The 57,671-nt window shown below is 30.6% G+C and carries 56 protein-coding genes and 7 tRNA genes (1 of these 63 running past the window's edge); 51 read left to right on the forward strand and 12 right to left on the reverse strand.

Annotation, left to right across the window (positions count from 1 at the left end; genetic code table 11):
* Positions 1-146: 146 nt before the first annotated feature.
* The 15 genes from N4A55_RS00085 to rsmI all read left to right on the forward strand — a co-directional run bounded on the left by N4A55_RS00085 (position 147) and on the right by rsmI (position 8,069).
* A tRNA-Asp gene (locus tag N4A55_RS00085) sits at positions 147-221 on the forward strand.
* Between the two features lie 41 nt (positions 222-262).
* Positions 263-335, forward strand: a tRNA-Val gene (locus tag N4A55_RS00090).
* A 158-nt stretch (positions 336-493) separates the two neighbouring features.
* Positions 494-566, forward strand: a tRNA-Thr gene (locus N4A55_RS00095).
* 6 nt (positions 567-572) lie between these two features.
* Positions 573-654, forward strand: a tRNA-Tyr gene (locus N4A55_RS00100).
* Positions 655-689: 35 nt separating this feature from the next.
* A tRNA-Met gene (locus N4A55_RS00105) sits at positions 690-766 on the forward strand.
* 4 nt (positions 767-770) lie between these two features.
* Positions 771-846 (forward strand) — tRNA-Phe (locus N4A55_RS00110).
* 19 nt (positions 847-865) lie between these two features.
* Positions 866-939 (forward strand) — tRNA-Lys (locus N4A55_RS00115).
* 213 nt (positions 940-1,152) lie between these two features.
* Entirely contained in the window at positions 1,153-2,577 is a 1,425-nt protein-coding gene (locus N4A55_RS00120) for an aminotransferase class I/II-fold pyridoxal phosphate-dependent enzyme (protein ID WP_293753343.1), read from the forward strand.
* A 1-nt stretch (position 2,578) separates the two neighbouring features.
* On the forward strand, positions 2,579-3,220 hold the full coding sequence (gene tmk / locus N4A55_RS00125) for a dTMP kinase (protein WP_293753344.1): 642 nt from the start codon (positions 2,579-2,581) through the stop codon (positions 3,218-3,220).
* 173 nt (positions 3,221-3,393) lie between these two features.
* A complete protein-coding gene (locus N4A55_RS00130; protein WP_293753346.1) occupies positions 3,394-3,723 on the forward strand; it encodes a cyclic-di-AMP receptor in 330 nt (109 codons plus the stop codon).
* A gap of 55 nt (positions 3,724-3,778) precedes the next feature.
* The gene (locus N4A55_RS00135) at positions 3,779-4,222 is read left to right on the forward strand and encodes a YaaR family protein (RefSeq protein ID WP_330666264.1); all 444 of its coding nucleotides are present in this window, start codon (positions 3,779-3,781) and stop codon (positions 4,220-4,222) included.
* A 304-nt stretch (positions 4,223-4,526) separates the two neighbouring features.
* Complete coding sequence (locus tag N4A55_RS00140; RefSeq protein WP_293753347.1) at positions 4,527-5,516, forward strand: DNA polymerase III subunit; 990 nt, start codon at positions 4,527-4,529, stop codon at positions 5,514-5,516.
* Between the two features lies 1 nt (position 5,517).
* The gene (locus N4A55_RS00145) at positions 5,518-6,453 is read left to right on the forward strand and encodes a PSP1 domain-containing protein (protein WP_293753348.1); all 936 of its coding nucleotides are present in this window, start codon (positions 5,518-5,520) and stop codon (positions 6,451-6,453) included.
* A 6-nt stretch (positions 6,454-6,459) separates the two neighbouring features.
* Complete coding sequence (locus N4A55_RS00150) at positions 6,460-7,197, forward strand: tRNA1(Val) (adenine(37)-N6)-methyltransferase (protein WP_293753350.1); 738 nt, start codon at positions 6,460-6,462, stop codon at positions 7,195-7,197.
* Positions 7,198-7,214: 17 nt separating this feature from the next.
* A complete protein-coding gene (rsmI, locus tag N4A55_RS00155; RefSeq protein WP_293753351.1) occupies positions 7,215-8,069 on the forward strand; it encodes a 16S rRNA (cytidine(1402)-2'-O)-methyltransferase in 855 nt (284 codons plus the stop codon).
* An 85-nt stretch (positions 8,070-8,154) separates the two neighbouring features.
* Here the strand turns inward: rsmI and N4A55_RS00160 are convergent, their stop codons facing one another.
* Complete coding sequence (locus N4A55_RS00160; protein ID WP_113672991.1) at positions 8,155-8,415, reverse strand: AbrB/MazE/SpoVT family DNA-binding domain-containing protein; 261 nt, start codon at positions 8,413-8,415, stop codon at positions 8,155-8,157.
* A gap of 238 nt (positions 8,416-8,653) precedes the next feature.
* Here N4A55_RS00160 and sdaAB point away from each other — a divergent pair, with 238 nt between their 5' ends.
* The 4 genes from sdaAB (at position 8,654) to N4A55_RS00180 (ending at position 11,496) form a co-directional block, all read left to right on the forward strand.
* Complete coding sequence (gene sdaAB, locus N4A55_RS00165) at positions 8,654-9,325, forward strand: L-serine ammonia-lyase, iron-sulfur-dependent subunit beta (protein ID WP_293753352.1); 672 nt, start codon at positions 8,654-8,656, stop codon at positions 9,323-9,325.
* A 27-nt stretch (positions 9,326-9,352) separates the two neighbouring features.
* Positions 9,353-10,243 (forward strand): L-serine ammonia-lyase, iron-sulfur-dependent, subunit alpha, encoded by an 891-nt coding sequence (gene sdaAA / locus N4A55_RS00170; RefSeq protein WP_293753354.1) that lies wholly within the window; start codon positions 9,353-9,355, stop codon positions 10,241-10,243.
* Between the two features lie 141 nt (positions 10,244-10,384).
* On the forward strand, positions 10,385-10,966 hold the full coding sequence (locus N4A55_RS00175) for a nucleoside recognition domain-containing protein (protein WP_293753356.1): 582 nt from the start codon (positions 10,385-10,387) through the stop codon (positions 10,964-10,966).
* Positions 10,963-11,496: a spore maturation protein gene (locus tag N4A55_RS00180; RefSeq protein WP_293753357.1), complete on the forward strand. Its 534-nt coding sequence runs from the start codon at positions 10,963-10,965 to the stop codon at positions 11,494-11,496. The genes N4A55_RS00175 and N4A55_RS00180 overlap by 4 nt, the downstream gene beginning before the upstream one ends.
* A gap of 7 nt (positions 11,497-11,503) precedes the next feature.
* Here N4A55_RS00180 and N4A55_RS00185 read toward each other — a convergent pair whose 3' ends face one another.
* Positions 11,504-11,989 carry a L,D-transpeptidase family protein gene (locus N4A55_RS00185; protein WP_293753358.1) on the reverse strand — a complete coding sequence of 162 codons (486 nt, stop codon included), beginning with the start codon at positions 11,987-11,989 and terminating at the stop codon, positions 11,504-11,506.
* A 210-nt stretch (positions 11,990-12,199) separates the two neighbouring features.
* Here N4A55_RS00185 and N4A55_RS00190 point away from each other — a divergent pair, with 210 nt between their 5' ends.
* A complete protein-coding gene (locus tag N4A55_RS00190) occupies positions 12,200-12,676 on the forward strand; it encodes a MarR family winged helix-turn-helix transcriptional regulator (RefSeq protein ID WP_293753359.1) in 477 nt (158 codons plus the stop codon).
* Between the two features lie 86 nt (positions 12,677-12,762).
* On the opposite strand, the gene N4A55_RS00195 is transcribed toward N4A55_RS00190, so the two are convergent.
* Positions 12,763-14,418 (reverse strand): phosphoenolpyruvate carboxykinase (ATP), encoded by a 1,656-nt coding sequence (locus N4A55_RS00195; RefSeq protein ID WP_293753361.1) that lies wholly within the window; start codon positions 14,416-14,418, stop codon positions 12,763-12,765.
* Positions 14,419-14,877: 459 nt separating this feature from the next.
* Positions 14,878-16,692 (reverse strand): translational GTPase TypA, encoded by a 1,815-nt coding sequence (typA, locus tag N4A55_RS00200; protein WP_293753362.1) that lies wholly within the window; start codon positions 16,690-16,692, stop codon positions 14,878-14,880.
* Between the two features lie 615 nt (positions 16,693-17,307).
* On the opposite strand from typA, the gene N4A55_RS00205 reads away from it, so the two are divergent.
* Entirely contained in the window at positions 17,308-17,772 is a 465-nt protein-coding gene (locus N4A55_RS00205; protein WP_293753364.1) for a hypothetical protein, read from the forward strand.
* Between the two features lie 67 nt (positions 17,773-17,839).
* Here N4A55_RS00205 and N4A55_RS00210 read toward each other — a convergent pair whose 3' ends face one another.
* Positions 17,840-18,553, reverse strand: coding sequence for a hypothetical protein (locus N4A55_RS00210; protein WP_293753365.1), 714 nt, complete (start codon positions 18,551-18,553; stop codon positions 17,840-17,842).
* 472 nt (positions 18,554-19,025) lie between these two features.
* On the opposite strand from N4A55_RS00210, the gene N4A55_RS00215 reads away from it, so the two are divergent.
* The 11 genes from N4A55_RS00215 to N4A55_RS00265 all read left to right on the forward strand — a co-directional run bounded on the left by N4A55_RS00215 (position 19,026) and on the right by N4A55_RS00265 (position 32,169).
* On the forward strand, positions 19,026-20,042 hold the full coding sequence (locus N4A55_RS00215; RefSeq protein ID WP_293753367.1) for a LacI family DNA-binding transcriptional regulator: 1,017 nt from the start codon (positions 19,026-19,028) through the stop codon (positions 20,040-20,042).
* Between the two features lie 174 nt (positions 20,043-20,216).
* Positions 20,217-21,527 carry an ABC transporter substrate-binding protein gene (locus N4A55_RS00220; protein WP_293753369.1) on the forward strand — a complete coding sequence of 437 codons (1,311 nt, stop codon included), beginning with the start codon at positions 20,217-20,219 and terminating at the stop codon, positions 21,525-21,527.
* A 99-nt stretch (positions 21,528-21,626) separates the two neighbouring features.
* Positions 21,627-22,562: a carbohydrate ABC transporter permease gene (locus N4A55_RS00225; protein ID WP_293753370.1), complete on the forward strand. Its 936-nt coding sequence runs from the start codon at positions 21,627-21,629 to the stop codon at positions 22,560-22,562.
* A gap of 11 nt (positions 22,563-22,573) precedes the next feature.
* Complete coding sequence (locus N4A55_RS00230) at positions 22,574-23,401, forward strand: carbohydrate ABC transporter permease (protein WP_293753371.1); 828 nt, start codon at positions 22,574-22,576, stop codon at positions 23,399-23,401.
* A gap of 51 nt (positions 23,402-23,452) precedes the next feature.
* A complete protein-coding gene (locus N4A55_RS00235) occupies positions 23,453-24,511 on the forward strand; it encodes an SIS domain-containing protein (RefSeq protein WP_293753372.1) in 1,059 nt (352 codons plus the stop codon).
* A 20-nt stretch (positions 24,512-24,531) separates the two neighbouring features.
* Complete coding sequence (nagA, locus tag N4A55_RS00240) at positions 24,532-25,680, forward strand: N-acetylglucosamine-6-phosphate deacetylase (RefSeq protein WP_293753373.1); 1,149 nt, start codon at positions 24,532-24,534, stop codon at positions 25,678-25,680.
* A gap of 234 nt (positions 25,681-25,914) precedes the next feature.
* Positions 25,915-26,970: a LacI family DNA-binding transcriptional regulator gene (locus N4A55_RS00245; protein WP_293753374.1), complete on the forward strand. Its 1,056-nt coding sequence runs from the start codon at positions 25,915-25,917 to the stop codon at positions 26,968-26,970.
* 69 nt (positions 26,971-27,039) lie between these two features.
* Positions 27,040-28,221, forward strand: coding sequence for a 6-phosphofructokinase (locus N4A55_RS00250; protein WP_293753376.1), 1,182 nt, complete (start codon positions 27,040-27,042; stop codon positions 28,219-28,221).
* A 189-nt stretch (positions 28,222-28,410) separates the two neighbouring features.
* Positions 28,411-29,322 carry a triose-phosphate isomerase gene (locus tag N4A55_RS00255; RefSeq protein ID WP_293753377.1) on the forward strand — a complete coding sequence of 304 codons (912 nt, stop codon included), beginning with the start codon at positions 28,411-28,413 and terminating at the stop codon, positions 29,320-29,322.
* 119 nt (positions 29,323-29,441) lie between these two features.
* Positions 29,442-30,884: a lactate racemase domain-containing protein gene (locus N4A55_RS00260; protein ID WP_293753378.1), complete on the forward strand. Its 1,443-nt coding sequence runs from the start codon at positions 29,442-29,444 to the stop codon at positions 30,882-30,884.
* A 136-nt stretch (positions 30,885-31,020) separates the two neighbouring features.
* Positions 31,021-32,169: a class II fructose-bisphosphate aldolase gene (locus N4A55_RS00265; protein ID WP_293753380.1), complete on the forward strand. Its 1,149-nt coding sequence runs from the start codon at positions 31,021-31,023 to the stop codon at positions 32,167-32,169.
* 105 nt (positions 32,170-32,274) lie between these two features.
* On the opposite strand, the gene N4A55_RS00270 is transcribed toward N4A55_RS00265, so the two are convergent.
* A complete protein-coding gene (locus N4A55_RS00270; RefSeq protein WP_293753381.1) occupies positions 32,275-34,101 on the reverse strand; it encodes a DUF885 domain-containing protein in 1,827 nt (608 codons plus the stop codon).
* Between the two features lie 356 nt (positions 34,102-34,457).
* Between N4A55_RS00270 and metG the strand changes: the two genes are divergently transcribed.
* Together metG and N4A55_RS00280 are read left to right on the forward strand one after the other, a co-directional pair.
* Positions 34,458-36,389 (forward strand): methionine--tRNA ligase, encoded by a 1,932-nt coding sequence (gene metG / locus N4A55_RS00275; protein WP_293753383.1) that lies wholly within the window; start codon positions 34,458-34,460, stop codon positions 36,387-36,389.
* A gap of 187 nt (positions 36,390-36,576) precedes the next feature.
* Positions 36,577-37,344 carry a TatD family hydrolase gene (locus N4A55_RS00280; RefSeq protein WP_293753385.1) on the forward strand — a complete coding sequence of 256 codons (768 nt, stop codon included), beginning with the start codon at positions 36,577-36,579 and terminating at the stop codon, positions 37,342-37,344.
* Between the two features lie 49 nt (positions 37,345-37,393).
* Here the strand turns inward: N4A55_RS00280 and N4A55_RS00285 are convergent, their stop codons facing one another.
* Positions 37,394-37,555, reverse strand: coding sequence for a hypothetical protein (locus tag N4A55_RS00285; RefSeq protein ID WP_293753386.1), 162 nt, complete (start codon positions 37,553-37,555; stop codon positions 37,394-37,396).
* Positions 37,556-38,054: 499 nt separating this feature from the next.
* Here N4A55_RS00285 and rsmA point away from each other — a divergent pair, with 499 nt between their 5' ends.
* Together rsmA and N4A55_RS00295 are read left to right on the forward strand one after the other, a co-directional pair.
* Positions 38,055-38,927 (forward strand): 16S rRNA (adenine(1518)-N(6)/adenine(1519)-N(6))-dimethyltransferase RsmA, encoded by an 873-nt coding sequence (gene rsmA, locus N4A55_RS00290; RefSeq protein ID WP_293753428.1) that lies wholly within the window; start codon positions 38,055-38,057, stop codon positions 38,925-38,927.
* 65 nt (positions 38,928-38,992) lie between these two features.
* Positions 38,993-40,144, forward strand: coding sequence for a DUF6128 domain-containing protein (locus N4A55_RS00295; RefSeq protein ID WP_293753388.1), 1,152 nt, complete (start codon positions 38,993-38,995; stop codon positions 40,142-40,144).
* A 243-nt stretch (positions 40,145-40,387) separates the two neighbouring features.
* Here N4A55_RS00295 and pgsA read toward each other — a convergent pair whose 3' ends face one another.
* The 4 genes from pgsA to N4A55_RS00315 form a co-directional block, all read right to left on the reverse strand.
* Positions 40,388-40,930 (reverse strand): CDP-diacylglycerol--glycerol-3-phosphate 3-phosphatidyltransferase, encoded by a 543-nt coding sequence (gene pgsA / locus N4A55_RS00300; protein WP_293753390.1) that lies wholly within the window; start codon positions 40,928-40,930, stop codon positions 40,388-40,390.
* Between the two features lie 181 nt (positions 40,931-41,111).
* On the reverse strand, positions 41,112-42,221 hold the full coding sequence (locus tag N4A55_RS00305; RefSeq protein ID WP_293753391.1) for a DUF4097 family beta strand repeat-containing protein: 1,110 nt from the start codon (positions 42,219-42,221) through the stop codon (positions 41,112-41,114).
* On the reverse strand, positions 42,208-42,825 hold the full coding sequence (locus N4A55_RS00310) for a DUF1700 domain-containing protein (RefSeq protein WP_293753392.1): 618 nt from the start codon (positions 42,823-42,825) through the stop codon (positions 42,208-42,210). Before N4A55_RS00310 ends, N4A55_RS00305 begins: the two co-directional genes overlap by 14 nt.
* Positions 42,818-43,141, reverse strand: coding sequence for a PadR family transcriptional regulator (locus N4A55_RS00315; RefSeq protein WP_293753394.1), 324 nt, complete (start codon positions 43,139-43,141; stop codon positions 42,818-42,820). The genes N4A55_RS00310 and N4A55_RS00315 overlap by 8 nt, the downstream gene beginning before the upstream one ends.
* Positions 43,142-43,513: 372 nt before the next feature.
* On the opposite strand from N4A55_RS00315, the gene N4A55_RS00320 reads away from it, so the two are divergent.
* From N4A55_RS00320 to N4A55_RS00380, 13 genes are all read left to right on the forward strand, one after another.
* Positions 43,514-44,479, forward strand: coding sequence for a beta-ketoacyl-ACP synthase III (locus tag N4A55_RS00320; protein WP_293753396.1), 966 nt, complete (start codon positions 43,514-43,516; stop codon positions 44,477-44,479).
* A gap of 32 nt (positions 44,480-44,511) precedes the next feature.
* Positions 44,512-44,739, forward strand: a complete 228-nt coding sequence (gene acpP, locus N4A55_RS00325; protein ID WP_113673049.1) for an acyl carrier protein — start codon at positions 44,512-44,514, stop codon at positions 44,737-44,739.
* A 63-nt stretch (positions 44,740-44,802) separates the two neighbouring features.
* The gene (gene fabK / locus N4A55_RS00330) at positions 44,803-45,735 is read left to right on the forward strand and encodes an enoyl-[acyl-carrier-protein] reductase FabK (RefSeq protein WP_293753397.1); all 933 of its coding nucleotides are present in this window, start codon (positions 44,803-44,805) and stop codon (positions 45,733-45,735) included.
* 37 nt (positions 45,736-45,772) lie between these two features.
* On the forward strand, positions 45,773-46,693 hold the full coding sequence (gene fabD / locus N4A55_RS00335) for an ACP S-malonyltransferase (RefSeq protein WP_293753398.1): 921 nt from the start codon (positions 45,773-45,775) through the stop codon (positions 46,691-46,693).
* A gap of 39 nt (positions 46,694-46,732) precedes the next feature.
* A complete protein-coding gene (gene fabG, locus N4A55_RS00340) occupies positions 46,733-47,467 on the forward strand; it encodes a 3-oxoacyl-[acyl-carrier-protein] reductase (RefSeq protein WP_293753399.1) in 735 nt (244 codons plus the stop codon).
* Positions 47,468-47,488: 21 nt separating this feature from the next.
* Positions 47,489-48,727 (forward strand): beta-ketoacyl-ACP synthase II, encoded by a 1,239-nt coding sequence (gene fabF / locus N4A55_RS00345; protein ID WP_293753400.1) that lies wholly within the window; start codon positions 47,489-47,491, stop codon positions 48,725-48,727.
* A 45-nt stretch (positions 48,728-48,772) separates the two neighbouring features.
* The gene (accB, locus tag N4A55_RS00350; RefSeq protein WP_293753401.1) at positions 48,773-49,243 is read left to right on the forward strand and encodes an acetyl-CoA carboxylase biotin carboxyl carrier protein; all 471 of its coding nucleotides are present in this window, start codon (positions 48,773-48,775) and stop codon (positions 49,241-49,243) included.
* 70 nt (positions 49,244-49,313) lie between these two features.
* Positions 49,314-49,736 carry a 3-hydroxyacyl-ACP dehydratase FabZ gene (fabZ, locus tag N4A55_RS00355; protein WP_293753402.1) on the forward strand — a complete coding sequence of 141 codons (423 nt, stop codon included), beginning with the start codon at positions 49,314-49,316 and terminating at the stop codon, positions 49,734-49,736.
* 32 nt (positions 49,737-49,768) lie between these two features.
* Positions 49,769-51,112, forward strand: a complete 1,344-nt coding sequence (locus N4A55_RS00360; RefSeq protein ID WP_293753404.1) for an acetyl-CoA carboxylase biotin carboxylase subunit — start codon at positions 49,769-49,771, stop codon at positions 51,110-51,112.
* Positions 51,113-51,343: 231 nt separating this feature from the next.
* Complete coding sequence (gene accD, locus N4A55_RS16970) at positions 51,344-52,216, forward strand: acetyl-CoA carboxylase, carboxyltransferase subunit beta (RefSeq protein ID WP_293753405.1); 873 nt, start codon at positions 51,344-51,346, stop codon at positions 52,214-52,216.
* A 91-nt stretch (positions 52,217-52,307) separates the two neighbouring features.
* Complete coding sequence (locus N4A55_RS16975; protein WP_293753406.1) at positions 52,308-53,096, forward strand: acetyl-CoA carboxylase carboxyltransferase subunit alpha; 789 nt, start codon at positions 52,308-52,310, stop codon at positions 53,094-53,096.
* Between the two features lie 180 nt (positions 53,097-53,276).
* Complete coding sequence (pdaA, locus tag N4A55_RS00375; protein ID WP_293753407.1) at positions 53,277-54,398, forward strand: delta-lactam-biosynthetic de-N-acetylase; 1,122 nt, start codon at positions 53,277-53,279, stop codon at positions 54,396-54,398.
* Between the two features lie 199 nt (positions 54,399-54,597).
* The gene (locus tag N4A55_RS00380; RefSeq protein ID WP_293753408.1) at positions 54,598-56,037 is read left to right on the forward strand and encodes a glucose-6-phosphate isomerase; all 1,440 of its coding nucleotides are present in this window, start codon (positions 54,598-54,600) and stop codon (positions 56,035-56,037) included.
* An 85-nt stretch (positions 56,038-56,122) separates the two neighbouring features.
* Here N4A55_RS00380 and N4A55_RS00385 read toward each other — a convergent pair whose 3' ends face one another.
* Complete coding sequence (locus tag N4A55_RS00385) at positions 56,123-56,428, reverse strand: hypothetical protein (RefSeq protein WP_293753409.1); 306 nt, start codon at positions 56,426-56,428, stop codon at positions 56,123-56,125.
* 246 nt (positions 56,429-56,674) lie between these two features.
* On the opposite strand from N4A55_RS00385, the gene sfsA reads away from it, so the two are divergent.
* Both sfsA and N4A55_RS00395 read left to right on the forward strand, forming a co-directional pair.
* Positions 56,675-57,361, forward strand: a complete 687-nt coding sequence (gene sfsA, locus N4A55_RS00390; protein WP_293753410.1) for a DNA/RNA nuclease SfsA — start codon at positions 56,675-56,677, stop codon at positions 57,359-57,361.
* Positions 57,362-57,394: 33 nt separating this feature from the next.
* Positions 57,395-57,671, forward strand: the 5' portion of a protein-coding gene (locus N4A55_RS00395) for a transcription repressor NadR (protein WP_293753412.1). 230 nt of this gene lie beyond the right edge of the window; only the first 277 of its 507 coding nucleotides appear in the window; the start codon lies at positions 57,395-57,397; its stop codon lies beyond the right edge, outside the window.

Consider the following 57,671-nt stretch of genomic DNA (forward strand, 5'->3'; position numbering starts at 1 on the left):
AGGTCGAGGGCTTGACCTAAGTACATCAAAGAGATTTGAGTGTATGATAGTTAAGCTAAGAGTTAAGATATATAAGTTATGTAGCTTTGCAGAGGTTGATAAGATAATTTGTTGTTCAATGTGTTGTTTTGAATGTTTATAAATGTGGCCCAGTGGTTCAGTTGGTTTAGAACGCCGGCCTGTCACGCCGGAGGTCGAGGGTTCGAGTCCCTTCTGGGTCGTTAGTTGTAAAACTAATAGATTTATATAATATTTATTCCCAGGGCGCATAGCTCAGCTGGGAGAGCACCTGCCTTACAAGCAGGGGGTCACAGGTTCGAGCCCTGTTGCGCCCACTAAATCAAATTCCTTTACAATAAGTTAGGAATTTTATATAGCACGGTAACGTGCATAAAGCAAATAATCCATTAGTATTTACATATTATAAAGATTATAATAGAATAATTTTTATAAGAATAACAAAAAATGTTAAAGTGGATGAAAATAAATATATGCCGACGTGGCTCAATTGGCAGAGCAGCTGACTTGTAATCAGCAGGTTATCGGTTCAAGTCCGATCGTCGGCTTGCAATGGAGGGGTTCCCGAGTGGCCAAAGGGGGCAGACTGTAAATCTGTTGGCTCCGCCTTCGAAGGTTCGAATCCTTCTCCCTCCACTAATTAATAGTAATATAAGTACTGTTAATGTTAACGCGGAGTGGAGCAGTCTGGTAGCTCGTCGGGCTCATAACCCGAAGGTCAGAGGTTCAAATCCTTTCTCCGCAACCAATATGCCCAGATAGCTCAGTCGGTAGAGCAGAGGACTGAAAATCCTCGTGTCGGTGGTTCGATTCCGCCTCTGGGCACCATAAAAACTTTATAAAATTTGGGCCACTAGCTCAGTCGGCTAGAGCACTGGACTTTTAATCCAGGTGTCCCGGGTTCGAGTCCCGGGTGGCTCACTTAAGAAATCGTCTATATTTATAGGCGATTTTTTAGTATAATGAAATAGTCTAATATAATATAAATAATCTGTATCAACAAAATAAATGTTATCAACAGAGTATATACAATAAACATAAAACTATTAACAAATTTATATGAATATAATCCATTTTGTTGATAAGATATGATTAGTATAAAAAATCCTTTACTGAATGAATAGGAGAATTTGAATGAAAGAAAAAACACTCTATGATCACCTTATGAAATATAAGAAAAAAATTTATCCTTTTCATATGCCAGGACATAAATTAGGTAAAAAATATAATCTAAAAAATATAGCTAAGATAGATGTAACAGAAGTAAGAGGAACAGATAATCTACATGACCCTTCTGGTATAATATATGAAGCCCAAGTAAAAGCAGCAAAGACTTTTGGTGCATATAAAACTTATTTTTTAGTAAATGGTAGTACTGGAGGTATTATTTCTGCTATAACTTCCATATGTAAAGAAAAAGACCAAGTATTAATTGCTAGGAATAGTCATAAGTCAGTTTATAATGCTATATTAATAAATAATTTGGTTCCCATATATATTTACCCCAAAGTATTAGATAACGGTTTAATCGGAGGGATTAATCCAACTGAGATTGAAGCGAAGATTGAAAGTAACCCCCACATTAAAATGGTAATTATTACAAGTCCTACTTATGAAGGCTATGTATCCAACATAGCCGCAATATCAGAAATAACTCATAAATATAATAAGATATTAATGGTCGATGAAGCACATGGTTCACATTTTAGATTCCACAATTATTTTCCAGAGACTTCATTACAACAAGATGCAGATATAGTTATTCAGAGTGCCCACAAAACCTTACCATCAATTACTCAGAGTGCTATGTTGCATATCAAAAATGATAAGATAGATACTAATAAATTGCAGAATGCTCTATCTATATTCCAAACCAGTAGCCCCTCATATGTACTAATGACTAGTCTAGATAACTGTAGAAATATAATTGACACAAAAGGTAATAAATTATTTAATGCATATGTTAAACACTTAAAAGATTGCAGGAATAGATTAAATGTTCAATTAAAAAATTTACAGCTTATGGATAATGAAATAATTGGTAGCAAGGAAATAGTAGATATGGATTACTCAAAAATAGTTATAGATTGTACACATGCTAATACTACAGGAACAGAACTTGATGGAATACTTCGTAACAAATATAATATACAAGTAGAGTTAAGTGGTATTAATCATATTATTGCAATGACTTCAATATGCGATAGTAAATATGGATTTAACAAATTAGTGAAATCACTAATAGAAATAGATAGTAAGTTAATAAAAAAACAAATAAAAGGTAATAAATATGATATAATTAATAATGCTAGGATACATTATAACCCAAAGGATGCCTTTAATAAAAACAAGGTTGAAATAAAATTAGAAAATGCTGTTGATAAGATATCAGGAGATTTTATTATCCCTTTTCCACCAGGAATACCTTTAATTGTTCCAGGGGAAATAATCACAGAAGAAAATATCAATCTAATCAATAAATATCTAGAATTGGGTATAGAAATAATGGGGCTATGTAATAAAGAATGTAGAACAATTAATATAATTGAAGAGGTGTAAAATGACAGGATTATTTATTAGCATAGAAGGAGCAGATGGCTCAGGTAAATCAACTCAGATAGAGAAGTTAAAAACTTATTTGGAACAGCATAACTATGAATTTGTATTTACAAGAGAACCAGGCGGTACAGTTATAAGTGAATCTATAAGAGATATAATATTAAATAAGGATTTTATGGAGATGTCAGATATGACAGAGGCACTATTATATGCTGCTTCAAGAGCACAACACGTTGAGCAATATATAAAACCATTATTAAAAGAGGGTAAAATAGTTATATGTGATAGATTTGTAGACTCATCTGTAGTCTATCAAGGACATGCTAGAGGTCTTGGTATAGGGAATGTAGAACAAATCAATAAATATGCAACAGGTGGATTAGAACCAGATATAACTATTCTACTAGACATTGATGCTGAAGAAGGATTGAAGCGTAAAAAAAATCAAAGAGAGTTAGACAGATTAGAATTACAGAAGTTTGATTTTCATAAAAAAGTTTGTGAAGGTTATAGAAAATTAGCTGAACTTCATTTTGATAGAATTAAAAAAATTGATGCATCAGAATCTGTAGAAAATATCCATGAGGAAATAATAAATACTATTGAACACATTATCAATAATAGGTATAATTATAATAAATAAATATCTAAAAAATATTAATTAATTATAAAAGTGAAGTTAATATAATAATATCTCTATATTCTAAACAAAAATCTATATTTATCCGATATTAATCATATAATATAATAAATTAATAGCCTATAGATTGTTTATTCATTTTATCTTATAAAAATTAAATTCTTAGGAGTGATACTATGAAACTAATCATAGCAGTAATTCATGATGAAGACTCTCATAGATTAACTGAAGGACTAAATAAATCAGGATTTATGGCTACCAAATTAGCTAGTACAGGTGGTTTTTTAAAAACTGGCAATACTACAATACTTATAGGTGTGCCAAAAGAAAAAGTTGACGAAGTAATAGAAATTATAAAAAGAGAGTGTAAAACCAATAAACAAATGTCATTACTGAATCCACCAGTGGCTGGTATGCCAGATGGATATTTACCATATCCAATTGAAGTAACAGTTGGAGGAGCAACAGTATTTGTCATTGATGTAGACCAATATTACAAATTATAAAGTTTATAAATAACTGATACAAAAGATAAATAATTTCTAGATGGGGGATATTGCTATGGATTTAAAAGTAAATACCGTGAAAATGCCAGATATGAATGATAATATTAATAGGATTGATAATAATAACAATAAAGAATTCAAATTTACATTACTTAGCAAAATAGATGAATCATCACTTCAAGATAAGTTGAATATGATGATTAATGACATAACAGAGCAAGGTAAGAAAATTGCTAAGCATATGGATGTAAAAGATATGAAAAAATATAGAGAATTAATCAAAGACTTTGTTAATGAAGTAGTAACCCATTCTCACAAATTCTCAAGAGAAAATTTTCTAGATAGACGTGGAAGACATAGAGTATACGGTATAGTCAAATTAGTAGATAAAAATCTAGATGATTTAGCAAAAGAATTAATTCAGGAAGAAAAAAATAATCTTAATATATTAGGACATGTAGATGAGATAAGGGGACTATTATTAGATATAATGACATGATAAATGTATTTATTATCCATAAAATAATTCAAGGATTTTTATCCTATTAAAATAAAAGAGTTGTCTCATAAACATTTTTGTTAGTTATTTGAAAGGTTTATTAACATAAAATGTATATTGAGACAGCTTTTTTAATTTATCATATTGGGGATAACTTTTTAAATACATGAGATTATGTTAATAATAATAGATAAATCCATAAAATATAGACTAATTATAAAAAGACCTATAAATTATGCTCTAAAACAGTGTATAATAATACTTAGAGATGAATTTAAGATAGTTTATTAGGAAGGGAATATAAATGTATACTTTTGATGAAATAGTTGGGCATAATGAAATAATAGACCACTTACAAAGTGCTATTAAGACTAATAAAATATCCCATGCATATATAATAGATGGTGAAAAGGGAATTGGAAAGAAACTTATTGCTAATACTTTTGCTAAAACACTTCAATGCCAGAAAAAAGAAATTGTACCATGTAACGAATGTATATCTTGTCGAACTTTTGATTCATTAAACAATCCAGATGTAATATATGTAGAACAGACCAAAAAAACGGGTATTGGTGTTGATGATATAAGGGAACAGATTAATCAAGATATAAATATTAAGCCCTATCAGCATCCCTATAAGATCTATATTGTGGATAATGCAGATACTATGACAGAACAGGCACAGAATGCTTTATTGAAAACAATTGAAGAACCACCTTCATACGTGGTAATACTTTTACTATCTAATAATATAAATAAATTTTTAATTACAATAATATCACGATGTGTTGTTTTAAAATTAAAACCAATTATGCCTGATAAAGTTATGAATTATGTCATAGAAAAACTGGGAATATCAGATTATAGAAGTGAATTAATAACTTCTTTTGCCCAGGGGTTAATAGGTAAAGCTAAAGAATTAGCAGCGTCTACAGAATTTTTTGATATGAGGGAAAGTATGATAAAGATTGTGGATCGTATAATTAATGGTGATGAATACGAACTATTAGAGGTAAGTCAGAAATTTGAGGATTATAAAGATAATATACAAGATTTTTTAGATTTACTTATGACTTGGTTCAGAGATTTGCTCATTGTAAAAAAGATAAATGATGACATGTATATAATTAATAGAGATAAATATAGAACTCTGTTGAAACAAGCACAGGTTTTATCGTATAATAGAATAAGTATAATGATTGAAAATATTAATAAAGCTAAAAATTTATTGAAACAAAATGCAAATTTTAGATTAGTTATAGAGATGATGATATTACAAACAAAGGAGAATTAATATGATAAAAGTAATCGGCGTCAGGTTCAGGAAGGCAGGTAAGATATATTATTTTGATCCTAATAATCTAGATATTAAACAGGGACAAAATGTCATTGTAGAGACAGTTAGAGGTATAGAATATGGACATGTTGTTATAGGAATCAAAGAAGTGACTGATGATGAGATAATACAGCCATTAAAAAGCGTTATAAGGATTACAACACCAGAGGACGATAAAAAGGAATCAAAGAATAGGTCAAAAGAAAAAGAAGCTTTTGATATCTGTGTCAAGAAGATCAGTAAACATGGTTTAGGAATGAAACTTATTGATGTAGAGTATACTTTTGATAATAATAAAGTATTATTCTATTTTACAGCTGATGGCAGAATTGATTTCAGAGAATTAGTTAAAGACTTGGCTGCAATATTTAAAACAAGAATAGAATTAAGACAAATCGGTGTTAGAGATGAGACAAAGATGATAGGTAGTATCGGTATCTGTGGAAGACCTCTTTGCTGCCATACACATCTATGCGAATTTCAGCCAGTATCAATAAAAATGGCTAAAGAGCAGAATTTATCTCTTAATCCAACTAAGATATCTGGAGTTTGTGGAAGATTAATGTGTTGTCTTAAATACGAGGAATCAACATATGAATATCTTAATAAACATTTACCAAATGTGGGAGATAAAGTAATCACACCAGAGGGACAAAAAGGAGAAGTGTTGAGCGTCAATGTTCTTAGACAGCTAGTAAGATTAGTTGTTAGAAAAGATGATGGAGATCCAGAAATATTACAATACAAGGCAAGTGAATTAAAGTTTAAAGTTGGTAAACCTTGTAAAAAATGTACTAATGGTAATATTAGTGAAGCTATTTCAAAGGAAGAAGAAAAAGAATTAAAGGAATTACAGAATCTAGAACGTAAAGAAGGTAAAATGAAGAGAGAGTAGATATAAATGGAACTTAAAAAAGGCGAAAGAATAGATGAACTTCATAGAAATGGATATAGAATAATACAAAATACTGGTAAGTTCTGTTTTGGAATAGATGCTGTACTATTGACTGGTTTTGCAGTTGTTAAAGAAAAAGAAACAGTTCTTGACTTGGGTACAGGTACAGGAATTATTCCAATACTATTGGAAGCAAAAACAAAAGGTAATCATTTTACTGGGCTGGAGATTCAAGAAGAAAGTGTAGAAATGGCAGATAGAAGTGTTAAACTTAACTGTTTGGAAGATAAAATATCCATAGTAAAAGGAGATATAAAGGAAGCAGTGAAGCTGTTTCCTTTATCTAGTTTTGATGTGATAACTTCTAATCCACCTTACATGAATAATAAAAATGGTATAAAAAATGATCTACAACCAAAATCTATAGCCAGGCATGAGATACTATGTACATTAGATGATGTTATAAAAAATACCGCTTCTTTATTAAAGGTAGGGGGAAGATTCTATATGGTACATAGACCAAGCAGATTACCAGAGATAATTGTAACACTAAAAAAATATAAACTAGAACCTAAGAGAATAAGATTAGTTCATCCTTATATAGATAAAGAACCCAATATGGTGCTAATAGAATCAGTGCGACATGGTAAACCTTTATTGAAAGTAGAGCCACCACTAATTGTATATAAATCAGTTGGAAAATATACAGACGAAATATATGATATATATGGATATAATCAATAAGAGATGGGAATGAGAATATGTCAGGGAAATTATATCTAGTAGCGACACCTATTGGTAATCTGGAAGACATAACATATAGAGCTATAAGAATATTAAATGAAGTTGATATTATAGCTGCAGAAGATACACGACATACAAAAAAGTTGTTGAATCATTTTAATATAAGTACATTATTAACCAGTTATCATGAGCATAACAAAATTGAAAAAGGTCCGTATCTTATTAAGAAATTACAAGAAGGTATAACTATAGCTTTAGTAACAGATGCAGGAACACCTGGAATATCTGATCCTGGTGAAGACTTAGTCAGACTATGTAGAATAAATGATATAGAAGTTACATCCGTGCCTGGTGCAGTGGCGTTGATAACAGGACTTATTCTTTCAGGGCTTAACACTAGGAGATTTGTTTTTGAAGGATTTCTACCTCATGATAAAAAGGATAGAAATAGCATATTACAAAAATTAAAGGTTGAACATAGAACCATTATATTATATGAAGCACCTCATAGATTAAAACAAACTCTTAAACAATTATTGGAAGCATTAGGTAATAGGAATATTGCAATTACTAGAGAGTTGACTAAAAAATTTGAAGAAGTAGATACTATCACTTTGGAGGAAGCAGTAAATAAGTATGGTTCTGAATCGCCAAGAGGTGAATTTGTACTCATTATTGAAGGTAAACCATTGGAAGATTTGAGAAATGAAGAAATCCAGAGATGGGAAAATATTTCTATAGAAGACCATTATAATAAATATATTGAAGAAGGATTAGATAAAAAAAATGCCATGAAACAAGTAGCCAAAGATAGAGGTACGTCTAAAAGAGATATATATAACTATTTGGTAAAATTAGATAATCAAGATTGAAGATATTCGTAATACGAATAGTATCAATATAAATAAGAAACCCTCTATGATTAGAGGGTTAGTTTTATATTCAAGTATATTTAATTTAGTCTACATTAAGTCCAGCAATTTTGGCCATTTCAATAATTGATTGTCTAGATACTTTCTTTCCATAATAGTCAATTAAATCATCCATATTGCCAGTGAATATATCAGCAGGCTGATATTTCTTAAGTATGATTTGTTCATTATCGACATAAATTTCTAGAGCATCTTTTTCTTTAATATCAAAATTCCTACGTATTTCAATTGGTAAAGTTATTCTACCTAATTCATCGAGTTTTCTAACAATTCCTGTTGATTTCATAATATTTCCCCCTCAAACCGTTATGTTTATCCTATATAAGGATAACACAAAAGGTAATAAGTGTCAATAAAATGGATAATCTTGTAAATATAATCTTTTTTTGGCGAATATTACAAAGCAAGTATTAATTATTATATTTAACGCAAATAATAGTATATATAATGTTGAAATATAGGAATAAAGAAGGTATAGTTAAAGAAGTAATAATTATCTAGAATCTATCAAAGGAGAACGTAAAATGGAATATAGTATTTTCGATATTATTGGACCAGTAATGATTGGACCTTCCAGTTCACATACTGCTGGAGCAGCCAAAATTGGGTATATTGCTAGAGAGATATTTGGTAAGGAAGTAAGTGAGGTAAGATTCTATCTTCATGGATCATTTGCGAAAACTTATTTAGGGCATGGTACTGATAAAGCATTGTTATCAGGGGTAATGGGTTTTCTTCCAGATGATGAAAGACTTAGAAATGCATATGAGATAGCTGAGAAAAAAGGAATAAAGTATAAATTTAATTCGAGAGATTTAGGTGATGTCCACCCTAACACAGTAAGGATTAATATGTTTTCAAAAGACGGTCATGAAATGATGGTAATGGGTTCGTCTATTGGCGGGGGTAAAGTTTCTATTATAAAAATTAATGATTTTGATGTTGATTTCAATGGAGAATATACTACATTGATTACAAAACACCTAGACAGGCCTGGAGTAATGGCAGCTATTACATCAATCTTAGCGAAAGATAGGGTTAATATTGCATTTATGAAGTTATACAGAGATGCCAAAGGAGATTATGCGAGACTTATTCTTGAATCTGATGAAGAGATTGAAATGTGTGTACTAGAGGATATTAAAAAAATGGACTATGTAGATGATGTAACGAAAATAGATAAATTAATACTATAATATCAATGACTTGAAAAGGGTGAGGTAATGAATTATAAAAATGGGAAAGAGCTATTAGCAATCTGTAAAGAAAAGAATCTTACAATATATGATGTAGCCATACTAAATGAAAGTAATAATAGTTCTCTAACTAAAGAAGAAATATATAATGTAATGAAAAATAATCTAAATATAATGAAAAATTCAATTGAAAAGGGTCTTGATGAAAAGGAAAAGAATATCAAGGGCTTTATGATTGGTGGAGAAGCAAAAAAATTAAAAAGATTCTATGAGAATAATAAATCCATATGTGGAAAAACAATGTCAAAAGCTATTAGTTATGCTCTTAGTGTAATGGAAGTAAATGTTTCTATGGGTAGAATCGTAGCTTGTCCTACAGCAGGTTCATGTGGAGTATTACCAGCGGTTCTTTTAGCTGTAAAAGAAAAATTTGACCTAGATGAAGAAACTGTTGTAAAGGGATTATTAACTTCTAGTGCAGTAGGTATTATAATTGGTAAGAATGCTTGTCTATCAGGAGCAGAAGGGGGATGTCAAGCTGAGGTTGGATCTGCATCAGCAATGGCAGCGGCAGCAATAGTAGAAATGCTAGGAGGAACACCGGAACAAGCCTTAAATGCATCAGCCATTTCACTGAAAAACTTAATGGGGCTGATTTGTGATCCTGTAGCAGGTCTTGTAGAAGCTCCATGTGCAAAAAGAAATGCTATAGGTACTTCTAATGCTATGATTTCGGCAGAAATGACCTTAGCTGGTATCAAAAGCATAATACCTTTTGACGAGGTAGTGGTAGCTATGGGGAAAGTAGGTAAAATGTTGCCAGTGAATCTTAGAGAAACAGCAGAAGGTGGTATAGCAACTACACCTACAGGTAGAAAATTGAGAAAGAAAATATTCGGAGAAGATAAAATCAATTAATTTTTAATATATTATACAGTTTGCATTTATATATCTGTACAAAAAACTATAAGACAATAAGATATTAATTTAAGTGTATATTGAAATAAAGCATACTTTTATTGCATATAAATAGGTAAAAGATTGTATATGGAGTAAGGTATGCTTAATTATTTATGGGCATTTATGATATTGATAGGAGTAATATTCGGTGCATTCAATGGGAAAATGGGTGAAGTAACAGAAGCAGCTATAGAATCATCAAAAGAAGCCGTTAGCTTATGTATTATGTTGGTTGGAGTAGTGGCTATGTGGACTGGTCTTATGAAAATTGCTGAAAAGGCTGGGCTTATTAAAGGCTTAACAAAAAAGATGAGACCTATACTCAGATTTTTATTTCCGAAGGTACCTGATAATCATCCAGCACAGAGATATATTGCTACTAATATTATAGCTAACATGCTTGGATTAGGTTGGGGAGCTACACCTCCAGGCTTAAAAGCAATGGAAGAATTGCAGAAGTTAAATAAGGATAAGAGTATAGCTAGTACAGCAATGTGTACATTTTTAATTATAAATATATCTTCTGTTCAATTGATATCAGTTAACATATTGGCTTATCGTGCCCAATATGGTTCAGAGAATCCAGCAGAAATCATCGGACCTTCTATATTAGCAACCATTGTATCTACTTTAGTAGGAGTTATATTTGCAAAAATAATGATGAAGGTGAGTAGAAAATGAAATTTGTCCTTATGATTTCGGATTTTATGATTCCACTTGTATTTGTTCTAATTATAGGTTATGGGTTATTGAATGATGTCAAAGTATATGATACGTTCATAATTGGAGCGAAGGAAGGTTTTAAGATTGTTTTACAGATTATGCCTACATTGATTGGGCTTATGGTGGCTGTAGGGATACTTAGAGCATCAGGATTTCTGGATGTGCTGACCAATATTTTGACTCCAATAACAAGTAAGATTAATTTTCCTTCTGAATTAGTACCAATAGCATTAATGCGAACAGTATCATCTTCAGCTACTACAGGGTTAATATTGGATCTGTTCAAGACATATGGCCCTGATTCGCTTATTGGAAGAATGACATCTGTTATGATGGGTTGTACAGAAACGGTTTTTTATACTTTATCAATATATTTTATGACAGTAAAAATTAAGAAAACAAGGTATACATTGGCAGGTGCTTTACTTGTTAGTCTGGCTGGTATAATTGCATCAGTAATAATAACTTATAGTGTTTTTGGGAATTAAGTAGTATTTAATATATTAAAACAGGGGTATATAATGGAATAATTGAATAAAGTTCTGCTGCTTGATTAGAGTACATACGTATACAACCATTACTAGCTCTTGTACCTATAGACCAGGGTTTGTTAGTTCCATGAATTCCATAAATACCCCAAGGAACACTGAGCTGCATAAAATAGCCGCCGAATTGGTCACCCCATAACCCTTTTTTTATTATTTTCCAAGAACCTTTTGGAGTTGGGGTAGATGGTTTACCAATAGCTACTGGATAGTGCTTGATAACTCTATCATTACTTAATAATTTTAGGATTCTATTTTTTAATACAATCTCAATGGAAAATGGATTATCCTTTTCATCTGGAATAGTAATTATATCTCCAACATTTAGTTTATCGGGATTAGTAATATTGTTAGCATAAATAATACTTTTTAAAGGAGTTTTATATCGATAGCTTATCTTTGCTAATGTATCACCTGATTTAATAGTATATTTCATTTGAATCACCTTAAAAATAATTATAATTAATATTATGTTATAAGTAGAGAGATTGTGTTATGTATGTATTTATTTTAAACACAAAATTTTGTTTGATATTAAAGCCATTAATTTAAATAGTTTTTTTATTAAGTTCTTTAATACTGGTTTGACAATACTTGGTATTTATTATATACTTCGATTATATTATGGTACAAGGATAGGTGAGATATGGAAAATACTTATGAAACTTTAAATAATTTACTAGTGAATTTGTTTAATGAAATTATGACAATTGAAGAGAAAGCACTAATAACTGATGAGTTTAGTAATATTTCCATTACAGATATGCATATTATTGAAGCCATAGGGGTGGCAAATGGTAGAAATATGTCCTCTGTTGCTAAAGATTTAGAAATCACGGTAGGGACATTAACCATTGCAATCAATAATCTTGTAAAAAAAGGTTATGTTAATAGAAATAGAAGTACAAAGGACAGGAGAGTCGTTCTTATCTCATTATCTGATTTGGGGTTGAAAGTATATAATCATCATGCAATGTTCCATAAAAATATGATAGAAGATATTATAGCACTACTTGACGAAGAGGAAATGAAAGTTTTCTTAAAGGGTGTAGGAGGAATAAATGATTATTTTCAAAAAATGAAATCCCAAAAAGTTATATATAAAAAGACTAAAAAAAAATAGTAAATATATAAAAGGCTACCCTAACAGGTAGCCTTTATTGGTGAATTGCATTGTTTTATGATTGGTGAAAATCATATTAATAGTTATTATTTTAATTCGTTAACGATTTTTTGTAAAGATTCTAGAGCTTCAGCTGGTAACTTATTAAATCCGCCTTTATCAGTTTCAGTAGATTTAACAAAGTTAACTCTGTCAATCATTCTAGCTTTTAATTGGTCAACATATTCAGAATCTTTCATATCTGGAATGAATCCTTCGATTTCCATAATTTCAATATCATTGAATGGAGCCCATGGTACAAATTTAGCAGTACCTTCAATAATAGATTCTAATGAACCTAAAGTAATTGCAGGTGTAACTTTTTTACCCATGAAGAATCCAGTATTCAAGATATAACAGTCTACATCATTATCACTGAATAATTGTTTGAACTTGCTGTAATCATCAGCAAGAGGATAAGTTCTGAATGGGTTAGCATAAGGTTCTACTACTAAAGCATTAGGATCTACACCTTCTGCTAATCTTTCAGCTGATGTTCTCTTAGTTGCTAATGTTGCACCCATTACAGAAGCTAATGAAGCTCCATCTAATTTTATAATTGGTGGAAGTGTAGGGTCTTTCATTAACCAGAATATAGCATTAACTGGTTCAGCAAATTTATTTTCACGGTTAGGTGACCATAATTTTGATTTAACAGCACGACCATTTCCATTTCTTGTATCTTCTGTTACAAGAACAATCTTTCCATCATTATCAATTGTTACACCATTGTTTTGTACAGTCAATAAGAATCTATTGTCGTCATTATCCATTGGGTAATCTTGAGTTTTGTCAAAGTATGATGGCTCAAGTGCTACTGATGAACTATTTTCAGTTGAAATAATGAATGCATCATCATGAAGTACTGTGATATCATATTTATCATTATGTTTTGCATGCGTAATAGTAGATTTTCCTGAACCGGATAATCCGAATACACCTGCAACGAATTTATCTCCGTTAGGTAAGTTATAACGTTTTTGTCCACCGTGGCAAGCAGCGTATCCGTGTCTGTTAGCTGTTCCCCATCCAAGTGTTAAAGTACCTTTTTTGTGTTCTCCGAAGTATCTCATACCAAGTAAAGCAGCACAGTTATGTGTTGGATCAAAGAAAGTAAGTCCAAGTGGATGATCTTCATGTGCCCAATCTGGATCAGAGAAAATATAGATATCTCCTTCATTTTCTATTACTTTTGATTTTTCATAAAGATTATTGTACTCTTCGTTTAAGTATTGGAAGTTTAGTAACCAAGAATACATTATGTTTTCAAAACCTTCTGGAATTAATAAGTGAGCTTTTACCATAAAGTCTTCATCTAAGCCAACATAAGCTTGAGCATGATACATTTTACGATATCTTGTATTGTATACAGCTTCTCTTATTTTTGTAGCGTATTCTTCTTGGTCTACGTTTGGTTCACCAATGATTCTTCTTGCAGCTGCACAACGTCCTTTAACAGCACCATCATTGAATAATAATACTTTTGAATCTTCGTCAAGACCAAGTTTCCCTGGTTGATATACAGGAATGTCAGTTACTATTGTTCCTGGAGAATTTTTCGCTAATTTGTAAGCTTCCTTAATAGAGTTAACGTCAACTACGTTGTTTCCGTAAAAAGGTGTCTCAATTGTAGTACGAATTTGTGAAAAAATAGGATTATCTTTTTTGATTTGATCCCAACTATAAGTTCTTTTTGTTGCCATTAGGTATTCCTCCTTCATTTATATTAATTTGTAATAGTATATATATAAATTCATCACACAGTGATTAATTTATTATCTTTATTATATTAATAAGTTATACTTTATATAATACTTTCAAATCTTCCCCATGTTAATTATAATATTACGTTTTGCAAATGTCAACCAAGATTTTTATAAATAATTATAGGGTTTTTGGTAGGATTTTTAAATAATTACATTTTTTTTAAGAGTTTTATAGTAATCTTGTCAATCTTTGGAATGAAATTCAAAAAAATATAATAAAAAATAATTAGGTATTTCTAAAAGTTTGTATCTATTTTTAAGTTTGTGTATTAATTAAAAATATATTACTTTTTATTGTAAGAAGCACAAATCATTTTTGAAATAAAAAAGCTACTATTAGAGTTAGTAGCTTTTTTAAAAAAATGTATAGTTATAGTATACGTAATTTTTAGTATGTTATTTATTTCTATTAGTGAATTTGACTCTTTCACTTTCTGTAAGATATTTTTTCCTTAATCTAATGCTATCTGGAGTTATTTCAACTAGTTCATCATTATCAATAAATTCTAATGCTTCTTCTAAGCTGAATAATTTTGGTGGTGATAATTTTATAGCATCGTCTGCTCCAGATGAACGAGTATTAGTTAATTTTTTGTTTTTACATGGATTAACTGTCATATCTTCTTTTCTAGAGTTAATTCCTATAATCATACCTTCATATACTTCTGTAGTAGGATGTATGATCATTATTCCTCTCTGGGAGAGGTTGTTAAGTGAGTATGGCATAGCTGTACCTTTTTCCCCAGAAATCAATACACCATTACCTCTAGAAGGTATTTCTCCTTTGTGAGGTTCGTAAGCTTCAAATGAACGAATTATTGTAGCTTCTCCTCTTGAGTCAGTAATTAGTTCACTTCTGAAACCTAGTAATCCTCTTGTTGGTACAATGAATTCCATACGTGTATAACCATTATCTGAAAGCATAACTTCCATTCTACCTTTTCTAAGGTTAAGTTTGCTTATGGCAGTTCCAGAATATTCATCAGGGATATTGACAATAACCCTTTCTACTGGTTCAAGTAATTTTCCTTCTTCTCTATGCATAAGAACTTCTGGTTTGGATACGCTTAGTTCATAACCTTCTCTTCTCATATTTTCTATTAGTATTGAAAGATGTAATTCTCCTCTACCAGATACTTTATATCCATCAATACCACCTAATTCATCTACTTTTAGACCAACATTTATTTCTAATTCTTTGTCTAATCTTTCTTTTATATGTCTAGTTGTAACATACTTACCAGATTGTCCTGCAAAAGGAGAATTGTTGACTAAGAAGTTCATTGATAATGTAGGTTCTTCTATTTTTATTAATTCCATAGGTTCTATATTCTCTGGATCACAGTATGTTTCACCTATAGAGATATTAGAGATACCTGCTATTACAGCTATATCACCACTTCTTAATTCTTTTTTTGGTACTTGTTTAAGTCCTTCATAAGTAAATAGCTTGGAAATCTTACCTTTTTCAGTTGTTCCATCCCTTTTACATATAGCTACCTGTTGACCTTCTTTTATTACACCTCTTGAAACTCTACCAATTCCTAATCTACCAATGTAATCATCATATGCTAGAGCGGATATTTGTAATTGTAGAGGTTCACTGTTCTTGTTTGGATAAGGTTTTGTATGGTTAACAATGGTTTCAAATAGTGGTGTAAGATCTGTATAGTCATCATCCATAGAATATTTTGCTATACCTTCTCTTGCTACTCCATAGATGATTGGGAAGTCAAGTTGTTCGTCGTTAGCATCAAGTTCTGCGAATAAGTCGAAAGTCATGTCTACAACTTCTTCAGCTCTTTGGTCTTTTTTATCTATTTTGTTAATGAATAGTATTGGGTTCAAGTTGTGTTCAAGTGATTTTTGAAGTACGAATCTAGTTTGAGGCATAGGACCTTCGCTTGAGTCAACTAATAATATCACTGTGTCAACTGTTTTAATGATTCTTTCTACTTCTGATGAGAAATCGGAGTGTCCTGGTGTATCTACAATATTGACTTTATAGTCTTTATAGTTTATTGAACAGTTTTTTGAATATATTGTTATTCCACGTTCTCTTTCAAGGTCGTTGCTATCCATTACTTGGTCAACAATCTCTTGGTTTTCACGAAAGATACCACTTTGAGTTAAGAACGCATCTACCAAAGTTGATTTACCTGCATCTACGTGGGCTATTACTGCTATATTTATAATTTTTTGTTCTGACATATTTATACCCTGCTTTCTAATTTTAATGTCTTCTGGTATGTTAAATATTTCTAGCAATATATAATAAATTAAATGATAATTCATTTAAGGTTTTTAAAAATCATTTATTGCACCAACTATATAGTTTATACGTTATTAAGGAAATAATCAAGTAGAGATTGAGTAACATTTAGGAACGGTGGTAGATAATTAGAGGGAATATGTTAAGAAATTTCAAAATATATATTTTTTTAGGTAGGGAAAAGTTAATAAATATGGGGTAATGGGAAGACAGTAGATATGCAAGAAAGAATATATGTAAGTTCAATTAATTGAATTGTTATTAAAATAGATTTATGAAATAATATTGACAGAAATTCAACTATAGTGTATAATTTTAACATGAATTCAAGGGTGGATTCCATATAGAAACTCTAATATATATTAGATAAATGAGTGGACAATAAAGTCTATACGTCAAAAATGACGTATGGACTTTATTTATTTTTGTGGGTTATTCAATTATGTATGGCAAAAAATAAATATAATTTTTCTGTTTTTTGTAACCTTTTTGCATTTTTAACCCTTATATAAATGAGAGGGTTTTTAATAACTAAAGAAAAGGATGATTAAAAAATGAGAAAAATTAGATTATTATTATTAACTACGTTATTTACATTAGTATTATCAATCACAGTAAATGCTCAAGAAGATCAAATTAAATCAAAAGATATTAAGGTAGGTAATTCAATTATTAGAGCAATGACTGTGTCATCACAAGATGACCCTTTAGCTTATACTTCAGATTTCATAACTGATTCAGGTTCTTATCTAAGTATCAGTAGTTCAACTGGTTCCACTATTACATGTGATAGCTTGAAATTAGAAATCAATGTTCAAGAGAAAAAAAATGGTTCATGGGAAACTGTAGGAACATTCACTTATACGGAATATAATACTTCTATTATAAGTAAAATACCTTGTTATTACGGAGTAACTATTGGTTCAGAATATAGGTTGAAAACATATCATTATGCAACTGTTGGTGGAATCAATTACATGGAGATTAATACCACATCTTCTATTATCACTGAAGAATAAGGTATAATCAAGTAAATATAAATAAGCTTAGTATTATGTATAAGAAATGTATACTAAGCTTATTTATTTAATAATGTAACGACATAGTTATATCTAGAACTTCTTGTTTGTTATTCCCAAGTACTTCAAATTCGATTTCACCTATAACAAATAACGTAATAATTAGGGTATTATTTCTAATAATATTATACTCTATTCCATTATTATTAAAATTCTCTATTTCAAATAAATCTTTATTATATCTAGCCATACCTGTTGAATATCTATTAGTAATATATTTTTGACTTACTTTTATAATATTATTATTAGTACTGCACATATTAATAATTACATTAGATCCATTTTCGTTTATGTTCTTTACATTATAATTATCTGGTATTATAGGGGATATAAAACTTTTATTATCTTTTTTATTTAATATCGCTATCTTATCATCTAGTTTAATATCTCTATTTTCTTTAGAAGGATCATAATTTCTAGTATAAAATTGAATTGTATTGTTATCTATACTATGTAATAATCTTTTAAATAAACTAGCATTACTTGACAAATCTACTGAAATTAACATGACTAATAGTATGCATACCGTTACAACAGCTTTATACCTTCTTATAATTAAATAGTTTCTTTTTAATTTTTCTTGATGTACATCTTTAATAATATTATTCCATATCTTATTCTTAGTATCTTCATCAATATGCGCTGTATCATTACTATTTCTTAGATATAAGTTTAATCTTTTATTTAAGTCTTGATATGTTTTGTTTTTATGTTTTTCCATAAGTAAATCACTTCCTATATTCAGCATTAACAATCTATCCCTTTTTCCAAGTTTAGAGTGTTATCCGTTTAATAATTAATATGTTGAATTTATATACAATATAATAAATTATATTTATTCTGGTACTTAAATAATTATATTATACCAATTATTATAATTATTAACAAGTAAGCTCGAAAGTTTGTATTAGAATAATTATCAAACTATTTTGTTGCAGGATATGAAAGTAAGGAACACTATAAATATTTAGATATTCTTGAACAGACTCCATATATCAAACATGTATAATAGGAGTTAAATATACATTGAAAATATTAGTTAAAAAAATATATACATTCGTGTGTACAAACTATAAAATTTATGATATAATTATTTTAACACATACAAAAGCTTTGGATTATGGAAAAAACATACAAAAGAATACATAAAAACAAATTTATTATAGGATATATTGGTAAGTGGAGTGGTTATTATGAATAGTAAAAGAGTTACGAGAAAAGATGTAGCAGACAGAGCAGGAGTAACACCAACTATTGTTTCTTATGTTACTAATAATAATAGATATGTAAGTAAAGATAAAAGAGAAAGAGTTTTACAAGCAATAAAAGAATTAGGTTACCACCCTAATACCGTTGCATTAGGATTGAAATGCAAAAAAAGCTATCATATAGCATTTATTTGTGATGATATAAGTAATGAACACTTTGCTAAGATTGTAATGGATATGGAAGATATAGCTAATGAGAGAGGCTATATAATTTCCTTTTGTAATACTAGAAGAGACGAACAATATATTAATAAGTTAATCAGTAGACAGTTTGATGGGGCTATAATAAGTACTGATATATTAGAAGGAGAATTAATTAATAAATTTCCTAATATTGGTATTCCTACCATTTTATTTGGAAATAGAATATATGAAAATATCTCAAAAGATATCACATTTGTTAATATAGATATTTATGGAGGAACTATAAAAGCAATGGAGCATCTAGTTAAGGAAGGTCATACAAGAATTGCTTTTGTTGATTTAAGTCTAAAAGAGTACGATACCTTAGATTATAATGATCTAAGAGTAAAAGGTTATACTAAGATTCATGAGAAATATAAAATGGAACTTAACAAAGATTATATTATTCAAGGTGCTAATGGTTACAAGGATGTTTTTGAAAAAAGTTATAAGTTATTCCAATCTAACCATAGACCTACTGCTATTCTAGTAAATGACGATATACATGCTTATATTGTTATGAGTGCAGTTAAGTCCCTTAATCTTCAAGTCCCAGAAGATGTATCAATAATAGGATATAATGATACAACTATAGCCAAATATATGGTTCCTAGATTAACAACTGTTGAGATTCCAAGAAAAAAAATAAGCAGAGCAGCATTGGAATTATTAATAGATAAGATAGAAGGAAAAGTTGTAAAAGACATTAATATAGATACTGATTTAATTATTGGTAATACCACAAAAACTATTACATAGTAGAATTACACATTTTTATAGGGTGTGTACATACGAGTGTATATATTGTTCTCATACAGATTCATTAAAAACAAAAAAATATTTTTACGCTTTCTTTGAAATGGTGAGATATATTTACGACAAGTAATGTGTCTATCATTATAAATAAAAACTATAATTAAAAGGAGTGTTAATATGTCTAAAAAGTTTTTTAAAACAATGACTATGGGTATTTTGATTTTTGTTATGGTGTTTTCATTAGCTGCATGTGGTAATAAAGCTAAAGAGAGTGATAATGGGGGAAATGATTCAAGTTCTAATAAACAAGTAACAATTCAATTTGCAACATATGGTCTTTTGGAAAAAGCAACAGAGAAATTTTATACTAAAATGGCACAAGATTTTGAAGCAAAAACAAGTGTAAAAGTAGAGTTTGTTAGTTATCCATATGGGGATCTTAAACAACAAGTATTAATCAAAGCAAATTCAGGTGATGCTCCTGATGTTATACATGGGGAGTCCTCTGCTTTTAGCTCATATCTTAATTCTGGATTTATTGAACCTCTTGATGATTTATTAGGAGAAGATTATGTAAATGATATTTATGACGGTGTTAGAGAAGCAATGTCAAGTGAAGGTAAGTTATATGGGGCACCTTGGATATGTAGTACTTTTCTTCTAGTCTATAATAAAGATTTATTTGAACAAGCAGGATTAGACCCTAATGCACCACCAAAAACATATGCAGAAATGATAAAATATGCTGAGAAAATATCAGAACTTAAAGATAAAGATGGAAACAAGGTATTTGGTCTAGGTTCATCAACTGCTTCTGTACCTGTTAGTGGTGAAAACGTATTAAGTACAATGTTAACTTTTGGAGGAAATATATATAACGATAAAGGGGAAGTAGAAGTTGATACAAAAGGTAATCTGGATGCTCTAAAATTCTATAAAGAAGTACAAGAAAAAGGTCTTAATCCTGAAGCTGCTAAATTAAAAGATTTAAGAAACTTAATGGCTATTGGTAGATTAGGAATGTATTTTGATCAAGTATGGGGAACAAGTGGTGTCGTAGGAATTAATCCAGAAATAAAAGACAGTCTTGCAGTAGCCATGATACCAGCAACAGATGCAACTAATGGAGCAAGTTTATTAGCGGCACATGAATTACATATAATGAAAGATTCAAAACATAAAAAAGAGGCTGCTGAATTTGTTAAATATATTACTTCAAAAGAAGTTTTAGAAGAGTATTATAATACTACATTACCTTTTATAGTTGCTAGAAAATCAGTTAATAAATTACTTAACCTTAATGATAATTTTATTGATCCAGTTAAGGATAGTATGACACAAGTCATAGCACTTGCAAAACAACATTCTGATATGGAGAATGCATTACTTGAAATAACTTCCGCAGCACAAAGGGTTACTATCGGAAATGAAAGCCCTGAAGATGTTGTTAAGAAATTGGATGACAAGTTGAAGCAAGTTCTAAAATAAGACAAGTGATGATTATTACCACATTATAATTAATTATAATGTGGTAATAAATTAATAGGTAATAAATATTCTAGTAAATAAAGGAAGTGACTAATTGATATGAAAGCAGCAAGTGGGGGCAATCAAAAATCTACTCGTAATTTTTATAAGAAAATGGGTAGGGAAAAACACGATCGTATATTTGCTATTATGTTATTGCTGCCCGCAATAATAGTAGTAGGCTTCACAACGTTTTTTCCTATAGCTAAATCAGTCATTATGAGTTTCTTTAATTATAAACTAAAAGCTAATGCAGATTATTACTGGAATGATTTTCTTAATTACAAAGAGTTATTCCAAGAAGGAGAAATATTCAACGCCATAGGTACAACTTTCAAATTCATGATAATTACAGTAGCTTTGATATTTGTTATAGGCTTAATATTATCCAATATACTGAATAAAGATGTTAAAGGTAGAGCAGTTCTTAGAAGTGTAGTACTTTTACCCTGGATTATTCCAACCATTGTTACAGGTCTATTATGGATGTGGATATTCCAGCCACAATATGGTGTGCTTAACTATCTCTTGATGAAACTAAATATAATCTCTGACCCTATAAATTGGGTAGCTAGTATGAAGTACGCTCTCTATAGTGTCGTTACTGCATCAGTATGGAGACAGATACCATTCATCACTATTATGTTGTTGGCTGGTATGCAGGGAATCCCTAGCGACTTATATGAAGCGGCTACTATAGATGGCGCTAATTCTAGACAATGTTTTTTCAAGGTGACTTTACCAATGTTAAGTAATGTAATTAAATCAACACTACTTATTTCTATAATAACCAACTTCAAGCAATTCCCATTGTTCTGGATAATGACAGGGGGAGGGCCAGTTAATAAGACAACTACCCTTGCAATAATGACATACAAGAATTCCTTTGTAAATCTGAACTTCGGGAAAGGGGCAGCTGTTTCGACCATATGGTTGATTATTTTAATAGTTTTCTCAGCTATTTATAACAAAGCCTTCAAAACAGCAAGAGATTAAGGAGTGAAAATATGAATAGTAAGCCAAAAGCGAGATCTTATACAATATTAGTGATATTATTAGTATTTTTGGTTGGTCCTATATTATGGATGTTTGTAACTTCATTTAAAGATAATATTGCGATATATAAAATACCACCAGAGTGGATACCTCATAAGCCAACTATAAGTAATTATTTAAATATATTTAAGGATAAGTTATTCATGACCTATTATTTTAACAACTTCATAACTGCTGGATTGACAACACTATTTACAATCATTATATCTATTCTAGCAGGATATTCCTTTTCAAGATTCAAATTCAAAGGAAGTCAGATTCTGATAATGGCTTTTTTATCAGTTTCAATATTCCCTGTAGTAGGTATTATTACTGCTCTTTATTCTACATTCAAGAATGTTGGATTACTTAATACAAGAGTTGCTGTAATACTAACATTAACAGCTGCAAACGTACCATTTTGCATGTGGCTGATGAAAGGATTTTTTGATGACATTCCTAGAGCATTGGAAGAGGCGGCATATATAGATGGTTGTGGAAGATTATCAACATTATTTAAGGTTATTCTACCACTATGTAGCCCAGGGATTCTAGCAATTGGTTTATATACATTTCTTATAGCTTGGGATGATTATCTATATTGTTTAACACTTATAACAGATGATAAAATACGTACTTTATCAAATGGTATATCAATGAGATATCTTGGTGAGCTTTCTTATGACTGGGGCAATGTTATGACTGTTTCTGTTATGGCAAGTATACCACTACTTATTTTATTTATATTCCTACAAAAATATATGATACAAGGATTGACTGCTGGTTCTGTCAAGGGTTAAGCTAGATGTTAAGTTCAATATATATAATATTTAATTTTAAGGAGGAAAAACATGGAAAAACAATTAGGACAACACACAATCAAAGAAATATTTGAACAAGGAGAAGCTTTCAGGGGAGTTGTTGAGACTTTAGATAAAATAACAGCAACAATTAAAAAAGCATTTAGTGAAGTTAATCCAGATGAAGTTATTTTCACTGGTTGTGGTACTTCTTTATATTTAGCTCAAACTTCAGCTACAATCTTTTCTAAATATAATCAAATAACAGCAAAAGCTGTACCTTGTTCAGAGTTATATTTGACACCAGAATTATATATAAAAGGTAAAAGAAGTCTGGTTATACCTATTACAAGAAGAAGTGATACAACAGAAGTGAAGATGGCAATAAATAAAGTAAGGCTATTGGATAATGTTAAGACTTTGGCGGTAACTTGTGATGAGAACAGTAAAGAATATAATGATTATTATATCCTATCACCAAAGGCAAAAGAAAAAAGTATTGTAATGACAAAATCTTTCACAAGTATGGTATTCATGAATCAGATTCTTGCTTTGACAGTAGCAGGAGAAGAGGAGTTATTGAGTAAGTTAGTTAGTATACCAGAGAATTGTAGTAAGATTATGGATAATATGAATGATATATGTAAACAAATAATTGAAGAGAATAATGATATCAATCTATACATAACTCTTGGTCAAGGTAGCTTATATGGTATAGCCAATGAGTCAATGAATAAAATAAAAGAAATGGCTATATCTAATTCTGAAGCTTATTACAGCTTGGAATATAGACATGGACCAATGGCTCTAGTAGATGATAAAACATTAATAACACAATATATCACAGAGGAATGTGAGGAATTAGAAGCTACACTAATGGAAGAAATGAAAGAGTATGACGGTAGAATATTTATTATTGGAGATAAACTCACTAATAAAACTAAGAAATGTGCAGATTACTACATTGAGTTAGATTGTGGATATAATGCTGACCTAATTACACCATTAGTTGCAATATCAGGACAGCTTCTAGGATATTATTGTGCTATTAGTAAAGGATTAGATCTAGATAGTCCAAGAAACTTATCTCAAGCAATCATATTAAAATAAAAAAGTGGTGACGATTCCAAATGATTATTAAAAATGGAAATGTTTTAGTAAAAGGAAAAATTAGTTTAACAGATATACTTATTGAAGATGGTAAAATAAAAGATTATGATGTAAAAGGTGTCAATGATAATAAGGTAATTGATGCAAAGGGAATGTATGTTTTACCAGGATTCATTGATGTTCATACTCATGGAGGTAATGGTATAGACATAAACCTTGCTGATAAAGAAGAACTAAAAGAGCTCTCAGTTTTTTTTGCTTCTACAGGAGTTACAGGATATCTTCCAACACTGCTTACAGATACCCATGAGAAGACTTGTGAAGTAGTTAAAATGATAGGAAATGTGATGAAAGAACAAGAAAATGGCTCCAAAATATTAGGTATACATCTGGAAGGTCCTTTTTTATCACATGAATTCAAGGGTGCTATGCCTGATGAGCTGATTGTTAATTCTTCCATAGAAAAATTTATGGAGTATGAAAAGAAGTCTAATGATAATATTAAAACAATTACTGTTGCAGCAGAAAATCCAGGAGTTCTAGAATTGATAAAATATGCTGTATCCAAAGAGGTAGTAGTTTCCCTGGGACATACTGGAGCTACCTATGAGGATTGTATGATGTGTATAGAAGAAGGAGCTAATCGTATTACACATACATTCAATGGTATGAGACAGTTACATCAGCATTATCCATCAATTCTTGGTGCGGCATTGGAAAGCGATGTTTATTGTGAAGCTATAGTTGATGGGTTTCATTTGCATCCTGCAATAGTAAGATTAATGATTAAAACAAAAGGTATAGACAAAGTAATAGGCATAACAGATAGTGTTATGGCTACTGGATTACCAGATGGTAAATACAAATTGGGAGTTAATGATATTATTGTTGTAGATGGAGATGCTAGCTTAGTACATGGAGATTCGCGGGCAGGTAGTACATTGACAATGAATAAAGCATTGAAAAATCTAATAGAGTTCACCAGATTACCCATAGAAGAATGTATAAAAATGATATCAATCAATCCTGCCAAAATGCTTAATATAGATAATGATAAAGGTTCTTTGGATATAGATAAAGATGCTGATATTGTAATTATGGATAAGAATTATAATGTTATTTCTACTATTGTTGAAGGTAAAGTAATATATAATAATAGTGAGAAATAAACAGTATAAAATAATATGAATGTAGTTATTTATAACTAGTATATAAACAGTTTAATTTCTTGTTATATGAAGTTAAACTGTTTTTGTTTATTAATCTAACTTTTTTACTACCTGCAAGACACTGATTATTTCAGCTAATAATTTAATACATTGACAATAAAAAACTCCAATGATATAATAAACTTAATCCAAACGATTGGATTAGTTTTTACAAAAAGAATTGGGGAATTACAAATGTCCGTAACATTGAAAGAGATTGCTAAAAAAGCACAAGTTTCAATATCTACTGTATCCAGAGTTATCAATAACGATACTAATAAACCAGCAAGTAAGGAAACTCAGGATAAAGTTTGGAAAATAGTAAGAGAACTAGGATATGTACCTAATCAAAACGCAAGAAATTTGATTAAAGGTCAAGAAAGAATTACAGAAAATACTAATACACGGGCTATTGGTTGTATTTTTACATCAACCAAGGATACATATAATGATCCTTTTTTCTCACAAATAGCTAGAGGTATACAGGACGAAGTATCAAAAAGAGGATATATACTTGGATATTCATTTTCATCCTGTGATATGTCGTTTTCATCATTATACAATAACTTGACATCCAATCCAGTTGATGGAGCCGTTATACTTGGAAGATTCAGCAAAGATGTTCTTAACTTCTTGAAACAGAATATTAAGAATATCGTTTATACAGGAGTTAACTATGTGGATGCAGGGTTTGATGAAGTTATATGTGATGGTTATAAAGGAGCAATGGCGGTAGTCGAATATTTAATTAGTTTGAATCATAGAGAGATTGGATTTATCGGCTCAACAAAAGAATTAGAGAATGTAGTGAATGAGCATAGATACGAAGGTTATCTAGATACAATGAATAAACAAAGGATACCTGTAAAAAAAGAGTATATCCAAGATGTAGAACTATCAACAGCTGATGGATTTACTGGAATGGACAACATGATTAAAAGGTTAGGAAAAGATAATCTACCAACAGCAATCTTCTGTGCTAATGATCTAGTTGCTATTGGAGCAATGAAAGCACTTCATAAGAACAATATAAAGGTGCCAGAAGATATTTCCATAATGGGACTTGACGATATTGAATTATCAGAGTATGTAACACCAGGATTAACAACAATAAAGGTACCGAAAGTTGAATTAGGGAAATTTGCAGTTAAAATGCTAATAGATAAGATTGAAAATGGTCATACTTTACCTGTACGTGTAAACGTACCTTTTACAATTATTGAAAGAGAAAGTTGTAGAGCTATAAATTAATAATCACATATAGTTCTCATAATTTTTATCATATATCCAAACGTTTGGCACAAAAGGAGGAAACATCAAATGAGCAATATGCTAATCGTCCATGGTGGCGGACCTACAGTAGTAATAAACGCTTCTTTATATGGTGCTATTATGGAAGCCAAGAAAAATGAAGAAATAGAAGCTATATACGGAGCACTAGGTGGTACAGCAGGATTCTTAAATGAAGATTTTGTTGATTTTAATAAAGAACCACAAGAAAAAATTGAATTATTAAAAACAACACCTGCTACAGCTATTGGTACATCAAGAACACCATTATATGAAAAAGAATATAAGCAGATGGTAGAAATTCTTAAAAAACATGATATTAAATATGTATTGTTTAATGGTGGTAATGGAACTATGGATGCTTGTGGTAATCTAGCTAAGGTAGCTAAGGAGCATGACATAAAGGTTATGGGTATACCTAAGACTATTGATAATGATTTGGCAGTTACAGACCATAGCCCAGGATTTGGAAGTATGGCAAAATACATTGCTACAGCTGTATCAGAAGTAGCACAAGATGTTAGAGCTATGCCAATACATGTTTCCATTGTGGAAGCTATGGGAAGAAATGTTGGATGGATAACTGCGGCTTCAGCACTTGCTAGAAAAAATAATGATGATGCACCTCATATGATTTTGTTACCGGAAGTTCCTTTTAAAGAGGAAGAGTTTTTAGCTAAAGTAGAGGAACTATATAATAGATTAGGTGGCGTAGTTGTAGTAGCTAGTGAAGGCTTGAAAGATGAGCAGGGTAAACCTATTGTTCCACCTATTTTTAAAACAGAAAGAGCAACGTATTTTGGAGATGTAGGTTCTTATCTTGCTGAATTGGTTATCAAAAAGTTAGGTATAAAAGCAAGAAGTGAAAAACCTGGTATTGTAGGACGTGCCAGTGCTACTTTACAGTCTTCGGTTGATAGATTTGAAGCTATAGAAGCAGGTAGAGAAGCTGTAAGGGCGGCTTTAGCTGGTAATACAGGTATGATGGTTGGTATTGATAGAGTTAGTAATGAGCCGTATGAATGTAAATATACTTTAATACCTATAGAAAAGGTAATGATGGATGAAAAAGTGATGCCAAAAGAGTTTATTCATGAAAATGGAATTGATGTTACAGATTCATTTATTAGATATTGTAAGCCATTAATTGGTGAAGATATCCCTGATTATGCTTATTTTGAGAGGAATAAGGAAGTTAGTAAGAAGATATGAGGTTGTATTAAAGAAGGAGGGGTATAAGGGTCAGGGTAAAGTGTTACAATCACTTGCCCTTACCCTGAGAAGCGGTCGGTCTGCGTGATTGTAAAACTTTACCCTTCGACCGTTTGATACGGGAGCCTATAAGTAATATATTTAACACTTGATTTTAGAAGTCAATAAAAAAGGAAAAGAGGGAAATTTATGAAAGAAATATTTGTGAATCTTAAGAGGTTTGATGTACCTGTTTTAAAGGGTGGTATTTGTCCTAAGGAAAGTTCTAAGGAATGGATTGAGTGGGTTATTGCTGAGAGTATTAGGAATAATCTTGGTACATTAGATGATATTACGGTTACTTATTTATTGCCAGAATCTCTTTTAATTCCTGCGATAGAGAAGTTAAATACTTATAATGAAGATGTTAGAGCTAATATCTTTTTGGGAAGTGAAGGCGTTTATAGAGAGGATGTTGCAAAAGGTGGTAATTTTGGTGCTTTTACTACTAATCTACCAGCAGCTGCAGCTAAGAGCATGGGACTTAGTTGGTCTATAATTGGACACTCTGAGGAAAGAAAAGATAAACTTGGTATTATTGAGAGATTTGATAAGGATTATGATAGTAAGAAAGCTTCTTTTGCGGTTAATTCAATGATTAATGATGAAGTTATGTGTGCGTTAAAACAAGATATTAATGTTTTATTATGTATTGGAGAGACAGCAGAGGAAAGAGGAGAAGGGACTTTTGAAGAGCAAAAGCCTCGTATCAAAGAAGTTTTAGAAGAACAATTACAGTTATGTCTTGATAATACATCTGATGTAATGAAGGATAATAAAATTGTTATTGGGTATGAACCTATATGGGCGATAGGACCAGGTAAGACACCTCCAGGAAAAGAGTATATAGCATTTGTTTCAGAGTGTATCAAGGATTATGTACTAAAAGAATTTGGATATGATATACCTGTAGTGTATGGTGGAGGATTGAAGGAAGAAAATGCAGCTATGATTGCAAGTATTGATACAATCAATGGCGGTTTAGTTGCGCTTACAAAATTTGTTCAACCTGTTGCATTTGAGCCAGAAGGATTAAAAAATATAATTATGAAATATTGTTAATAAGTTTACATAAACTTAGTCATAATATAAAGTAAAAGCTATAAATATCAATAAATCTTTCTGTATAATTGGACAGAGAATTTATAAAGGATAAATAATAAAAAAATGGAGGTAACCAAATGAAATTACAATTTGAATATGGACAAGGATTAATGGAAGCAAATTTACCAGATAATACTGATGTTTTTATTCCAGGAGAAACAGTAGCAGACCCTGAGATCATTCCAGCTGAGAAATTGGAAGAGGTAACAAGACAATCTATTCTTAATCCAATAGATCTTGAGCCTATTTCTAAACAAGTAAAAAAAGGTTCAAAAGTAACAATTATTTTCCCAGATAGAGTAAAAGGTGGATTCCAAGATAATTCACATAGAAAAGTTTCTATTCCAATTATTATTGAAGAGTGTTTAAAAGCTGGGGTAGAGAAGAAAGATATCAAATTAATCTGTAGTAACGGACTTCATAGAAAGAATACAAAAGAAGAGATCAAAAATATTCTAGGAGAAAAAGTTTTTAACGATTTCTATTATACACATCAAATAGTTAACCATGATAGTGAAGATTGGGATAATCTTGTAGACTTAGGTTATAATGAATATGGTGATAGAATAATCATGAACAAAGATGTTTATGAGTCAGATTTAGCAGTTCTAATCGGACATACACTTGGTAATCCTTATGGAGGATATTCAGGAGGATACAAGCATAGTGCTACAGGAATAACTCACTGGAAATGTATAGGTGCACATCATATCCCAAGAGTTATGCATAGAGATGACTTCACACCTGTTACAAAAACAAGCTTAATGAGACAAAAATTCGACCAGATCAGCCAATACATGGAAGATAAAATGGGTAAAAAATTCTTCTGTTGTGATGCAGTCCTAGATACTTGTCAAAGACAAATAGCTGTTTTTTCAGGATATGGAGAATCTATTCAACCATTATCTTGGGACGAGGCTGATAAACGTACATTCATCCCTTGGGCTGAAAAGAAATATGATGTAGTAGTTTTTGGTATGCCTCAAAACTTCCATTATGGTAATGGTCACGGAACTAACCCAATATTAATAATGCAAGCTATCGCTGCTAACATTATTCGTCATAAGAGAATATTAAGTGATAACTGTGTAGTTATATGCTCAACAATCTGTAATGGTTATTTCCATGATGAAGAGTTCCCTTCATATAGAGAAGTATATGAATTATTCCAAAAAGATTATAATAACACTTTACCAGACGTAGAAAAATACGGAGAATACTTATCTAACAAGCAGGAATATATTGATAAATATAGATTTAACTATGGTTATCATCCATATCATGCATTTTCAATGATTTCATGTGGACATATAGCTGAGAAAAATTGTTCAGCTGTATATGCAGTAGGAGCTTATGAACCAGGTTTTGCAAGAGGTATGGGTATGAAAACACGTACTACTTTTGAAGAGGCATTAGAAGATGCTAAGAAATACGTTGGAGATAATCCTAATATCTTAGCTTTACCTAAGACTTTCAGAACAGCTGGTGTTCACTTAATGATGAAAGACGAAGTTTTATAGAGTAGATAATCAATAATAAGGAGCTGTTTAATTACCAAGAAAAGTTATATCTTGGTTAGCTCCTTAAAATAAATTAATGAGTAAAGTATAAGATTATAATTTCATATAGAAAAAATATAATTAGGAGGACATAATTATGCCAATAGTACCTTTGAGACCTTTGTTGGAAGCATCAAATAAATATAAATTTGCTCATGGAGCATTTAATGTCAATGCTGTAGCTCAAGCAGAAGCAGTTATAGAGGTTCATGAAATGTTTCGTTCAGGAGCGATTTTACAAGCAGCCGATTTAGCTAATGGATTTATGGGCGGAAAGAAAGACTTTATGAACGCAACATTAGAAGATAAAAAAATAGGTGCAAAAAGAATAGCAGATGCAGTCAGAAAAATCGGAGAGCATTCTAAAATACCTATCGTTATCCATCTTGACCATGGTAAAGATTTTGATTCTGTGAAAGCAGCTATTGATAATGGATTTACTTCAGTTATGATTGATGGTTCACATTTACCTTATGATGAGAATGTAGAACTTACTAGAGAAGTTGTTAAATACGCTCATCCAAGAGGAGTATCTGTTGAAGGTGAATTAGGAGTACTTGCAGGAGTTGAAGATCATATATTCTCAGAAACATCAACTTATACTAATCCAATGAAAGTGTGCGATTTCTTTAGTAAAACAGGTGTTGATTGTCTTGCTATTTCCTATGGAACTATGCACGGAGCTTCAAAAGGAAAGAATGCAAAACTTAGAAAAGAAATAGCTATAGCTTCTATGGAGAACTTAAGACATGAAGGAATCTTCGGAGCGTTAGTATCACACGGTTCATCAACAGTTCCTAGATATATAGTAGACGAGATTAATAGCTTAGATGGAGATATTCAAAATGCATATGGTATTTCTGTAAAGGAATTAATGTCAGTAATACCTTTGGGTATTGGTAAGATAAACGTAGATACAGATATAAGATTAGCAGTTACTCGTAATATAAGAGAATATTTCTTAAATAATCCAAGTAAACAAAAAAGCGATTCTGTAGGTGGTATCTGGACAATTATGGACAATAATAAGAGTGCATTCGATCCTAGAGTTTACTTAACACCAATTATGGATACTCTATTAACTGGAAATGAACCTGATAGTGATATTTCTGATATAACAGATTGTGTTAGACGTGGTGTAAAAGAAGTAGTTGGAACATTAATTGTCAATTTTGGTTCAGTAGGTTACGCTCCAAAAATTGAGAATGTATCATTAGAAGAAATGATTAAGAGATATAAGGGTTAATAAGTCAATAAAGATAAAAGGTCATTGATTTAGATACAATAAATAGATAGAGCTGTCTAATAAACCGTTATGGTTAACTTAGACAGCTCTATTTTCAATAATAAGTTAGCTTTTTAATTTATCGTTGATATATTCGGACACATTTTCCTCTAAAAGATAAAGTGGTATTTCACCATTTATTAATATCACATCATGAAATTCTTTTATGTCAAAATCATCACCAAGAGATTTCATGGCTTTTTCTTTTAGATTATTAATAAAATATCTGCCATATGCATAATGTAATGTTTCGCCTGGATTAGCAATGGCTCTATCTACTATGGATTCGATTTGTTTGCCAAAATACAAAGAATACGTGTTGATAACCTCTTCTCTAGAAGTTCCATAGTAATGTAGATATAGATCAACCAAAGTTAAAAGTGCATAAGACGCATCAAGGTTATATATCATCAATTGATTTATCTGAGGGCTACCGTAATCAATAAAACCAAAAGCTAAACCTTCAACATATGAAGCCCAACCTTCAGAAAAACAAGTAAAATCAATAGCTTTTCTAATATTAGGTATATTTTCTTGCTGGTATGCTATAGAAAATTGAAAATGATGTCCGGGAATTCCCTCATGACATACAACAAGGAAATCACTGATATTAAGATTGTTATAAACTGAATTCTGCAAAAACATGTTTCCATATTTCTTAAGATCAATACTAACAGGTAGGTAAAATGCACTTGGCAAATCTTTTTCCAAATAGTTAGGGATAGTTTTACTATTAATTTTTGGAATATGATAATCATAAAAATTCTTATTGGTTAATTCTTTACATTTTTGGTATAACTCTTCAAAATTATTAAAGGGCTTTGGCTGTAAGTCATTTATTTCATTAAGCTCAGGGTATTTTTCAAGTATGGACTGTATTCCTTTGGATGATTCAATAAATGAGTCATTAGCCCACTCAAAAAGATCTTCAGGGGTAATGTTAGTTCCTGTATTAGACTTTATTAGATGTGCATAATACTCTCTACCCTTTGGAAAGGTGTAAACACCAGAAGTAATTATTGTTTGGGATTTAATCTTTTCTAGTTCTTCGATAAGATTGGTATATGCAGGATAAACATAATCATTTATTGTTTTTAGGCATTCAGATTTAAGAGATTCTTTTTCAGAACCTGACATATCAGTTGATTGGTTAACATTATCACAGAAAGCCAAATATAGAAAATTTTCTTCTGGTGGTGTCATAAAAGCTGTGCATTGCTCAATAACTTTATTAGAAATGTATTCAGGCTGTATATAACCTTTTTGTGCTTTAACCTGTTCACCCTTCATAAGCTCAGTAATTAATGTTGGCAATTGTTTTAAACGTGCTATAAAATTATCAGCATCAGCTTTGTTTTTAATAGGAATCTGAGACATAGTAAGTGGTATACCAATGTGAAAACCTAAAGTATGCTTAATATTATAGGTATAATCAACATATTCCTCACCTTCAATATTAAGTTCCAAATAATATTTAATTATTTTATAAGAAAGCTGTTGGTCCTTAGTTAACCCAGTAATATTAAAGGTATTCAAGGTTTTCAGATTATCACGAAGATTATCATATTGTGCTTTTAATGCTTCATCGCTGAAATCATCTAATTTATCAGAGGTATCTTGTAATCCAAATTCTTGTGGAGAAGATATAAGCATGGACATCTCCAGTGGAGAAGATGTAATATACTCTTTAAACATGTTATCAAGAAATGTATCAAACCTGCTGCTATCATCTATTTTAATATTTTCTGTAATCTGTTTTTCAGACGGTAAGTCAGGTATATATGTTATACCATCATTAGTTTTTTTGGCACATCCACTTATTAATAGGGAGAAGATTAATAATATGTTTGGAAGAGTAATTATTAGCTTATTTCTATATAGCTTTTTAGACATAGAGTTCTCCTTTTAGCTATTATATGATTACTAATAGATATGTTTATTGAAGGAATTATATTCAGAAATACAGTTGAATTATTACTATTTCATAAAATAATAAAATATAGATAATATTAATATTTTCATATTATAGTATAATTAATTTACAACAAAGTTTTATATGTAGATGCATAGCTCATCGTTCTTTATTTCGTAGTAAAAGGCTAAATTAATTATGAATTTATATACTAATAAAACTAACAAAAAAAATACTTTGCATTTTTTTTGCCAAAACTATATAATATATCATAACGATAAAAGGCAGATATTTATTAATCTGTAATAGATTTAAGTATATGAATGGAGGGAAAATAATGGGAAAAAAACCATTTTATATTACAACACCAATATACTATCCAAGTGATAAGCTTCATATAGGGCATTCTTATACAACTGTGGCTGCAGACACTATGGCTAGGTACAAACGAATGCGTGGTTATGATGTCATGTTTTTAACTGGAACAGATGAACATGGACAAAAAATAGAGAAAGTTGCTAACAAACAGGGTATAACTCCTAAAAAATATGTGGATAACATTGTGGATTGGATAAAAGATCTGTGGAAAACTATGGATATTTCATATGATAAATTCATAAGAACAACAGACAAAGAACACAAAGAAACTGTACAAAAAATATTCAAAGAATTATACGATAAAGGTGATATATACAAGGGTTCATATGAAGGATGGTACTGTACTCCATGTGAATCATTTTTCACTGAAAGACAATTAGAAGAGGGAAAATGCCCAGACTGTGGAAGACCTGTGGATAAAGTTAAAGAAGAAGCATATTTCTTCAAACTTTCAAAATACCAAGACAAACTAATTGAGTATATAGAATCACACGAAGAATTTATTCAACCAAAAACAAGACAAAATGAAATGCTTAATAATTTCCTAAAACCAGGACTTGAAGACTTATGTGTTTCTAGAACATCATTTGAATGGGGTATTCCTGTAGAATTTGACAAGGGGCATGTAGTTTATGTATGGTTAGATGCATTATCAAACTATATATCAGCACTAGGGTATAGTTCAGATAACGATGAAAAATACAAAAAATATTGGCCTGTAGATGTACACTTAGTAGGAAAAGAAATCATAAGATTCCATACAATAATATGGCCGGCAATGTTGATGGCACTTGGCGAGCCTTTACCAAAACAAGTATTTGGTCATGGATGGTTAGTTATAAATGGCAAAAAAATGTCAAAATCAAAAGGTAATGTAGTAGATCCTAAGATATTAGTAGATAGATATGGTTCAGATTCAATAAGATATTTCTTAATGAGAGAAATTGCTTTTGGACAAGATGGTAACTTTACTAATGAAACACTTATCCAGAGAATTAATTCAGACCTTGCTAATGATCTAGGTAATTTGGTATCAAGAACCGTAGCGATGATCAAAAAATACTTTGGTGACGAATTCCTAACTAAGTTTGATGCTACTGAATATGACAAAGAAGTAGAGGAAATAGCACTTAACACTGTAAAAAAAGTAGAAGATGGCATGGAACAATTATTGTTTAGTGATGCACTAGTAGAAATATGGAACTTAGTAAGAAGAACTAATAAATACATTGATGAAACAAGACCATGGGTATTGGCAAAAGAAGAAGATAAGAGACCAGAACTTGCAAATGTTCTTTATCATCTAGCAGAAAATCTTAGAATAATATCAATACTAATTGAACCTTTTATGCCTAATACACCAAAATTAATAAGAGAACAATTAGGAATAACAGATGAAAGTATAATGACTTGGGAAAGTACTAAAAAATGGGGTAAACTATCTAAGGATATAAAAGTTAATCAAGGTAATATTATATTCCCAAGAATAGATATCACTAAAGAGTTAAAAGACTTAGAAGAAGCTCAAAAAGCTAGTAAAGAAGAGCCAAAAGAAGAGATAGAAGAAGATTACATCTCTATTGATGATTTTGCAAAAGTAGAATTAAAAGTAGGAGAAGTAATAGAATGTAATAAAGTAGAAGGTGCTGATAAATTATTAGTATCTAAAATAAAAATAGGTAGTGAGGTAAGACAAATCGTATCAGGCATAGCTAAAAGTTATTCACCTGGTGAAATGATAGGTAAAAAGGTTATTGTCGTAACTAACTTAAAACCAGTCAAACTAAGAGGTGTCTTATCAGAAGGTATGATATTAGCTGCTTCACTTAAGAAGAACTTAGTTGTAGCAACTGTTGATGGAGACATCAATAGCGGAGCTGTTGTAAGGTAACTAATAAATTAGTCGGATAATGGCTTGGGTTAAGGTTGGGTGTATGTACTATATTATTATGTATATACACCCAATTATCTTGTTTTTTAGGAAACACCTACAAGGTATTATCCTATATTATCGGAGCGAACGTTAAGTATTCTATTAGTACTTTTTTTTAATAGTAATATAAATTGAGGTGAGAACAATGATTTTTGAAAGTCATGCACATTATGATGATGAGAAATTTGATATTGATAGAGATGATTTATTGGAGCGTCTGCCAAATGAAGGTGTAGAGTATATAATTAATGTTGCTGCCAATATTGATTCTGCTTATAAATGTGTTGAAATAGCAAAAAAATATGATTATATATATGCAGCTGTAGGTGTTCATCCAGATGACGTAGAAAATATGAAAAAAGAAGACCTAAAGATAATAAAAGAATTATCAGCTTATGATAAAGTTGTAGCTATTGGAGAAATAGGGCTTGATTATTATTATGAGAATTCTTCAAAAGAACTTCAGAAGTTGTGGTTCAGTGAGCAGATAGAAACGGCAAAAGAATTAAAATTACCTATAATAGTACACAGCAGAGATGCAGCAAAAGATACAATGGATATAATTAAATCAACTGATGCAAAACAAATTGGTGGAGTAATACACTGTTACTCAGGAAGCAACGAATTAGCACAGGAATATGCTAAAATGGGATTCTATATTGGTGTTGGCGGTGTTGTAACCTTTAAAAATGCTAATAAGCTAAAAGAAGTAGTAAAAAAAATATCTATTGATAACATTTTAATCGAAACCGATTCACCATATCTAGCACCAGTACCTAATAGAGGTAAAAGAAATGATTCAAGCAACCTAAAATATGTTATAGAGCAAATTGCAGAGATAAAAGATATGTCTTACGAGGAAGTATTAAAAAGTACTTATGAAAATGCAAAAAAACTATTTAGAATAAAATAGATAGTTTTAGGGTTAAGCCATAATAAGTATTATGACTTAACCTATCGTGCTAATTACTTTTTTCTATGTCTGACATTAACTCCACTAATAGTAAATCAATTTGTTTAGACATTTCTATTATATCAGTATCAATAGTAAGCTTGCTATTAATTTGATTGATGATATTGGATAGATTTTCGGTTACTCGATAAATTATTTCAGTACTTTGCATAGAAGGCACCTCACTTAACTTTTGATCTTATTAATAGGAATTTGAATAACTTGATAATTGAATCTAGCCTGTTGATATTTAAGTAATTATAGGTAATAATATGTGCGAACAAGATAATGAAGTAGTACAAAAATAGTGGTTAATATTTTATTATGTAAAAATAAATTAGTTTATATATATATTCTATCATATAAATCGAATATATAAAGAAAAAAATGTAAATTTTTAAAAAAACTCGAAAAATTAATTATTTTTATATGTTTTGTTTAGGATTTAAACTAAATGACACCATTATACAATATATAGTATAGAATACAATTAACTAACCGTATATGTTGTTTATAATTGTAAAATAATGGAATTATTATAACTATAATTAGTAATAAAATATATTTACAATTAGTAAAACATGTAACTATTCAATATATTAATGAATTATTATCAAAATACTTAATTAATTCCATAAATAACACAAAAAATAATAAAAGAGGTGATTTATATTATAGAACCAATTGCTTCTCCCAAAAGAACCATTGAAATAGTAAAAAAATATGACTTTGCATTTCAGAAGAAATTTGGACAAAATTTTCTGATAGATTCTCATGTACTTAATAAAATTATAACATCTTCAAATATAAACAAAGAAGATGTAGTAATAGAAATTGGTCCAGGAATAGGAAGCCTTACTCAACAATTAGCTGAAAATGCAAAACAGGTAATAGCAGTAGAAATTGATAAAAAGCTTATACCTATACTAGAAGATACTTTAAGTGACTATAATAATATTACAATCATTAATGAAGATATCTTGAAAGTAGATATAGTAAAACTAGTAAAAGAAAAAAATGATAATAAACCAATAAAAGTCGTTGCCAATCTTCCATATTACATTACAACCCCTATAATAATGGGATTGTTTGAAAGTAATGTTCCAGTAGATAGCATTACAGTAATGGTACAAAAAGAAGTGGCAGACAGAATGAAAGCAAAACCTGGGACTAAGGATTATGGAGCACTATCTTTAGCTGTTGGGTATTATAGTGAACCTTATATTGTTGCCAATGTACCGCCAAACTGTTTTATGCCAAGACCTAAAATAGGTTCTGCTGTAATCAGATTAACAAAACATAAACAACCCCCAGTAGATGTTGTGGATGCCAAATTATTATTCAAGATCATTAGAGCATCGTTTAATCAAAGAAGAAAAACACTTATTAATGGACTGTATAATAACTTAGAGGGTATGTTTGAGAAAGACCAATTAAAACATGCTATAGAAAACATTGGATTAAAACTTAATGTAAGAGGAGAAACACTCAGCCTAGAGGAATTTTCTAATTTAGCTAACGAATTATATAAATTAATAAAATAAAATGAATCATTAATTATACTAAAACCTCCCTAACATAAATATAAATGTATTAAGGGGGTTTTAATGTGCAATCAAATAAATATAATCGGCAGGTAACAATGCTTGAACAAGAAGATAAAGGATACGTTTCTATAGAAAATAAATCTTATGGATATTGTAAAATTGAAACAAGAGGTAATAAGTGTAGAATAAAACTATCTGTAAATGGACTTATAAAAACAAACCAGTACGTTTATAAAGCGTGTCTTATAAAAACTACAGAAAGCAGTAGCGATATCATACCTATAGGTGTTATAGAATTAGACAATAATAATTATGCCAGCTTAAATATAAATACTGTTACTGATAACGTAATGAAAAAAGATATACCAATCAATGATATTTCAATTATAGCTATAATGTGTAAAGAAAATGACAACAAATATAAATTTCCTTTAGTAGGATATATAAAAGAAATAGGTTATACATGGAAAAAGAATATTAATATAGATAGAAAAATCAATAACCAGTCAAGAATAGAAAAACCACAAATTAATAAAGATATTAAGACTGAAAAAAATAAAGTCATTGAAACAAAATCTAACGATACTATTAAAATAGATACTGATAACTCCAAAACAGATACAATTACTACAAAAACAAATATTATAGATTATTCTCAAACAAAAAAACAAAGTAATGAAATAAACAATGATCCAAAGATTGATGAAACTAAAGTAACCATAGAAAATACTAACACTAGCGTATATAATAAGGAATCAGAAAGGGATAAATCGATCGAAATTGATGATATAGGAAACCAAACTTTTGATATAATAAAAGAGCATTTTGATAAAAATGAACTGACTAAAATATATGATAATATATTTAAGGAATATCCAAAAATGAAACCATTTGAGGGGAAGTATTCTAATATAGAGTGGATTCGTATAGAACCTGCAGATATTATATATTTTCCTATAGAATCCTGGTTGCTAACAAATAATACATTTTTACTCAATGCATATAGAAAATATAAGCATCTTATACTTGGAAGAGATATGGATTGTGACAGAGGAAAACCATATTTCATACTTGGAGTACCTAGTATATACTATCCAAAGGATAAAGTAGCTGCATATTTCTATGGATTCAAAGATTTTGTATGTTGTTCAGGAGCCAAAACAAAATCCGGAGAATACGGATATTGGGTCAAGGAAATAGATTATTCAATGTAATTAAATTGTAATGCTATTGACATAGAAAATACACATAAAAATGATAATATAATTATGAAAACTATCCCCCCTTTTATTTATGATAAATTTACATATTTTTATCCTACCGCCGTGGTAGGATTTTTTTTGCAAAAAAAAACTACCATTTCAAATTATACAGTAGTTTATTCATATAAATTATACATTATAATGAGTATAGGTACTACCTATGCAACTCTGAGCTATATTAAATAATGAAATTCCTCAATTAGTAGCAGTTTTAGCTCTAACATTCCTAAAATAATAACTAACATAGCTAGAAAGAGCAATCAACTCTAAAATTATTGCTATGAACATAACTGTAATACTTATAAAATGTTCAGGCAAAACAATTATTAAAAATATAGCAATTGAAAATGTTACAGTTGCAAGCTTACCAAATTTGTTAGATGGTATAACGGTCTTTTCTTTTCTAAAATATAAGAAAATACCTGATAAAACTAAACAAGTCTCTTTAATTAAAATTATGAGCAATACCCAAATAGGTACATATTTTGAATAATATAAACACCCTAATGTAGTTACTAGCATAAGTTTATCAGCTAAAGGGTCCAAGACTATTCCTACAACTGAAATCACATTGTATTTTCTAGCAAGATACCCATCAAGAAAATCAGTAAGACTAGCAACTAAGAATATTATTAAAGCATAGATATGAGCATTCTCCACCGATGAAAAGAAAACTACAGGAAATAGTGGCACAAGGAACATTCTAATTATGGTTAGGATATTTGGTACATACTTCATTGTTATTCCCCCTTGTTAATTGCATAATCTATAATTAATACGATATGAATATTATATATAAAAGATAAATTCTAGTCTATAGTTTTAACTATATTAATTATTTTTTTTGCAACTTAACATTAAAAAAGAATATTATTACTATATAATAAAGATTATTTATTAATATGTGCCACTTTTAAATCTATTTTTTTCTAATAGTTATATCTCCCATATCACAGTCAACATTATAGTTCCCTTCCTTGGAAGAAGTAGGGAAATCAGATTTTATCTTTCCCATAGATACATTTGTGGATATAATTGAATTATCATTATCATATAGGTCTACCTTAATACTTCCCATATCAGACGAAATACTAAAAAAATCTAATTTTTGTTTGAAAGATGCTGTTATAGCGCCCATATCTGATTCTAGATCACAATTATCTATCTTACTGTTTGATATGATGTTGATACCGCCCATATCTGCATTGACAGTACAATCCTTAATAGTGTTATTGGATTCCATATATATAACACCACTGCTAGAAGATATATTCAATTTATCAACTTTGGCATTATTATAATAATTTATTTTTCCCATTGAACTAGTAAGGATAACTGATTCTTTGTAATTAGCTAAAGTAATGTCTATTTTCCCTAAACTGGAAGTTATATCAATGTTTTTGACATCAGAGAAAAATTCGCTACTATTAATTTCTCCAAGATTATTATTGATATATAAGGTATCTAATTCAAAATCATTAGGAACGTAGACTGTAATATCGTTTGTATAATTACCTTTGTTCATGCTCCCAAAGAAATTTTTGGTAACTATTCTTTGAGTAATATCTAAAGTATTATTGTTTACATCTATATTGTAGTTGATAGCATAATTATTGTTTTTTGGTTTGGTGTATGTATACTCAACTTTTATATTCTTTCTATCTTCTTTCTTAAAAACGATTATAGCTACATCTGTCTTCAGAGATATTTTATCTACGTCTTCACAAGGAAAATTATCTACTAAGGTATCACCTGTTTTATTGTAAATAGTATGATCGTAATTATTAATTATAGAATTGTGTGTACTTTCTTCTATGAAGTCTTGAATTATATCTTTAACTTGGTTTGGTACAAAAGGTAAGTTTTGTAACCAGTCATAATTATTTCTATTATTATCAGTAGTATAGTCATGATTGTTGTTATTACTATAAAATGGATTAAATCCAAAAGTAATTATTGCAATGATACCAAAAAAAGATACTACTAATGTTATTGATAATATTATAGCCATATTTTTAAGCTTTTTCATAGCTATCCCTCCTAACAATTAGCTTGTTCCACTCAATATATTTTGTAGTAAAACTAGCATAGAGTTTCATTAACATGAGGGTTCCTATTATGATAAGTCCTCCTGCACTCGCTAAAAATATGAAGAGTAGAAATCCTAAAAATGGATGAGTTATTATATCATAAGGTATTGCAATATACATCATTGGTGATTGAAAAACACAAGCAATCAATACAACTACGCTTGATAACACTAATGCTATTCCAACAATGAAAAATGATGCTAACACAGCCCAGCAAGCTAAATAGAGTCCTATCATTATTAAGTTGAAAAAAATCATTCCAATCAATATTCCTATTGAATACTTCCTTCCAGTTCTATTAATCGTCGTTCTAGTAGTGTCTGTGGAATAATTATTCTTCTCGCTTGTATGTAAATTAGGAATGTATCCAGCTGCAATTGTCTCTGGATTACCAAGTTCATTAGATATTTCTTCTTCTGTTTTTCCATCAGATAATCCTGATTTGAAGTGTTCCTCATAGTCATACATAATATCTCTACGTTCATCATATGGAAGAGATTCAAGCAGGATATCCAATTTTTTTAAATACTCATTCTTATTCACTTATATCTTCCTCCTCAATTAAAGAATTAACACTTGAAACAAAGTCATACCACTCATTACTTAGTTCTTCTTTGGCTTCATGGCCTTTTTTAGTAAGTGTATAATATTTTCTGGGTGGTCCTTCCGTAGATTCTTTGAGATAAGTTTCAAAATAATTCTCTTTTGTTAATCTTCTAAGTAAAGGATAAATAGTTCCTTCTGATATTCTTACATTATTGGATATCTTTTTGACTAACTCATAACCATAATAATCATCTCTTGAGAGTAAAGATAATACACATAACTCTAATACGCCTTTTTTAAACTGTATATTCATATATTAACCTCCCATAACATTAACCGCTCAAAAAAGTAATAACTTACGAGTTTTTATAATGCCGGATTATAGTATATCACACACTACCTAATAATGCAAGGTACTAAACAAAACTTTCTTGTGTGCTATGTATTATAGTATTTTGGTTATGTTGATATATATATAGGAAATAAATATTTCTGAGTAGATCAGAACAAGCCTGTAATATCACGATATGTATAAATTAATAGAAATAAGTCTATCATTTATATAATAGGTATTTGGATAGCTTAATCAAGCAAAAATAGAAATAAATTCTTGACAATTATAATCAATTCGGATATACTTTGATTATCAAAGTATTTGCGACACAAATAAATAGGAGATAATGATATGAAAAATGTTAGAATCATTGGAACAGGTAGTTATTTACCCGATAATATAGTATCAAATGATGATCTATCCTCCTTTGTTGAAACAAGTGACGAATGGATTAGTAGCCGTACAGGTATTAAAAATAGAAGAATTACAACTGGAGAAGGAACAACGGATTTAGCTGTTAACGCTGCAAAAAAAGCCGTTGAATCTTCTAAGGTAAATCCTAGTGATATTGATTTAATACTAGTAGCTACTATTTCAGCCGATAATTTTACTCCATCGACTGCATGTGAAGTACAAAAAGAAATAGAAGCTGATAATGCAATGTGTTTTGACATTAATGCGGCATGCTCAGGTTTTATTTTTGCACTTAATACAGCAACAGCTTATATTAAAGCGGGTCTAGCCAAGAACGCATTAGTGATTGGAGTGGAAGTACTTTCTAGGTTGACAGATTGGGAAGATAGAAGAACATGCGTATTATTCGGTGATGGATCTGGAGCAGTTGTATTAAGTGAATCACAAGAAGAAGGAATCAGTAATTTTGAGTGTAAATCTTTAGGTAAATTAAGTGAATACTTAGTATGTGGAGGTAGTGATCTTAAGAATCCTTATGTTAATAAAGAGTCACACAAATATATAAAAATGAATGGACAGGAAGTTTTCAAATTTGCATGTAGCTATGTACCTAAGGGTATAAAAAATGTAATTAAAGAGTCTCCATATGATATAGAAGACATTGACTATTTTATATTACATCAGGCTAATGAAAGAATAATCAATTCTATAGCAAAAAGATTGAAAATAGACCAAGAAAAGATTTACAAAAATATTTCTTCATATGGTAATACATCGTCCGCTAGTATACCTATTGCTTTAGATGAAATGTTTAAGAAGAACATATTGAAAAAAGGTAATAGAATTATTATCGCTGGTTTTGGCGGAGGACTTACTTATGGAGTTGCTATGATAACAATCTAAAATAATATAAAATTAACTAGGAGGAAATTATAATGGATTTTGAAAAATTAAAAGAGGTAGTAATTGATCAACTTGATGTTGAAGAAAGTGAAGTAACATTACAAGCTAAATTCATAGATGATCTTGGAGCAGATTCTTTAGATTTATTTGAATTAGTTATGGCTATAGAAGAAGAATCTGGAGTAGAGATTAAGAATGAGGACTTACCTTCAGTGATTACTGTACAAGATGCATTAGACTACGTAAAAAATAATCAGTAACAAAGATTTATCATAACCAATCTGGGGGCACCCGATTGGTTTAAATTTTAAGGAGTGAAAAGAGTGAAATCTGAGATTTGTAAGATGTTGAATATTGAATATCCAATATTTCAAGGTGCTATGGCTTGGATAGCAGAGTATAACTTGGTTGCTGCAGTATCTAACGCAGGAGGTCTTGGGATTATAGCAGGAGGAAATGCTCCTTGTGATGTTGTTAGGGAACAAATAAGGAAAACAAAAGAACTAACTGATAAACCATTTGGAGTTAATATAATGCTTCTTTCACCATTTGCAGATGAAATAGCTCATATGGTATGTGAAGAAAAGGTAGCTGTTGTTACAACTGGAGCAGGAAACCCTGGTAAATACTTAGAGAGTTGGAAAGAACATAATATAAAAGTAATACCTGTAGTTCCTTCTGTTGCATTAGCTAAGAGGATGGAAAGATCAGGTGTTGACGCAATCATTGCTGAAGGTTGTGAATCAGGAGGACACGTTGGGGAATTGACAACTATGGCACTCTTACCTCAAGTTGTAGATGCAGTTGATATTCCTGTTATTGCTGCGGGAGGAATAGGAGATGGCAGAGGCATAGCTGCTACTAAAATGTTGGGAGCAGATGCTTTTCAAATAGGAACCCGATTCTTAGTTGCGAAAGAATGCGTTGTACATAAGAATTACAAGGAAAAAATTCTAAAAGCTAAGGATATTGATACACGTGTAACAGGTAAAGTTACGGGGCATCCTGTAAGAGTATTAAAAAATAAATTCTCTAGGAAGTTCTTGCAGTTAGAAAAAGAAGGCGTCAGTGTAGAAGAATTAGAAGAGTTAGGTACTGGCAAACTAAGATTAGCTGTTGTAGATGGAGATGTAACAAATGGTTCAGTAATGTCTGGTCAAATAGCTGGTATGATCAATAAAGAGCAGACATGTAGTGAAATCATACAAGAACTTATTATAGATGCTAATAAGGTTATTGAAAATATAAGAAATTAAAACCAATTAGTTTGATATATTGAAAGGAATGAAAACCATGGGAAAAACAGCTTTTTTATTTCCAGGTCAAGGAGCTCAATATCTTGGTATGGGAAAAGAAATAGCTAATAATTATGAGAGCAGTAAAAAAATCTATCAAATTGCTAGTGAAGCATTAGGATTTGATATAGAAGAAATATGTAATGAAAAAGAAGATGTTCTTAATAATACAGAATATACACAACCTGCAATTCTAACTACTACTATTGCTATTTTAGAAGCTGTAAAAGAACATGGGTTCAAAGCAGATGTAGTTGCTGGATTAAGCTTAGGGGAATACAGTGCTCTTGTTGCCAATGAGGCAATGGATTTTAAAGAAGCGGTATGTCTTGTAAGAAAAAGAGGAAAATATATGGAAGAAGCTGTACCAGAGGGTAAAGGCTCTATGGCAGCAGTTCTAGGTTTAGAGCCATGTACAGTAGAAGAGATATGTGACGGTATAGATGGAATGGTTATGCCTGCCAATTATAATTGCCCAGGACAGATTGTAATTGCAGGAGAAGTAGAGGCTCTAAATATTGCTTGTGAAAAATTAGAAGAAGCAGGAGCAAAACGAGTAATTAAGCTTAATGTAAGTGGACCTTTTCATACCCCTATGCTTAACTCAGCAGCAGAAAAACTAAAAAAAGAATTAGAAGACATTAATATTGTGAAAAATAGCATACCGTACATAACCAATGTAACAGCGGATTATGTTGATGATTATAATAATGTTAAAATTCTTTTAACAAAACAAGTTGTCTCTCCAGTAAGATGGGAAGAGACAATCAATAGAATGATAGATAATGGTGTGGATACATTTATTGAAATAGGACCAGGAAAAACACTATCCTCTTTTGTAAAGAAGATAGATAGGACCAAGAAAATAGTTAACATACAAGATATGAAGACATTGAGTAAGGCGATTAAATTAAGGTAGAGGGTTAGTATTAGAATCCCAGAGAAAGGATGATAATTGATGGATAAGGTTGCTATAGTGACTGGAGCTTCAAGAGGAATAGGTAAAGCAATAGCCCGTAGATTGGCAAATGATGGTATAATAGTAGCAGTTAATTATAGAAGTAGTGAAGAAGAAGCTCAAAAAGTAGTAGCAGAGATTACTGCAGATGGTGGTAGAGCCAAGGCATATAAAGCTGATGTAAGCAATTTTGAAGATGCAGAGAAGTTAATATCAGAGGTTAAAAAGGATTATGGAAGAATAGATATCCTAGTCAATAATGCAGGAATAACAAAAGATATGTTGATGCTTAAGATGACGGAAGTAGAATTTGATGATGTAATAAGAGTTAATCTTAAGGGAACATTTAATTGCATCAAACATGTTAATAGGACTATGTTAAAACAAAAATCAGGTAGGATAATAAATATTTCATCTGTTATTGGTGAGATAGGTAATGTTGGGCAGGCTAATTATGCAGCATCAAAAGCAGGGATTATAGGACTTACTAAATCAATGGCTAAAGAATTAGCTACAAGGAATATAACTGTTAATGCTGTTGCACCAGGTTTTATAGAAAGTGATATGACTGATATATTAACAGACAAAATAAAAGACCAGATTCTATTAAATATACCTATGAAACGTATTGGTAGAGCCACTGAAGTAGCAAATGTGGTAGCTTTTTTAGCTTCCGATGAAGCAAGTTATGTTACAGGTCAAGTAATTAATGTAGACGGTGGAATGGTTGTTTAATTACATGAAAGGAAGGTAAGCATGAAGAGAAGAGTTGTCATAACTGGATTAGGTGTTATTACACCTATTGGAAATAATGTAGATGAATATTGGAATAATCTAAAAGCAGGTAAAATTGGATTTGGAGAGATTACTTCATTTGATTCAAGTGAATATCGAGCAAAAATAGTAGCTGAAGTAAAAGATTTTGAAGCTAAGGATTATATAGAAAGAAAAAAAGCTAAGAGAATGGATAGATTTACTCAATTCTCTATTGCAGCAGCTAAAGAAGCCATAGATGATTCAGGTCTTGACTTAGAGAAGGAAGATGTTGAAAGAATAGGTGTTATCGTAGGAACTGGTGTTGGTGGATTAGGTTCAATTGAAAAAGAAGCACAAAAATTATTAGCTAAAGGACCTAACAAAGTTTCTCCTATGTTCATACCAAAAGTAATTACTAATATGGCAGCAGGTAATATCGCTATTCAATTTGGATTAAAAGGAGTATGTACTAATGTAGTTACAGCATGTGCTACTAGTACTAATACTATAGGTGATGCTTTTAGAACAATACAATATGGTGATGCAGATGTTATGGTTACAGGTGGAACAGAAAGTTGCATAGTACCTCTTGGAGTTTCAGGGTTTACAGCTCTTCAAGCATTAAGTAGCAGTGAAGATCCTACAAAAGCATCAAGACCATTTGATAAAAATAGAGATGGCTTTGTTATGGGAGAAGGATCAGGAATTGTGATTCTAGAAGAATTAGAACATGCCAAGGCTAGAGGTGCTAAGATACTAGCTGAAGTAAAAGGATATGGAGCTGCTTGTGATGCTTATCATATTACTGCACCAGCACCTGGGGGAGAAGGTGCTGCAAGAGCCATGAAATTAGCTATAAAAGATGCAGATATCAAACCAGAAGATGTATCTTATATTAATGCCCATGGAACAAGTACTGAATATAATGACAAATTGGAAACAGCTGCTATCAAAACAGTTTTTGACAAGTATGCTTATAAAGTTCCTATCAGTTCAACTAAATCAATGATAGGACATTTACTTGGAGCAGCTGGAGCAGTAGAGATTGTTGCATGTGTAAAAACAATATTAGATGGATTTGTACATCCAACAGTAGGATATACAACACCAGATGTAGAATGTGACTTGGATTATATTCCAGTCAAGGGAAGAAATATAGATGTAAAATATGTTCTTTCTAATTCTCTTGGTTTTGGTGGACACAATGCATCATTAATCATAAGTAAATATGAGGAATAAACTTCACCAATGATTTTAAATAATAGTGTAAGGAAGTGATGATTCTTGAAATTTGACAATATAAAAGAACTAATAAATTTAGTTAGTGAAAAAGGGTTAACACGTGTAGATATTGAAAAAGATGGCTGTAAGATATCCATAAGAAAAGAAAAAGAAGTATTAATGACATCAAACCCGGAACCATATGTACAAAAACCAAATACAAGCCAGACTGCTAACCTTAATAAAGAGACTGTACAAGAAAACGACAACCATAAAGTAGACATAGAAGATAAAAATACAGTAACAATTAAATCACCTATAGTAGGAACATTTTATAGTGCGCCAAGTCCAGATGAAGACGATTACGTTAAAGTAGGAGATAAAGTATCAAAAGGTAAGACTCTATGTATTATAGAAGCTATGAAATTAATGAATGATATAGAAGCTGAGGTTTCAGGTGAGGTTGTAGATATATTAGTAGAAAATGAAGAGATCGTAGAATATAATCAGCCATTGTTCAAAATTAAACCATAGATAATTTATTACTTGTATCGAATGCATTTATGACTTTTTAAAACGATAATTATGAAAGGAATAGATTGTTATGTTAGATGCTGTAGAAATTCAAAAGATTATTCCACATAGGTACCCATTTTTACTGATTGACAGAATAACAGAAATAGAACCAGGTAAAAGGGCAATAGGCTATAAAAATGTCACAATGAATGATTATTTTTTTGCAGGACATTTTCCAGAAGAACCAGTAATGCCAGGAGTACTTATTGTTGAAGCTCTTGCCCAAGTGGGAGCAGTTACTATGCTTAGTTTAGAAAAATTCAAAGGTAAAACAGCATATTTTGGCGGCATAAATAAAACTAAAATAAGACGAAAAGTTGTACCTGGAGATAGATTGGACTTGGAAATAGATATCATAAAACAAAAAGGTCCAGTAGGAGTAGGAAAAGTAGTAGCATCTGTTGATGGTGAAATAGCTGTTACTGGAGAATTAACTTTTATTGCTAAATAGTTTATAAAAGTTAGTAGAAGTAGAGGTGAATTATGTTTAATAAGATTCTGATTGCTAATAGAGGAGAAATTGCTGTAAGAATTATTAGGGCCTGTCGAGAAATGAATATTCAGACAGTAGCAGTATATTCTGATATTGACAAAGAAGCTCTTCATACACAATTGGCAGATGAGGCTATATGTATTGGACCAGCACCAGCCAAAGACAGTTATCTAGATATTAAAAGGATAATTAGTGCAGCGATTGTTACAGGTGCTAATGCAATACACCCTGGCTTTGGATTCTTGTCCGAGAACAGTAAATTTGCTAAGGTATGTGAAGAATGCAACATTACATTCATAGGTCCAACAGGCGATATGATGGACAGAATGGGTAATAAATCAAAAGCCAGAGAAACAATGATCGAAAATAATATACCAGTTGTACCTGGTTCAAAAGGTGCTGTAGAGGGTATTGAAGAAGCCATAGAATTAGCAGATAGTATAGGCTATCCTGTCATTATCAAAGCATCCGCCGGTGGTGGTGGAAGAGGTATGCGTATTGCAGGTAGTAGAGAGGAATTAGTTAACTCCTATAAAACTGCTAGTGCAGAAGCAAAGAGTGCTTTTGGTGACAACACTATGTATTTGGAAAAATATGTAACTAATCCTAGACACATTGAATTCCAAATATTAGCTGATAATTATGGTAATACAGTACATCTAGGTGAAAGAGATTGCTCCATGCAGAGAAGACATCAGAAGGTTCTCGAAGAATCACCTTCTGCAGCTATTAACGATGAGCTTAGAAAAAAAATGGGTGAAACAGCTGTTAAGGCAGCTAAGTCCATTAATTATAAAAATGCTGGTACTGTAGAATTTTTATTGAGTGATAGTGGAGAGTTCTATTTTATTGAGATGAATACAAGAATTCAAGTAGAACATCCAGTTACAGAAATGGTTACAGGTATAGATTTGATAAAAGAACAGATAAGAATAGCTAACGGGGACAAATTAAATTATACCCAGAAGGATGTCAGGATAAAAGGGCATGCAATTGAATGTAGAGTCAATGCAGAGAATCCTAGTAAGGGATTTAGACCATCTCCTGGAGAGATTAGTTTTCTACATATGCCTAGTGGAAAAGATATTAGAGTAGACAGTGCCATTTATTGCGGTTATAAAATACCTCCAACATATGATTCAATGATAGCTAAATTGATTGTTTACGATAAAGACAGAAACAGTGCCATAAAGAAATTAAATAGTGCTATCGGTGAATTTATTGTTGAGGGAATAGACACTAATATAGATTTTCAATATGACTTAATAAATAACGAGAGTTTTATAAAAGGAAATTACAATACTTCTTTTATAGAAAAGTTAATGGAGAAATAGATAACTTAATGAGGTTATTCTTATATAAGAGAATAACCTTGCTAAGATATAGAATACACAACGCCTAGCTTATTATATACTAAGAATAGTAAAGGGTAATATTGCCTGCTTTAAATGCTATTTATAAAAGTAAGTTTGCCATTTCCCTAGGTTCAATATTACCTTTTACTATTTATTAGTATAAAAGACAATGATAGTTACAACCAAATAAACCATTAAAGGGGTATATGTATGAAAGAATTATTTAAAAAGAAAAAATACATTAAATTACCTATAAAGACAGCTGTAAACGGAAAAAAACAGTATAATGATATGAGTGATCCATCAGTACCTACTGGTAAGTGGATTAAATGTAATAATTGTGGAGAGATAATTTACAGAGATGATTTTGAAGAAAAAAATCAAATATGTACCAAATGTCATAAGCATTTTAGGATGGATAGCCAATCAAGGATATCACAAATTATTGATTCGGGTTCTTTCAAAGAACTAAACACTAACATGGGAACGAAAAATGTTCTGGATTTTCCAGATTATTTAGATAAGATATCCTCATTACAACAGAAAACTGGTCTAAAGGAAGCGGTAGTAACAGGAGAAGGCAGAATAAATGGAGTAAAAATTGTCATAGCAGTTATGGACAGCCGATTTATGATGGGAAGTATGGGAGAAGCTGTAGGTGAGAAAGTAACTAGAGCCATTGAACATGCAACTAGTAAGAAATTACCAATTATTATATTTACAGCTTCTGGTGGAGCTAGGATGCAGGAAGGAATAGTATCCCTTATGCAGATGGCTAAGACGTCTTCAGCATTAGCTAAACATAGTGAAGCGGGACTATTATATATAACTGTACTTACAGATCCAACTACTGGTGGAGTTACAGCTAGTTTTGCCATGCTTGGAGATATAATTCTAGCGGAACCTGAAACATTAATAGGATTTGCTGGGGCAAGGGTAATAGAACAAACTATAAATCAAAAATTACCAGAAGGATTTCAAAAAGCTGAATTCTTACTAGAGCATGGATATATTGATATGATCGTAGAAAGAAAAAACATGAAAAATACATTATTCAAATTGTTAGAGTTTCATCAAAACTAACATTTGGTAATAGGAAAACTTTGTAAGATAAAAAGATAGAAAAAGCATTTATATTTTTAATTAAAATTATATTTGAAGAGGTGTTTATTATATGAACCCATGGGAAAAAGTTAGCATAGCTAGAATGGCAGAAAGGCCTACATCAGAAGACTATATTAGGCTTATATTTGATGATTTTATAGAACTTCACGGAGATAGATTATATAGTGATGATAAAGCTATAATAGGCGGAATTGGTTTGCTTGAAGGAATACCTGTAACAGTTATCGGTCAGCAAAAAGGACGTTCAACAAAAGAAAATATAGATAGGAATTTTGGAATGCCTCATCCTGAAGGATATAGAAAAGCACTTAGGCTTATGAAACAAGCCGAAAAGTTTAATAGACCAATAATATGTTTTGTAGATACTCCTGGAGCATACTGTGGATTAGGAGCAGAAGAAAGAGGTCAGGGTGAAGCTATTGCAAGGAATTTATTTGAAATGGCTAGACTGAAAGTTCCTATCATATCAGTCGTAATCGGTGAAGGCGGTAGTGGTGGAGCTTTAGCTCTAGCGGTATCAGACAGGGTTTGGATGTTGGAGAACTCTATATATTCAATATTGTCACCAGAGGGATTTGCTAGTATTCTATGGAAAGACAGTAAAAGAGCCAAAGAAGCAGCTGAAGTAATGAAGATAACCGCTGAAGATCTATTAGAATTGGGTATCATTGAAAAGATTATTGAAGAACCTGACGGAGGAGCACATAATAGTTTTCACCAAATAAGTATAGAGTTAAAAGATTGTTTCATGAAAGAGCTAGAAGTATTAAAAGGACTAGATGAAGAACTATTGATTGAAAATAGATACAATAGATATAGAAAACAAATTAAACAATAAATAGTAAAATAATATGATGAAACATAGATGAATACAGGCAATTATTATCTAGATTTATGTCATAAAAAATAGTATAATATAGGCAAGAAATTTCTAATTAAGTATAATCATAATCTAATTAGAATTTCTTGTCTTGTTTTATAATAGGGTGAATATAGTAACGTTGAAGGGAGAATAATAATGGCAAAGAAGAAGAAAAAAGACACAAAAACATTAAAAGCACTAGCTATATTTGTTTTGGTTATAGGAGCAGTATACTTAGGTCTTACACTAGGAAAAGGTGCTTATAAATCAGATACTATTACTAAAGATAATAATGAGAACAATACTATTACTAAGGAAGAAAATGTTAATAAGGGAAAAACTGATAATGAATTAGGTGAAACTAATTCTGTATCTGAAATTAACCCAGAAAAAGAAATAAAACCAGAACCAGAGGTTAAACCAGAATCAGAAGAAAAGTTAGAGACAGAAGAGCCTAAGGTGACAGATGAAGAGAAAGATATTGATGAAGAAAATTCTTCTGAACAAGAAGATATCAAAGAAGAAAATAAGGAAACACCTCAAGGAAGTGGTACTGAAGATAACTTTGACATGAATGTTGATGCTTCTACCTTATCTAATAAAGGATACAGCTGGAGTTTCAAAAGAAATAAAGAACACAAAAAGGTAACTGGATATAACAAGTTTGATATTGAACAATATGAAGGTTACTATATTGTAGATACTGATGAAAAAGTTATCTACTTAACATTTGATGAAGGTTATGAAAATGGATATACACCTGCCATACTTGATACACTAAAGGCTAATGATGTAGAAGCAACTTTTTTTGTTACAAAGCCTTTCATTAAGAATAATGTAGAGTTAGCAAAAAGAATGAAAGATGAAGGTCATATAGTTGGGAATCATACTGTACATCATAAAAGAATGTATGAATTGACAGACGATGAAATTAAGTATGAGATAGAAGAAACAGCTAGATATTTTGAAGAAATGACTGGATACAAGATGGATACTTTCTTCAGACCACCAGAAGGAGCATATAGTGAAAGATCACTTTGCCTAACTAGACAATTAGGATATAAGACAATTTTCTGGAGTATGGCTTATGCTGATTGGGATAGAAATAACCAAAAAGGTAAAGAATATGCTTACAATCACGTAATTAATAATGCTCATCCAGGTATGATTTCATTATTACATGCTGTATCATCATCTAATACGGAAGCACTTAATGATATCATTAAAACCTTAAAAGAGCAGGGTTATAGATTTGGTAATCTATACGAAATTGAATAAGGATTAGTTATAATAGTTCTTTACTATTTACAAAGCTATCTATATTATATATAATTTATGGTGTCATATAATAACAATAAATGATAGTAAACGTTACTTCATTTTTATAATTAATAAAAAACAAGGAAAGTTTCATACATTTTTGCAAATAATAATTATAAAATGGACTATACTATAATAAATATTAGGAGGTACATAAATGTCCAAGAGATTTGAACAAAAAGACTGGCAAGAAAGCATGAAATTAAAATTTGATTTTAATAATATGATGACATCTTATGTTGGAGAGAACGGTATTAGCGAATCAGAAATAGCTGATTTACAGGCACAAATTGAAAAAGCTGAAAAAGCAATGGTAGAAAAACGAGCTAATGGTGGTATGGATTGGAGAGATTTACCATATAACCAAGGAGATATCGTTGAAGATATTAATGCATATGTTGAAAGCATAAAAGATGACTTTGACACTTTCGTAGTACTTGGTATCGGCGGTTCAGCATTAGGACCAATTGCAGTACAACAAGCTATTAACCATCCTTATTATAATGAATTGTCAAAAGAAAAAAGAGGTGGTTATCCAAAGTTATATATAATGGATAATATCGATCCTGAAAAGTTAGTATCATTATTTGATATTATTGAGCTTGATAAAACTTTATTCAATGTTATAACAAAATCAGGAAGCACCTCTGAAACAATGTCTCAATTCATGATTATCAAAGAAATGTTAGAAGAGAAATTAGGAAAAGAAGAGTCTAAAAAACATGTTGTTTGTACAACAGATGCCAAAAACGGTAATCTTAGACCAATAGCTGATAAAGAAGGTTACAAGAGTTTTATTATTCCAGCAGGAGTTGGTGGAAGATTTTCAGAACTAACACCAGTTGGTTTATTACCAGCAGCTATGTGTGGTATAGATATTGAAGAATTATTGGCTGGAGCAGCTTATATGGATGAATTATGCAAGAATGATAATACATTCAAGAATCCAGCTTCAGTGTATGCAATTCTTAACTACTTAGCTATGAGAAGAGGTAAGAATATATCAGTTATAATGCCTTATGCGGATACATTAAAATATATTGGAGACTGGTATGCACAGTTATGGGCAGAATCACTAGGTAAGAAATTTGATAATGATAAAAATGTTGTTAATGTAGGACAAACGCCAGTAAGAGCATTAGGAGCTACAGACCAACATTCACAAGTTCAATTATACTCAGAAGGACCAAAAGATAAAGTTATAGTATTTGTTGGGGTTGATAAATACAAAACAACTTTAGATATTCCAAGAATATATGGTGATATTCCTAGCCTGGGATTCTTAGGTGGAGAAACTCACAATAAATTAATTAAAACTGAACAGATGGCAACAGAATATGCCTTATTGAAATCAGGTCAAACAAATATGACAATTACTTTACCAGAAGTAAATGAATTCACACTTGGTCAAATCTTATACTTATTTGAAGTAGCTACTGGATTTGCAGGTGAATTACTTGACATTAATGCTTTTGACCAACCAGGTGTAGAAGAAGGTAAAAACGCAACATATGCTATGTTTGGAAGACCAGGCTATGATGATAAGAAAGCTGAACTTGATAATAGACCGGCTAAAAACGATAAATACATTATCTAGTAATAGATAAAAAATAAAAGGCTTACTTATAATAGAATCCAATTATTATAAGTAAGCCTTTTTATATAAGTATTAAAATGATATTTTATAATCTTCGTATACTCTTTCTTTTCTTTTTCTCTTTTTCCTCGTCAATAATTTCTATTTCAAGATAATCAAAATCAATTTGTTCAATAAAATGGTCTTGCTTAAAAGATGTCTTGCCATATGCGGGATAATCTTTATTATTATCATTCAACCACATAGGATGTTGTAAATCAAATTCATAGCAGATCTTATCCAAACAATCATAAGTAAGATCATCCTTTGATAAACCATCTTCATTAAGTTCAATTACAGTATCTTTTAACATCTTATTGTTTTTGTACACTTTTCCCCAAAGTCTAAACATAAATATTATCCTCTCTATAAATAAAAATATATATTCTTCAATTAATTAAATAGTATTGCTATTATTATATATGCATTAGAACTAAGCTTCAACCTTTAATTTTATATATTTACTAGAAGCATCTAGTATCTTCTTATATTTTTAATAGCAAAAGCTATATAATTAAGTTCTTTACAATCATGTTATAATAATAATGTGAGTTTTTTATTAATATTTTATTTAATAAAATAATGGAAGGATATAAATATGATCTATGAAGATATAGTAGAAGGAGTTTTTCTTGAACGTCCCAACAGATTTATTGCAAAAGTATTGATAGATGGTAATCTAGAAACAGTTCATGTAAAAAACACAGGACGATGCAAGGAAATACTTACTAAAGGAACCAAAATATTTTTACAAAAAAGCAATAATCCAAATAGGAAAACAAAATATTCGTTGATAAGTGCTTACAAAAAAGATATACTTATAAATATTGATTCACAGGTACCAAATGAAGTTGTACATGAAGCAATTTTACAAAATAAGATAACAGAGCTAATTGATCTTAATTATGTAAAAAGAGAACAAAAATATAAAAATTCAAGATTTGATATGTATTTTGAAAGAAGTAATGTTAAAGGTTTTATAGAAGTAAAAGGTGTCACATTAGAAAAAGATGGGTTATCAATGTTTCCAGATGCTCCTACGAAAAGAGGTACAAAACACTTGGAGGAGTTAATTGATGCAATATCGAATGGATATGAAGGATACCTGTTTTTATTGATACAGATGAATGAAATACATAAATTTACACCTAATCACATAACAGATGAAACATTTGCAAAAACTTTAATAAAAGCTAATGATGCAGGAGTTAAAATATTATGTTATAATTCAGTAGTAACAAGGAATGAAATTATGATAGGACAAAAAGCAGAAGTATTATTATAGACCATTTATAATTTTGAACAAGAGGTGAAGATTATGGAAGGACTACAGAGAAGAAATAAAATAAAAAAACTTTTAACTGAAAGTGATGAACCAATGACAGGCTCTAGATTAGCAAAAACTTTTTCAGTAAGTCGTCAAGTAATAGTGCAGGATATAGCATTACTTAGAGCAAAAGGCTGTAAAATCATATCTACATCTAATGGTTATATGATATATGAAAGCAAAAAAGAATATACTAAATTATTAGCTGTCAAACATACCAAAGAAGACATAAGGGAAGAGCTGGAAACCATAATTGATTTTGGAGCTA

The sequence above is a fragment of the Vallitalea sp. genome (assembly GCF_025211055.1).
In the GTDB taxonomy this organism is placed as follows: domain Bacteria; phylum Bacillota; class Clostridia; order Lachnospirales; family Vallitaleaceae; genus Vallitalea.

Excerpts from the sequence above, each read along its gene's own strand:
- N4A55_RS00120 (WP_293753343.1), top strand. The coding sequence starts at position 1,153 with ATGAAAGAAAAAACACTCTATGATCACCTTATGAAATATAAGAAAAAA.
- tmk (WP_293753344.1), top strand. The coding sequence starts at position 2,579 with ATGACAGGATTATTTATTAGCATAGAAGGAGCAGATGGCTCAGGTAAA.
- N4A55_RS00130 (WP_293753346.1), top strand. The coding sequence starts at position 3,394 with ATGAAACTAATCATAGCAGTAATTCATGATGAAGACTCTCATAGATTA.
- N4A55_RS00135 (WP_330666264.1), top strand. The coding sequence starts at position 3,779 with ATGGATTTAAAAGTAAATACCGTGAAAATGCCAGATATGAATGATAAT.
- N4A55_RS00140 (WP_293753347.1), top strand. The coding sequence starts at position 4,527 with ATGTATACTTTTGATGAAATAGTTGGGCATAATGAAATAATAGACCAC.
- N4A55_RS00145 (WP_293753348.1), top strand. The coding sequence starts at position 5,518 with ATGATAAAAGTAATCGGCGTCAGGTTCAGGAAGGCAGGTAAGATATAT.
- N4A55_RS00150 (WP_293753350.1), top strand. The coding sequence starts at position 6,460 with ATGGAACTTAAAAAAGGCGAAAGAATAGATGAACTTCATAGAAATGGA.
- rsmI (WP_293753351.1), top strand. The coding sequence starts at position 7,215 with ATGTCAGGGAAATTATATCTAGTAGCGACACCTATTGGTAATCTGGAA.
- N4A55_RS00160 (WP_113672991.1), bottom strand. The coding sequence starts at position 8,415 with ATGAAATCAACAGGAATTGTTAGAAAACTCGATGAATTAGGTAGAATA.
- sdaAB (WP_293753352.1), top strand. The coding sequence starts at position 8,654 with ATGGAATATAGTATTTTCGATATTATTGGACCAGTAATGATTGGACCT.
- sdaAA (WP_293753354.1), top strand. The coding sequence starts at position 9,353 with ATGAATTATAAAAATGGGAAAGAGCTATTAGCAATCTGTAAAGAAAAG.
- N4A55_RS00175 (WP_293753356.1), top strand. The coding sequence starts at position 10,385 with ATGCTTAATTATTTATGGGCATTTATGATATTGATAGGAGTAATATTC.
- N4A55_RS00180 (WP_293753357.1), top strand. The coding sequence starts at position 10,963 with ATGAAATTTGTCCTTATGATTTCGGATTTTATGATTCCACTTGTATTT.
- N4A55_RS00185 (WP_293753358.1), bottom strand. The coding sequence starts at position 11,989 with ATGAAATATACTATTAAATCAGGTGATACATTAGCAAAGATAAGCTAT.
- N4A55_RS00190 (WP_293753359.1), top strand. The coding sequence starts at position 12,200 with ATGGAAAATACTTATGAAACTTTAAATAATTTACTAGTGAATTTGTTT.
- N4A55_RS00195 (WP_293753361.1), bottom strand. The coding sequence starts at position 14,418 with ATGGCAACAAAAAGAACTTATAGTTGGGATCAAATCAAAAAAGATAAT.
- typA (WP_293753362.1), bottom strand. The coding sequence starts at position 16,692 with ATGTCAGAACAAAAAATTATAAATATAGCAGTAATAGCCCACGTAGAT.
- N4A55_RS00205 (WP_293753364.1), top strand. The coding sequence starts at position 17,308 with ATGAGAAAAATTAGATTATTATTATTAACTACGTTATTTACATTAGTA.
- N4A55_RS00210 (WP_293753365.1), bottom strand. The coding sequence starts at position 18,553 with ATGGAAAAACATAAAAACAAAACATATCAAGACTTAAATAAAAGATTA.
- N4A55_RS00215 (WP_293753367.1), top strand. The coding sequence starts at position 19,026 with ATGAATAGTAAAAGAGTTACGAGAAAAGATGTAGCAGACAGAGCAGGA.
- N4A55_RS00220 (WP_293753369.1), top strand. The coding sequence starts at position 20,217 with ATGTCTAAAAAGTTTTTTAAAACAATGACTATGGGTATTTTGATTTTT.
- N4A55_RS00225 (WP_293753370.1), top strand. The coding sequence starts at position 21,627 with ATGAAAGCAGCAAGTGGGGGCAATCAAAAATCTACTCGTAATTTTTAT.
- N4A55_RS00230 (WP_293753371.1), top strand. The coding sequence starts at position 22,574 with ATGAATAGTAAGCCAAAAGCGAGATCTTATACAATATTAGTGATATTA.
- N4A55_RS00235 (WP_293753372.1), top strand. The coding sequence starts at position 23,453 with ATGGAAAAACAATTAGGACAACACACAATCAAAGAAATATTTGAACAA.
- nagA (WP_293753373.1), top strand. The coding sequence starts at position 24,532 with ATGATTATTAAAAATGGAAATGTTTTAGTAAAAGGAAAAATTAGTTTA.
- N4A55_RS00245 (WP_293753374.1), top strand. The coding sequence starts at position 25,915 with ATGTCCGTAACATTGAAAGAGATTGCTAAAAAAGCACAAGTTTCAATA.
- N4A55_RS00250 (WP_293753376.1), top strand. The coding sequence starts at position 27,040 with ATGAGCAATATGCTAATCGTCCATGGTGGCGGACCTACAGTAGTAATA.
- N4A55_RS00255 (WP_293753377.1), top strand. The coding sequence starts at position 28,411 with ATGAAAGAAATATTTGTGAATCTTAAGAGGTTTGATGTACCTGTTTTA.
- N4A55_RS00260 (WP_293753378.1), top strand. The coding sequence starts at position 29,442 with ATGAAATTACAATTTGAATATGGACAAGGATTAATGGAAGCAAATTTA.
- N4A55_RS00265 (WP_293753380.1), top strand. The coding sequence starts at position 31,021 with ATGCCAATAGTACCTTTGAGACCTTTGTTGGAAGCATCAAATAAATAT.
- N4A55_RS00270 (WP_293753381.1), bottom strand. The coding sequence starts at position 34,101 with ATGTCTAAAAAGCTATATAGAAATAAGCTAATAATTACTCTTCCAAAC.
- metG (WP_293753383.1), top strand. The coding sequence starts at position 34,458 with ATGGGAAAAAAACCATTTTATATTACAACACCAATATACTATCCAAGT.
- N4A55_RS00280 (WP_293753385.1), top strand. The coding sequence starts at position 36,577 with ATGATTTTTGAAAGTCATGCACATTATGATGATGAGAAATTTGATATT.
- N4A55_RS00285 (WP_293753386.1), bottom strand. The coding sequence starts at position 37,555 with ATGCAAAGTACTGAAATAATTTATCGAGTAACCGAAAATCTATCCAAT.
- pgsA (WP_293753390.1), bottom strand. The coding sequence starts at position 40,930 with ATGAAGTATGTACCAAATATCCTAACCATAATTAGAATGTTCCTTGTG.
- N4A55_RS00305 (WP_293753391.1), bottom strand. The coding sequence starts at position 42,221 with ATGAAAAAGCTTAAAAATATGGCTATAATATTATCAATAACATTAGTA.
- N4A55_RS00315 (WP_293753394.1), bottom strand. The coding sequence starts at position 43,141 with ATGAATATACAGTTTAAAAAAGGCGTATTAGAGTTATGTGTATTATCT.
- N4A55_RS00320 (WP_293753396.1), top strand. The coding sequence starts at position 43,514 with ATGAAAAATGTTAGAATCATTGGAACAGGTAGTTATTTACCCGATAAT.
- acpP (WP_113673049.1), top strand. The coding sequence starts at position 44,512 with ATGGATTTTGAAAAATTAAAAGAGGTAGTAATTGATCAACTTGATGTT.
- fabD (WP_293753398.1), top strand. The coding sequence starts at position 45,773 with ATGGGAAAAACAGCTTTTTTATTTCCAGGTCAAGGAGCTCAATATCTT.
- fabG (WP_293753399.1), top strand. The coding sequence starts at position 46,733 with ATGGATAAGGTTGCTATAGTGACTGGAGCTTCAAGAGGAATAGGTAAA.
- fabF (WP_293753400.1), top strand. The coding sequence starts at position 47,489 with ATGAAGAGAAGAGTTGTCATAACTGGATTAGGTGTTATTACACCTATT.
- fabZ (WP_293753402.1), top strand. The coding sequence starts at position 49,314 with ATGTTAGATGCTGTAGAAATTCAAAAGATTATTCCACATAGGTACCCA.
- N4A55_RS00360 (WP_293753404.1), top strand. The coding sequence starts at position 49,769 with ATGTTTAATAAGATTCTGATTGCTAATAGAGGAGAAATTGCTGTAAGA.
- accD (WP_293753405.1), top strand. The coding sequence starts at position 51,344 with ATGAAAGAATTATTTAAAAAGAAAAAATACATTAAATTACCTATAAAG.
- N4A55_RS16975 (WP_293753406.1), top strand. The coding sequence starts at position 52,308 with ATGAACCCATGGGAAAAAGTTAGCATAGCTAGAATGGCAGAAAGGCCT.
- pdaA (WP_293753407.1), top strand. The coding sequence starts at position 53,277 with ATGGCAAAGAAGAAGAAAAAAGACACAAAAACATTAAAAGCACTAGCT.
- N4A55_RS00380 (WP_293753408.1), top strand. The coding sequence starts at position 54,598 with ATGTCCAAGAGATTTGAACAAAAAGACTGGCAAGAAAGCATGAAATTA.
- N4A55_RS00385 (WP_293753409.1), bottom strand. The coding sequence starts at position 56,428 with ATGTTTAGACTTTGGGGAAAAGTGTACAAAAACAATAAGATGTTAAAA.
- sfsA (WP_293753410.1), top strand. The coding sequence starts at position 56,675 with ATGATCTATGAAGATATAGTAGAAGGAGTTTTTCTTGAACGTCCCAAC.